Origin of the sequence: Alteromonas sp. CH_MED4-4 (genome assembly GCF_037029575.1) — a bacterium.
GTDB classification, from domain to species: Bacteria; Pseudomonadota; Gammaproteobacteria; order Enterobacterales; family Alteromonadaceae; genus Alteromonas; species Alteromonas macleodii.
Map to the genome: position 1 here is coordinate 1 of NZ_JAYMEU010000027.1, position 57,671 is coordinate 57,671.

Here is a 57,671-nt window from a genome sequence, read left to right on the forward strand (position 1 = left end):
CCAAAGATGAGTAATAGATCAAAATGGGGGATCGGTGTCAAGAAAAATAAATCAGTTAATTAGGTGCGGAATGACGGCTACAATATAGCTGGCAGTAAAAAGTGGTCTGATTCTTTCTCTAAAGCCTCCAACCGCACTTTGCTGTTTTCTACAGGCGCACACGGCCTCAGGCACAGTCATGCCCAAGAAAGAATGGTTGAACTGAAAAGCTTGGGGTATAAATAAGAAACGGCCTTAGAGACCGTTTCACAGGAGATGGGGTATTTTAGGGCTGATATCACACTCACATATTTAAATTGAGGTAAATATGATTATTATGAAATCTTCTCATTATTTTATATGTGTGATGAAGTCACCCTCAAAAGTTTCGCCCATTAAACGTGACTGCATGGAAATTAATCAGAAATATATGTACTGTATTTACTTTTGAAAAGATTGAAATAATATTCTCTTCTTAGCTCTACATCCCTAATGATATCAGAAGGTTCAAATAAATCTTCTCCGTCAAGTGAATAAAAAACCTTATTTCCTATATCATTCTTTAAAGCAGAATCTTTGTATAGATTAATAGGTGGAAAGCTACAATATCGTTCTTTATCACCGGCGTCTCGCTTAACTAAATTAAATAAAATTTTTGCCACAGCAGACTGAGATTTGTAATTTGAACTATAGAGTTTATCTACAGCATTTTGGACTGAATTTTTAGACAACTGTTCTTTTAATTTTTGAGTTAAAACGGATTCGTTAAAGTTAGACTTAAAAAACTCAATAAGTTTTTCGGTAACAGATGGACTGCCAGCATACAATTCTGTGATTGAACCTTTATAAATAACTTTCTCTAACTGAGCTAAATCGCATTCATTTTCTTTTCTCCCAACAAAATAAAAATAAGAGAATACAATGTAAAGTATAATAGAATAAGGGAGCTCATTAAAGTTTCTGAATTTAAGTTCTTCACTTAAATAACTAACTGTCTGTTTGAAGGAGGAAACTATCCTAGGTTTAAGGCTCTTGAATTCTTCAGATCGAATTTGATGAGAGAGTTTTACGGTATCATCTTTAGCATATAGTTGATACTCTAAAGCAACTCGTATCGTCCTAATGACGCAATCTGAGTAAACCTTATCTCTTTTTTCCTCACTAACAAAATTGTTGTCATCAAGAATATCTATCAACTCAGAATTTAGTCTTGAAAATACATCTTCACCTGCTTGGTCGTAATTTAGCGCTTTAATTATATCTATAGATAAAATCTCTACACCGGTTCTATTTAATCTAGTAAATATTTCAATAGCAGAGTCTATACCACCACCAAGAAGTAAAATAGTTGAAAGCTTATACTTCCTAATTGTATTTGCGAACTTTTCAGCTCTAGATAACAACTCCTCTGAACCTGTAGCGTCAAATAATCTTTTCGATTCTTTTAGAAAGTCAGTGGTGTTTATTACTTTCGAAACAGGAAATAATTCTGCCCCAGCTTGTTCACCTTTATTTATGTGAATAAATTTTTCAGATTGAAGATCGATATATACATTCCAGATATCAGAATTATTATCACCAGAGAGGCAATTATACAATGTCGTAAGCCTCTGCTGCCCATCCAAAATATATAATGGCTCTGTAGATGAAGGGGAACAATTAAATATATTAGACCTTTCAATGTCTAACTCCGTCTCCCAAAGAAGAACTGAACCAATCGGGTAGCCATTATATATACTATCGAACAACTCAATTATATTACTTTTTTCCCACACATAGCCTCGTTGAAAAGCTGGAATAGTGTATTTACCTTCTTTAATACTAAAAACCAAATCATCAATATATAATATTTCCGGCTTAACTGACGTCTTATTTGTTTCCATGTTAAATCCTAAAGTATTCTTTCCAAAGCATTTTTAATACTTCTAAATTCTGATAATACTGCTCTGTTATATTCGTATTGTTTAATGAAGTAATCTACATTTCTTTCTTCAAATGCAGTATCCGAAATTTTGGAACCAAATCCATCATTTAAAAGCTTGATATCTTCCTGTTTGAGATTGTGATACAACCCTCCATAGACTGTATCGTTTGCTGCTTTATTTTTGAAGCCATCCTTAAAGTCGTAGAAGTCTTTTTGTACTGAACTTAAACTAGCCCAAAGAGATTGAGTGTCTTTACAATCAATTTGCTTTTCAATTAGATAACTATCTGGTATGTAATTTTCAATTTCTCGTTTCTTTAGGGTAATACACTCAACGCCCTTCGCACTGCACTTATTTACTATATTGACTTGTATAGTGCTCAAATTATCGGCTGCGAAATATTTATCAGAATCATGCACAACCATTACTCTTTTTAGAAATTCTGAGCGAGAACATATCGAATCGACAAGTTTGGGAATCTCACCACAACCACCATTTGACTCAACCTCCCAAAAAGACTCGAATGAGTCTATGAGAGCTTTAGCATTAACAACCTTTAGAACTAATAAAATAAACCTTAAGTCACTTATTTTATTTTCTAAAATAACATAAGCTTTAGAAGTCAAAATACGATACATATCATTTAAGGAGAATGACAAGTCTCTTTCGGGATTTTCACTGAAAGTAATAACTTTTTTAAATGCTATGTTATTTTCAGCTTTCTCATACAACTCTTTAAAAAGCTCTAATATATGCTGATGATCAGCTAAAGTTTTAAAAATGGCAGACTCAATATCAGGTGATGGAACATATATAGAGTGTTGTCCTTCGGACAAATCGATCAAAGTAATCAGTTTGTTTAAGACTTCAAAGTTTTCAGCAATTTCTAAATTAATTTTTATTAGCATTTTCAGTATTAGCCTTATTCATTTCCCTTACCTCTTGATAACTTTCCTCAAAGATACCTTTTGGCCACCAGTCAGTCTTGCCGTTTTCATCAATATATATGTAGTCGATTTTACAAGAATTATTTTCTTTTGATGTGTATATAATCTGAACATTATCAACTTTTTCTGCTGAGCTTCCTATCAACTTTCTACGCAGTCTGAGTGCAACCTCTTTAGAGTGTGTCTCTAAGAAATACACTTTATCATCTGAAATACCATCGAAGTAAAGTTCAATAACTGAGCTACTAACACCTGGGTGTAAGTGAATTTCAGGCTGCTCGACTACTTCAATACTTTTTCTCTTGTCCCATAAAAACCGGCTAACAATTAGAGGATAGAATTGAGAAAATCCAACTCCATCATCTACTATATTATTAGAAAATTCGTCTGTTTTTAGATGCAAGCTGAAACCTAAGTCGCCAATTTTTGGTTCAATATATCGATTGTTGAAATATCTAATCATCCAATCTTTTACATTCTTACAAAGCTCTCCCGTATGCTTCATATCATTATATAAAACAAAAGGTGCGTAAGTACCATCTTCGCCGACACTTGAGTAACTTGTTAAACTGTGAGGATAAACTCGTTTTGCTTTTGCTCTAAAAGGACCCAGATAGTTTGTAACTTTTTTAAATTTTTCTAAATGTGAAGTAAACCTAGTGAAGTAACCTTTATCATCAACCTCTTTTAAACAACTAGGATCTGGAATTGCTGCATTAAATGAAACGTGCATACTAATGCCGTTAACGAGATACAATTTTTGGGAAGGCGCTTCACCATCTAAATTTAATGAAATTTTAACTTCATCGTTGACATGAAATTCAAAGCTTTGAATTAGAGTTAACTTCTCTTTATTATAGTAAGCAAAACTTGTAGAAACTTTAAACCTTGTCCCTTCTTCACAAGTAAACTCAGCTCCAGTGGTAATTATTTTTGTTTCTACACCTTGGTAAGCAATATCAGAGAATTGTTCACCCAAATCTATATTTAGCGGCGAAAAATTTACTTGCTCTTCGTCTGAAGTAATAGACTCCATAATAAAAGGTATAAGGCGTGATAATGTACTTTTACCTGACCCATTTTTACCAATTACCAAATTAAAAGGCCTAATTTTTAAATCTAGCTCCTTGAAACCTTTATAATTAGTAGCAAATATCCTTGTTAATTTCATTTAAGAACCTTCAAATTTTTCTGACCACTTAATCATGGCCTCAGTACGACTTCTCATATACTTCTGTAAACTATAAACTTTTTGAACTCCTTGCAACTGATGATTTAATATTTTCTCAACCACAATGGGATCTGCGCCAATATCATCGTCCCCAAGTCGTGTAGCCATAGTTCTTCTTAAGTCATGGGGTACAAACTTTGGAACACCAAGCTCTTTTTGTTTGCGATTTACTGCTCTTGAAAGCGAATGACGATCAATTGGTTGTTCGCCAGTTCTACTATTGATGCATGTAGTACTAGGAAATACATATTTTGAGCCTAAATAGCTGAATGATGCCCTTAGTTCATCAAGCATAACTATCATATTTTGTGTAATTGGTACTTTGTGCGTTCGCTCACCATCTTTGTTTTGCTTCACTCGCTCAGCAGGGATAGTCCACATCATTTTATCAAAGTCGAACTCTTGCCACTGCGCACCCGTCACTTCTATCGGTCTACAACCGGTTAGAGCTATAAACTTCAAAGCGTAAATAACTTGAGTACTCACTCCGAGTTTAGGTAGGCGCTCGAATACTTGTATCAACTCTTCAAATGCAAGAGCCCGTGTCCTCGACTTTTCAATACCACCTACGTTCTTTTTCTTGGCGGTGCTAATTGGGTTTCCCTGCATTAGGTCACGCTCAACGGCAAAATCAAACATTTGCTTTAGGATAGAAAGGGTTTTGTTGGCTTGAGTACCCGCACCTCTGTCGGTGATTGGGTCTAATACTTTGCTTAAAATATCGCGGCGGGTAATGTCTTTTAATTTAACGCCCCCTATCCCTGGTAGAACGTCTTTATTGAACATACGCTCCACCTATTTTCTTACTTGTTTTAAATCTCGTTCACCATAATAGCCAAGGTGGTAGTTACGTTGTTTGCCCTTAGCGCCACCCAAGCGATAATTCAAATACAGCGCTACACGAACTGTTTTACGACCGTTAGTGGACTTGCCTACACGAGCATGGAAACCGCTCAATTTCGTATCATTAATACGTGTTATTTGATCAGAGATATTACTTAACGTTGAGTCACTCAGAAGCATTTTTACTGTCGCCATATGTAGCACCAATTTTTACTAAACCAACTACATGCAGCATATATGTAGCACAAAATCAGAACACCTACTTATTTCTAATCAAAGCTACTTAAAACTAATTGTCACTTTTATGGGGTGTCAGGGGGCGGAGGTTCAAATCCTCTCACACCGACCAACTTCTCTCCCCATTCAATGGCTTATGCCATATATATCAAAGTAAAATCGAAACTCACTTTTCTTGTACCAATATACAGCAGTAAATTTCGCTCAATAAAAGAGTGCATAGTTGTATATACACTCTTAAACACTATTTGCGCAAAGCCTAGTTGGTTTTAATGCTCAAGATGTCTAAAAGCATCAATAGAGAACCCGCCATAAATAACCATACTCCAGCGGTTGCAAATTTGCTGAAGGCTGGCAAGAAAAGGGTACTTCCCCAAAAAAAGCACAAGCAGGCGGCTACACCCAATTTGTTATTTTGTACTTGTTTCATGATAGTCATTTTCACGTCTTCCTTACTACTAAATAGAAGGTTGAAACTGAAGGCTTACTGAAATACGGTTCCAGCTATTAATTTGCAGAATAATAGACGTGAGTTCTATCAGCCCTTCTTTTCCGAACGTGCTTTCTACACTGTTATACATTTCTTCAGTAATAGTGGAAGAGTGGATAAGCGTTAACGCTTCCGTCCACGCTAATGCTGTTCTCTCTTCAAAACTGAAACAATCTAGCTCTCTCCATGCAGACAATACATCAAGCCTTGACTGATTTTCATCAGACTCTCTCGCTTCTTCGGCGTGCATGTGTTGGCAGAAGCCGCACTGATTAATTTGTGACGCACGAAGCTTAACTAAATGTATGAGTTTATGACTTAAAGTACTTTTGACTGAAGGCTTAACCAAGCCTGTGAGGTGCTCAAGAATATGGGGATATTCAGAATATAGCTCAGATTGTGTAATACGTTTTTTCATAGTGATCTCCTTAAAACTGCGGAGAACTATAAAGTCTAAGCAAAACGCTTAATTGTAAATTTGCGACAACTTTCGCTTTCTATACTGAAGGGGCGTTTCCAGCGCGAAATCACTAAACGAATGCGTAAAGTGCGCTTGGTCGAAGTAACCACATGCCAATGCGACGTGGCTCAGCGCTTCAGAATTTGAGGTTAATAACGATCGAGCATGGCGTATTTGAGCAAATTGATACAGTTTGTTTGGCGAGAAACCAAAGTTAGTGCGAAATTGGCGCTCCAGCGTTCTTCGGCTGACGCCGAACTGATCGGCAAGATGTTGTGGGGGCACCAGTAAATTCATCGACTGATAAAGCATGCGCTCCCATTTCTGAAAGGCTCCATCAGTATTTTCTGCTAGCTCAATCAACCAGTGCTGTATTGCTAAGCACTGCTGTCTAATAGTTTTTCCAATAAGATAGGCTTGTAGTCGTTGATAGGAATCACGCTGCTTAACCATAGCCAACGCGATGTCGATTTGTTGGTTTTTACTGTCATTAAAGGTTAAACCGAACAAGTATTTCAAGGCACCGGGCCTAAATCTTACACTTATTTGTCTGCAAGCCAGTTCCCACGGCATGGCGCAGACCTGAGTATGGTAAAACAATTGTGCTTCACAGTTAGTTTGATCGAGATAAAAAGTCAAACTAGCACCTGCATCGGGATAAAACTTTTCGTTTAGCGTTGTAGCTGAGCCTTCTGGGTTATCAATCACCCATATGCATTGTACAAACCGTTTTATGGAAGCAGCAGGGGTCACGAAACCAATATCAATCTGCTTAAAGCTAGCGGCAGGTATAATTTCGTTGTTGGTTGAAGCGTCCATAAACGTTGGTTGGGAGTCTAAGTTAAATCAGTGAAGCTTTATATTACCCCTGTCGCGTGCCGTATCAAGACAAAGTTTCACGTTTAGTTAGCGTAGCGACCTAAAAAGCTTGTTATAGATTTCACCACGGCTTCAGCACTTTCAATTTGCGGATAGTGCCCAATTTGATCGAGCTCAATTACGTCTGCATTAGGAATGAGTTGTTTGTACCGCGCCACCATATGCGCGCCAGAGATTGGATCAGCCATACCTGCGGTTAGTCGAAGAGGGGCATTGGCATTTTGCAGTGCACTTACCCAGCGCTCTCGGTATAGTTTACGCTGCTTCATATAGTCCAAAAGCAAGTGCATGTGTTTGTGACCATTATTTGTACTGATAAGTATCCAAAAATCATTGATGTCTTGATCTGAAGGAGGTGTGTTTGGGCCAAATATGTTGTGCATGCTTTTTCGAATTGCATTTTTGTTTAAAAAGCGAATGAGTAGACCACCAATTGGAGAGAGCAGCAGCTTTTGAATGGGCAGAGCACGATGTGTCTCAGGAAAAAGGCCACCGTTAAGTAAGTGCAGCGATTCGATGCGAAAGGCAAGGTCGTTTTCCAGTTGCTGCGCCATCATTTCTTGCGCAACCGTATCACCGTAATCATGAGATAGAACATGGGCACTTGTAATACCTAAATGCCTTATTACCTCACTTATCGTGTCTGCTTGCTCTTTAATTAAGTATTTTTTTGGTGACTTATCGCTAAAACCAAACCCCGGCATATCGAGCGTCACGCATTGATACTTGTTTGTAAGTGCTGGCCATATTTTAGCCCAATCAAAACTTGCGGTGGGGTATCCGTGAATGAGTAATAGTACTGGTCCCGTGCCTTCTGTTTTATAAAAAACTTGCTGACCGTCGACGTTTAAAAAGTGGCCGGAACTTCGCCAATGTGAAAGTTGCATTTCTACATGCCTTGTTATGTTTTTGTATTTAGCTTGCCCAGCCTTTGATTTCACGTCTGTCGTGAGGGCGACATTTTAATAATGTCGCGCGCTGCACAGGGAATTTATAACGCAGGGTATAGGTAGTGGAAAATGAGAGGTACGCTAGTCTTCAACCGGAATACAGACGGTTACTTTCGTTCCCTCTCCAAGGGTTGATGTTAAGTCAATCTCACCGTTAAATTTTTGTCGTACTAAGTTGTATAAAATATTTAGGCCCAGCCCTGTACCGCCTTTATCACGAGCCGTGGTGTAAAATGGCTCGAATACCTTCTTGTGAAGCGCCTCTGGTATGCCTTTGCCATTGTCTTGTACGCTAATCACAATGCCTTTGGCATTTTTACTGCAGCTCACACTCACTCTATTCACGTCGTTATTTACCGATGGACCAAAAGCGTGACGCTGAGCATTCGATATTAAATTTGTTAGCAATTGGGCAATTATACCTGGGCAGGTGGTTATCACTAAATTGGGCGTAACGTCTATGCTTAGCTCAACTTGTTCTTTGCGAAGCATGGGTTTTAAAGGGTTACAGACTCTAGGGATATATTCGTCTAATGCAATTTCTTCTATTTCTAACGACGTTTGGTCAGCAGAAGTGCGCTTAAAGTCTTGTACTAAATTCGCTGCCCGCATCAGGCTCGTTTCAGCCAAGTTTAGCCCTTCAGAGCAAATAGCTTCGAAGTCTTTAAAACCCTGCTCGGTTAATTCATCGTTTTCGAAGTCTCGATAGATGCCTTTTAGTTCTTCTTTGCAGTTACTGACGGAGGTAAGTGCAATGCCTAACGGCGTATTAACTTCGTGAGCAATGCCTGCGACTAGATTTCCTAACGCCGCCATTTTTTCTGACTCGACGAGCTTTTCTTGTGCAGCCTCAAGTTCAGCTGTGCGGTCTATTACTTTTTGCTCAAGGGTTTGGTTGGCCTCAATTAGCCTCTGCTCGTAATCTGCGCGCTCATTTGCACTCACTGCACGCCCGTAAAGGTCTGCCAGTGACGCCGCAAATACAACTTCATCGGCATGCCATTCACGGGCTTTGCCTTGATGTTCACAGCAAATTATCCCAATCATTTTGCCGCGGTGGCGAATAGGGACATCAAGCATAGAGCTAATTCCAAGCGGCGTTAAATACACTTCTGCAAATTCAAATGTTGCAACATCTGTTAATGCGTCGTGGGCCGCAATGGTTCTCTCTGAATCTAGCGCCTCGAAATAATGAGGAAAGTCTTTTCGGGTAAGTACTAAGCTTTCGTGGTCCAGGTCATTACCCTTATCAATGAGCAATGTGCACTGTACCAGTGTTTGCATTTCATCATACAACCAAATGCCAGCTCGAGTAATTTGCAAACCCTCACACACCGAGTTGATAATAAGTCTAGAAGCAACGTCTAATTCACCTTTATCAATATCTGCGCTTTGGCTAACGCGTAATAAGATTAGTTCTAGCGATTCTTTCATTCATCTTCGTCCGGTTCTGTGGCTCGGATTTCAAGGATCCTGTCGAAGTGCTCTATCATAATGTGGGTGATTAGCGGATCGAATTGTTTCCCGGAATTCTCATGAAGATAGGCTTTTACTTCCTCAGGACTCCATGCCGGTTTATAGCAGCGCTTAGATAGCAATGCGTCGACAACGTCGACAATTGCCATAATTCGGCCCTCCACGGGAATGTCGTCTCCAGCTAATCCTTCAGGGTAACCTTGACCATCCCACCGCTCATGATGCGTTTTCGCAATGATGGCGCCCATTTTAGCAACGATGCGATCAGATCCCGCAAGTAGCTCGTAGCCTTTTTGTGCATGGGTCTTCATGATCTCCCATTCTTCGGGGTCGAGTTTGCCCGGCTTATGTAAAATAGTTTCAGGGATGCTAATTTTACCCACATCATGAAGTGCGGCTGAATACCGTATGGTCTCAATAAACTCTCGGCTCATGTGAAGCTTTTCAGAGAGAAATTCGGTCATAAGAATGACCCTTCTCACATGACCACCGGTCTCTTTACTCCGCATTTCGATTGCGTCGCTAAGCACCATAATGAGTTCTTTTTGGGTTTTTTGTATGTCTTCTTTTTGCGTGAGATTTTGGAATATTACCGCCACATTAGAGGCAAACATCTCTAAGGTCTTGCGCTGCAGAGCATCCAGTGGATGATCTAATTTAACATACAAGATGTTGTGGCTATCTTCTCCAGTAGGGTAGTAGCCGATGAATAACTCTTTAGACTGATAGTGACTTTTGCTTTCTAAGACTTGTTTGATTTCTTCTTCGATGGTTTCAGGAATTCGGCTAGAAATTCCAGGTTTGCATAATCCAACTAGGTCGCCGCTGGCACCTAGCACCGTCATGGTCGTATCGCCATATAAGTCGGTGTGCTGAGTAGACAAGTAGAGTACAGAGTTGTTTAGGTTAAGCAGTGTAAGTGTCTGTTTCAACACTGCGGTGCCAAATTGGGCTAAAGACTGGCTTGCTAAAACGGAAGACGAGGATTTTAAAACGTCTTCCATACCGCGCTTACCTTGCTCAATAGTCTGAATATCCCGATACGACCTTATTGCTGTGTACACACATGATTTAAGTTTAAGCGATGATAATTCGGTTTTGGCTTTGTAGTCGTTTATGTCGTAACGCCTGATTACCTCTTCTTCCGGCGCCTGACCAGGTTGACCTGTTCGCAGAATAAGGCGGGCGGTATGGTTATTGAGCTCGTTGCGAATGGCATCAACCAAATTCAAACCCGCATCGTCAGTTTCCATCACCACATCAACGAAAGCGAGAGCGATGTCTGGATTTGCTTTGAAAAGTGCTAGGCCTTCAGCGCCACTGTGAGCTGATAGAAATTCAACCCCGCGTTTTTCGAAATTAAATTTCCGCAGAGTGAGTTTAGTGACCTCATGTACGCCTTCTTCATCATCGATTATGGCTATTTTCCATGGAGCTTGGCGAGAGGTGGATTGTTCTGTTTTTGACTTCTTAAATAACGACATACATAGCGCTATAAACGTTTAGATACATTAAACGTAAGCCACAATTTTCAATCTCGCAAACTTACTCGACAAGTTTTGTTCTAAAGTTCAATGAGCATATTTTGATGTCAGAAGTCTCTTTATCATCAGTTAGACGTGTTTTAGGCAAGTATTAAAAATATGCCATGTTTGTTAAATTGTGGAGCCCAGCAGATTCCAGTAGGAGAAAACTGCTGGGCCGCAATACCTTTCAACAATAGCGTTTAGCTATCTTCGATAGGGGTATTTTCAGTAATCGGTACCGTATTTACGTCGGTATCTAAGCTTTCTACCGCATTTCGTACGCCTGCGGCGTAATCTGGGTGTACCTTTTCTAGCACGGCGTACCAACGCTCTTTTACGTTATCTGAGCACGGGCCCATAGCGGCAGCGTAGTTTTTATATAGCCGTTCTTTTTGATCATCAGAAAACATCTCATACAGTTTTCGCGGCTGCACGTAATCCACATCTGCTTCACCTTGATGATATCTATCAGCGTCTCCATCAATGCGAAGCGGAGGCTCTTTCACTGAAAAGTCAGCCACCGGACCTTCGTATTGATTGGGCTCATAGTAGGCGTCAGGGTTACCAAAATCATTGGTAAAGAAGCGCATCGCGCCGTCTTTGTGATAGTGGTTTACCTTGCTATTTTTCGGCGCGTTAGCGGGGAGTGCTTCATAGTGTGTGCCCAAACGATAGCGATGGGCATCAGCATAAGAAAATATGCGAGCCTGAAGCATTTTGTCAGGGCTAAAGCCAATACCAGGGACAACATTTGACGGACTGAATGCTGCGTTTTCTATCATTTGAAAGTAGTTTTCTGGATTTCTGTTCATTTCCAGTTCGCCAACTTCAATAAGCGGATAGTCATCGTGCGGCCACACCTTGGTTAGGTCGAACGGGTTATAGCTTTGCTGTCCTGCTTCCTCTTCTGGCATGGCCTGAATGTACATTTTCCATTTTGGGAAATTGCCTTCTTCAATGGCGTTATATAGCTCTTCTTGATATTTTTCCCGAGTGCTTCCAATGATTTTTTCAGACGTTTCATTGGTGTAGTTTTTAATGCCTTGTTGAGTTTTGAAATGGAACTTCACCCAATGACGCTTGCCTTCTTTATTCCACATGCTGAAAGTGTGGCTGCCATAGCCGTTCATGTGCATAGGTGACACCGGAATACCACGGTCTGACATTAAAATGGTAACTTGGTGCACGCTTTCTGGCTGTGCAGCCCAAAAGTCGAACATGGCTTCTGGTGAGCGCAGGTTAGTTTTCGGATGGCGTTTTTGCGTACGAATAAAGTCAGGGAACTTGTATCCATCGCGAATGAAGAAGATAGGAGTATTATTACCTACCATATCCCAGTTGCCTTGTTGTGTGTAAAACTTCAAGCTAAAGCCTCGCACGTCACGCTCGGTATCAGCTGCGCCTGATTCTCCTGCTACCGTAGACCACCGGCTTAATACTTCAGTTTGTTTACCCACTTCTGAGAATAAGTCAGCGCATGTGTAATCGGTAATGTCGTGCGTGACCGTAAATGTGCCCTGTGCACCCCAGCCTTTCGCGTGAACGACACGTTCTGGAATTCGTTCGCGGTTTTGATGCGCTAACTTTTCGATTAGTTGATAATCTTGTAAGAGGGCGGGGCCGCGCTCTCCTGCTGTTTTAGTGGTTTCGTTACTTACTACGGGGGCGCCTGCCGACGTGGTTAATTGCGGTTTCTTAGCCATTATAAAACTCCTTTCGTATGCTTTTTTTGAAAGCCAAACTTCCATAAACATCATGTGTGCCTGACTCATGACATGCTTTTGCTACGCACTGCTAAATGAAAGGGTTTACAAACTTCTATATATATCTATAAAAACAAACAATCTGAATTAGGTTTGCCACCTATTGAAGAGTAAACTCGTCGTGTTTACTCTAACTTAACAAGTTCAATTACCGCGTTTAAGGAAGTGTATGAATTTTGCCGAGTTTGCAGCATCAAGAAAGAGTGTTAGAGGGTTCACTAAACAGCCTGTTACTAAGGAAACAGTAGACGCGATTATCAACGCAGCGAAGTGGGCGCCATCGTCCTATAACACGCAAACCTGGAAAATTCATGCAGTAACAGGCGACGTGCTTGATAAAATTCGTGAAGGCAACACCAAAAATACACTTGAAGGTAAACCGCACGTTCGAGACTTTCCCTACAAAGAGGATTACGAGGGGATTCACCGTCAGCGTCAAATTGATGTAGCCATACAGCTGTTCGACGTAATGGGAATAACCCGAGAAGACAAGGAAAAGCGTATGGATTGGATGATGCGCGGCTTTAGGCAGTTTGATGCGCCCGTTTCTTTGGTGCTTACCTATGACAAGGCTTTAGAGCCAGCAGGGATCACCCAGTTTGGTTTAGGGTCGCTGGCGTATGGCATTGTGCTAGCTGCATGGGACTTAGGGCTTGGTTGTGTTATCAATGGTCAGGGCATTATGCAGTCCGATGTAGTACACAAGCACGCTAACATCCCTGATGATGAGGCCATTATGATTTGCATAGCCTTAGGCTATCCAGACCCTGAGTTCGCTGCAAACGAGGTTCGCTCAACCCGCGCCGACAACGAAGAGTTTGTGACGTATCACGGGTTTTAGCGTTTTTCGATTTAGGCAGATTGTTATTTTTTCAGCAAGCCAATGCTGCGTTAAGCCATCGGCATGAAAATGTCCGTTTGAAATATCATGAGCTTCTAAAACGGTGCCTTCACAACGGAACATTTCCGAATTTTTAGTGTAAGTGGTTACTTTGTTGGATGATTACTTAAAAATCGTTCTATCTCGGGCGCGGGGAGTGGCTTGCTCCAATAATAGCCTTGCCCCAAGTCACATCCCATTTTTATTAGCTTTTCTAAAGCGGGTTTACTTTCAATACCTTCAGCTACCGCTTTCATGCCAAGGCTGTCGGCAATGCTGATTATTGCTGCAACTAAAGGTGCGTCGTTTTCCCCAATGCCTAAGGTGTTGATAAAAATGCGGTCTATTTTGAGTTTGCGAGCGCTAAATGTCTGTAGATAATTTAAATTAGAGTAACCGGTACCAAAATCATCAATAGCAAAGTGCACGCCTAACGATTTAATGGCTTCGAGTTGTTCGCCAGTGGTGCCATTTTCATCCGCGAGTATGGTTTCAGTTAGCTCCAGCTCTAAAAATTGCGGTGCTAATTGTGAATTTTGCAAAGCCTGCTCAACGACAGCGGGGAGCGTACCATCTTTGAATTGTGCAAAGGATAAGTTTACGGCAACCGTAAGATTAGTATGACCGTTTTCATGCTGTTTAGCGCAAAATTCACAAGCCTGGTTTAACACCCACGCACCAAGAGGGATGATCAGGCCACTGCTTTCCGCTAAAGGTATGAACTTGTCGGGGAATATCATTGAGCCGTCTTTCTGAGGCCATCTCAAAAGCGCCTCTACTGCTTGAACCTTGTTAGAGGCAAGGTCTATCAACGGTTGGTAGTACACTTCGAATTCATTGGCCTGTACGGCCGGGCGTAAACGCTGAATAAGTGTGAATTTTTCATCGTTTTCTTCGTCAAAGCGAACGTCATAGTATTCGTATCTATTTCTACCGTTGCGTTTCGCTTCGTACATTGCAATATCTGCTTTTCGGCACAGCTGTTTAAATTTAATTCCGTCATAAGGCGCTTGTGCTACACCAATTGAACCCGATACTACCACTTTGGTTTGCAGCACTTCGAATTCGTTCGAACACCACGTAATTAAGTTCTTACATAAGTCATCGATTTCAGATTTGTCTGATATTTCTGGCGCCAACACAATAAACTCATCGCCACCGAAGCGTATTAAACTTTGCTTTGTGGATAGGTGGTCGGTGATGGTTTGAGATATTTTTTGAAGAAACCGCTCGCCCGCAGCATGACCAAGAGCGTCATTCACGGGTTTAAAGTTGTCTAAGTCTATGAACAGCAGCGCGAGCTGAAGCCCTTTTTCTTCACTCTCTCGTAGCTTTTCGTTGAAAAGTCGCTCGCCCAAAATCCTATTTGGCAAGTTTGTGAGCGGATCGTGATGTGCTAAGTGCTGGATATGTGCTCTATTTTGCTCAACTTTAGACACCTCTTGCTGCAGTGACTGCATAAGCCGACGAATATCCTGTATCAAAATAAAAACGCTGAAGCCCGTAATAACGTAAATAACCATGATGAAAAGCACATGAGACCAGCTCAAAATAGGCGGGTTTGGTGTTACCACATCGTGCATTATCAACCACGTAAGCGTAATGCACTGTAGAAGCACTAAAGATAAAACGGTGCCAAATAGGGCAATTCCACCTAATAAAGCCGCAAATATGATGACGCCAGGGTAGCCAATCATGGCGATATCAAATACGCCTGCACCTGTTGCGGATAGGGCAAACAGCATTGACGACATAGCGCCTAAAAGTAGGTAACTGCTGGTGGTAACGTAATACTTGTATGCGAGCGAGCCAGTGACGATTAATGAGAACAAGCCCAGTAAAAAGATATCAAAAGTTATGCCTCTCGCGACCAGAGACGAAGCGAAAAGCCCGAAGCCTGTTACCGCGCTTATTTGAATGACACGGCGCCTTCGGAGTGACGTTAGATCAGCAAGCTTTGCTGATGAGGAAAAAAAATCTTTAACCTGCATTCTTCCAAATCTTGAAGGAGGTTTATAGCAACCTTAAACCTAACTTGGAAAAAAGCAAGTGCAGAGACGCAACGTTATACGTTATTGGCAAAAGACGAGGAAAAACACAGCAGTGCTCGAAAACACTGCTGCCCGTAAAGTCAATAACTACCTTTCGTCTGATGGTGCGTAACGCTCCAACCAGTGTGCATATGGTGCAGGCATTACCCAAGATGGTTTTTCAACGCCTAGCTTTTTCGCTGCAAAGTAAGACCAGTGTGGGTTAGTAAGATGCATTCTACCTACCATAACAACGTCAAGTTGTTGGTTTTCAATGGTATCGTTGGCGAGCTCTGGTGTGTCTACTCCCCACGCTGTAGCAACCGGGATCCCGGCTTCATCACGTACCTTTTTAGCAATTGGAGCAAGGAAAGCCGGGCCCCAAGGAATATTCGCATCAGGCGTGTTAAAGCCAACGCTAACGCTAACGAAATCAGTACCAATTTCTTTGAACTGTTTTACAAGTTCGATAGACTCGCTCAACGTCTGTTCGTCATCACCATCGTATTCGATAACGCCAAAGCGTACGGTAAGCGGTAGGTTTTCAGGCCAAACCGCGCGCACTGCGCTCAGTGTTTCAAGTAAGAATCGACCACGGCCTTGCGCATCACCGCCGTATTCGTCGGTACGCTTATTGGCGTGCTTCGAGAAAAAGCTTTGAGCCAAATAACCGTGGGCAAAATGCAGTTCAAGCCACTCGAATCCAGCTTCAAGCGCGCGCTGGGCACCTTTCACAAAGTCACTCTTAACGCGCTCAATATCGGCTTTGGTCATTTCTGTAGGCGTAACAGGTAAGTGTGCCCCAAAGGCTTCTGCCGAAGGTCCAATAGGCTGCCACCCTTTTTCTTCACTTGGCTGAATGTGGTCATCACCTTCCCAAGGGCGGTTAGCACTCGCTTTGCGCCCTGCATGTGCAATTTGAATTCCAGCAACAGCGCCTTGGCTTTTTATACGATCAGCAACATTTTTTAAGCCACTAACGTGTTCATCTTTCCAAATACCTAAGCAATTTGGCGTGATGCGTCCTTCTGGCGAGACGGCGGTTGCCTCAACGATAACCAATCCAGCACCGCCTCGGGCAAATGACTGGTAGTTTGCTTCATGCCACTGATTTGTAAACCCATCTTCTGCAGAGTATTGGCACATAGGAGGCACAGCAATACGATTGCGAAGCGTCACGTCTTTTAACGAAAATTGTTCAAATAATGCAGTCATATTTCTCTCTTTTTAAATAAACACAAAAGCACTCAGCGAAGGCTGAGTGCTTTAAAATCTAGGGGTTATGCCGCAAGAGTTAGAATTTCACGGGCTTTAGCAAGGTCGATGTCACCATGCTCGCCAAGCGCTGTTAAGCCGTTGCGTTCAAGGTTCTCGATTAGTCCATCAATGGCAGACTTTTCAATGTTGTGGTCTGACAGGCGGGTTTTAACCTGCATAGTTTCAAAAAAGTCCTGAACCGCTTTTATGGTTAAGTCGATGGCCTTTTCTTTGTCATTTTCCTGAATGCCAAACACGCGCTCACCTAGCTGCAGAATTTTTTCCTGCTTTTTGTCACGCTGCACGAACATTAACGACGGTAGAACAATTGCTAGGGTCACGGCGTGATCTAAACCGTGTAACGCAGTAAGTTCGTGACCTATCATATGAGTGCCCCAGTCTTGCGGTACACCTTTGCCGATTAATCCGTTAAGCGCCATTGTTGCTGACCACATTACGTTTGCACGCACATCGTAATCTTCAGGCGTCGCTAACGCTTTAGGGCCTTCTTGAACTAAGGTTTGTAAAATTCCTTCTGCAAAGCGGTCTTGAAGCGGTGCGTTTACAGGGTAGGTAAGGTATTGCTCAATCACGTGAACAAAAGCATCAACCACGCCGTTCGATACTTGACGTGGTGGTAGTGAATAGGTGAACTCAGGATCGAGTACGGCAAAAACAGGCTGAACTGTTTCAGAAGAAAACGCGCGTTTTTGCGACGTTTCTTTTCTGTTTACTACCGAGTTACCGTTACTCTCAGACCCTGTCGCAGGTAAAGTAAGTACTGCGCCAATAGGTAATGGATTTTCAAATGCTGCACCTTTAACAAGTATGTCCCACGGATCGCCTGCAAAGTTAACGGCAGCAGCTACAAATTTCGCGCCATCAATAACACTTCCACCGCCAACCGCAAGAATGAAGTTCACGTCATTTTCACGGGCGACATTCACAGCTTTCATCAGTGTTTCAAATTCTGGGTTTGGTTCAACACCCTGAAATTCAATAACTTCAGCACCTGCTAGTGCAGTCGTTACTTTATCGTAAATACCATTTTTCTTAATTGAGCCGCCACCGTAGAGGAAGAGGACTTTTGCTTGTTTCGGCAAACGTGAAGACACTTCACTTAGTTGCCCTTTGCCGAACAAAATTTCGGTTTGATTCTTAAACGTAAAATTAAGCATAGTATTGCCTGTCCTTAATTAGGTTGTGAATTTAACTGTTGTAAAAGCTTTTCAGCTAACAGTTCATCAGAAAACGGGTTTTGGCCTGTAATAAGCTCACGGTCTACTACTACATTGGGCGCCCACATTTCTTTGAATTCCATCTTGCCACCCGCTTGCGCCATGGCGTCTGCTGGGTAGTACAATAACGTTGCGTCGTTTAACGTGCTTTCAAAATAGGCCTCTTCCGGTGTGGAGAAGATTGTCATTTTGTAGCCATCATAAATCCAACTCTCAGATGAGGCTTGCTCACCGGATTTCAATGCCAGTTCAAATGCCTGCGGGTTAGATTGCCCAGAAAGTAAGGCGATTGGGCCATGGCAGATAGCGGCAGTAGGTTTTCCTTCACTGTGAAAGTGAGACAAAATTTCACCCACTTGAGGATTGTTTGCCAGGTCGATAAGCGGTGCATGACCGCCTGGAATGAATACGCCTTCAAACTCTTCTAGCCCTTGTCCAATCACTTCGCTCAATGACAGCGTGTCATCAATGCCTTCTATTGACGCTACAAAGGTTTGAATGTCTCGCATTTGCGATTCGCCGCCATCAAAGTATTGCGGTATTACTGACTTTTTATCTACAGATGGCGCATTGCCTTTTGGCGTGGCCAATACCAGTTTGTAGCCTGCGTCTACCAATGCTTTTGCCGGCACACCAAACTCGTTAAGGTAATAGCCTGTAGGCTCTGTTTTGCCATCTGCAAGCTGCATTACATTTTCACTTGAAAGTAGTACAAGTATTTCGCCTTTACTGGCATTCGCAGCTTTAACGTCTGCCGCATAGGCCGACTGTGATAAACCCGCAATAATGGCGAGCGATAAAATTGATGATGCTGATTTCATGTGCAGCTCCTGTCGCATTAGAAAGTGCGTGTATCTTAGAGAGGTTGGCTTACATCGAGAAGTCAGATAAATTGTGATGAGTCATCAAAAATCTGATGGGTAGGGATTATGTCTTACTTAACACAGTTAAAAACCTTTGTAGAAGTTTATCGAAGCGGCAACATTACACGTGCTGCAGCTCGCCTTCATATGTCTCAGCCAGCGGTCACTTCTCACATACAAGCCATGGAGAATATTGTCGGTAAAGAGTTGTTCATAAGAAAAGCGAGAGGCGTTGAGCCAACGGCTATCGCTGATGACTTGGCGCTGCAGGTCGCCAGTCACATTGATACGTTAGAGCAGAAAGTGGCTTCTATTCGCAGTCGTGCTTCCACCGATCACGGCACGTTACACCTTGCAGGGCCTGCGGAGTACCTCAGTCTGGTGGCAGGTCCGGCACTCGCTAACTTGCTTCAGGCCGATAAAGTGAATTTAGTGATCCATACCGGCAACAAAAGTAATATTTATCATTTGTTGGAAAACGATGTAGCGGAGCTTGCCATTACGGCCTCTGAGCCCACTGACGCGGTGTATGAATATCAGAAGTTGGATAAAGAGCGCTTAATCTTAGTGATGAACCGTGTGCAGGGAAAGTTGCTGGGAGAAAGAGAAATATCGGCAGCGCTACTCAACCAACATAAAGTAGTGACGTATGATGAACAGTTACCGCTTGTTCGGCGATACTTTTCGGAGGTATTTAATGCCGCGTGTGAGTCGCCTGTCGCGGCTGTTTGCCCCGATATAAGAGCAATAAGTAGTATTATCAAAGCGGGAATTGGTTATTCCGTTTTGCCTGACTACTTATGTAAAGAAGGTATTGCAAAAGGCGAATTGGTCGCGCTGGGCAAGCCAGGCCCAGAAAACGATGTTTATTTAGTGTGGAAAAAGGGAGCGCTTCGTCATCCTAGGGTCGACTTCGCCAAAGATGTCATAATGGCTTTTGCAAACATTAACTATTTTTCGACACTTCCTGATTGAAGCTAGACGCCTAAAAAGGGCGACGCATTTGGACAAGGCGTCGCCAATTGTTCCTAGTTTAAATAAACAGGGCTTGTTGGTCTTTGCTGAATATTAAACAACAGCAGGCCCTAAAATGTACCAACAACTTTTACCGTGCCATCAACTTTACCTTCATCCACAAAACCTATGGTATTGGGGTTGGTCGCGACAAGATTTAACATCTCATCCTCAGTTGCTATCATTTCAGGTGGTGTGCCTCTGCCAGTAAACACAAGCTTCGACCAGAATGCAGAGTATTGTGATTCAGATTTTCCAAGCACATTATTATTAAAAGCGTCTCTGATATTATTACCTTGTTCGAAGGTAAGGGGAATTGCGCGACTTCCATCGGGAAATGCTTTTACTTTTCCCAGATATATTTTCTTGACGGTATCGATATCGATCCCAGAATTGTTGTTGGCATTTATTATCACGGCTGTACCGGCATAAATCGGCGCAGACATTAAAAAGCACAGGGCTGCAACTATCTTCATTGATATTACCTTCGTTCTTAACTCGCTAACATCGAGGCAAGCATGCTAGTGGTTTGTACCCAAGGGCGACGCGCCCTCACGAAAGTATAACCGAGATTTACAATTTGTCGCATTTCGACAAAAGGTGAAATTTGAAGGATCCTAAAACATACAAAGAGAAATTATGGCAAAACCTAATGCAAAAGGGCCGGTCAGAACCGTGCAAATTTATTGCTCCAAGTGCAAATTCCAGCTATTTAAATATCGAAAAGGCGGCAAAGGCGCGTTGGTTAAATGCTTTAAAGAGAGAATAGTTGAGGACTTTACTCATGAAGAAGGAATATGTCCTTCTTGTGACGGACAGTTTGCAAGGAATGCCTTAATTCGAGGTGCACCGGCACTGAAAATTGTTGGCACAAAGGTGACCATGAAGTAGCACAGACTGATAATCGGTTGTTAATTGGACAACTTTTTTAAAATATAAACGTTTGGATAATTTGCTCTTACGTAATTTTTGCCTAAATTAATATAAAGGGATTGCTGCCTCAAGCCGTTGTGCTGTTTGGTAAAAAATTTAAGGCCGAGGTTAGAAAGCGCAACGGAATGGCTTTGTATTAAACGTCTACATATCGAGATGATAAATGTCCATTCAAAGAAAGTTTCTATTTTCTATTTCTGCTGTTATCGCTTTGTTCGCTTTAATTGTTGCCGTGGCAACGGTTATCACCACTTCCTCAAATGTTTCAAACCTTGTTCAAGAGCAAAAGAAGAACACCGCCGATCGTTTAGTGAATATTCTTACTGTGACTGACTCTATCATGCTTGAACGCGTCAAAAGCAGTATGGCGTTGCTTAAGCAACGAGGTGAGGCAATCGGTGAACCCAATCAAACCGATATTGTTACCGTTAAAAATACGCAGGCTCGGCAGCTAAGGTTGGGCAATGCGGAGCAAGCTAACACATTCGACTTGGTCGATAACCTGACAAGCGTAATGGGAGGCACCGCCACGCTTTTTAGTAAAACAGGAGACGACTATATTCGCGTGAGTACCAATGTCATTAAAAATGGCGAGAGGGCGATTGGCACTAAGTTGGCCCCTGATGGCAAGGCGATCAAAAAGATTAATCAGCAGGAAGCGTATTACGGTGCGGTTGATATTTTGGGTAGCCCTTATTTAACAGGTTACGAGCCAATGTTTAACAGCAGCGGTGATGTTGTGGGCATCTGGTATGTGGGATACTCAGCCGACCTTAACGTCTTAGAGCAAGCCATTAAGCAAAGTCACGTGCTAAAAGAAGGCTTTGTTGCCCTTCGTGATGCAAAAGGTAACATTCGCATGCATTCCGCACATGTGAATGATCGGCAGGTGGCCGACGCCCTTCAACCTAATGATGATTGGGTTGTAGAAGTGGTACCGTTTTTGCCTTGGGGGTACGATATTATATTAGTGGCGTCGACGTCAGAAAAATCGGCTATGGTTCGAAGCTCTGTGTTGGTTGTTGTACTTAAAATCGTATTGGCGAGCGTGGGAATTTTGATCACCATTTGGTTGCTCGTTAAGTATATTGTTGGCAAGCCACTTGAAGAATTCATTGGGGTAGTAAACAACTTGTCTTCTGGTGAGGGAGATTTAACGTTCCGTTTTCAGGCATCAAGAAGCGACGAGTTTGGCACCATGGCAAGAGCGTTTAATGGGCTTCTTAGCCAGTTACAAGACACGTTGCAGAGTGTGGACGAAGCCACCGACCACATGCTAGCAAAGTCAGAAAGGTTAAATGCAACAGCGTTGCAATCCAAAGATACCGTTTCACAACTTAGCCGAGAAACGGAGTCAATTAATAACGCCATTTCATTAATGCAGCAGAATGCACAAACGGTGTCGTCAACCATTCGCAGTTCAAGTGAAGCGGCACACGCTGCCGATCAAGATACGCGAAACAGCGTAAGCGTTCTGGCGCAAACCATTAAAGACATCCAGTCTCAGGCAAGCGATGTGGACGCGTCAGTACAGGTTATCACTGAGTTGGCTCAGGCAAGTGAAGAAATTAGCGGTGTAATGGAAGTTATCAGGAATATCGCAGAGCAAACGAATCTACTTGCGCTTAATGCAGCTATTGAAGCGGCTCGCGCTGGTGAGCAGGGACGTGGCTTTGCCGTTGTCGCTGACGAAGTCCGTTCGCTAGCAAGCAGAACGCAGTCTTCCACGGAAGAAATTCGCAATATGATTGAACGCCTTCAGCAAGGTAGCCGCGTGGCTTCTGAAAAAATGCAGCAAAATAAAGAAACCGCCTATAAAACCGTGGACACCACAAAACATGCTGGCGATTCGTTAAAGCAGGCGCTTGACGCTGTTGCACGCATCACAACGTTAAATCGAGACGCTGCCACAATGGCTGAAGGACAAACAGAAGTTGCTAACGATGTGAATAAAGGGGTAAGCAGTATTCAACAGGTGGGCAATGCCAATACTACCTATGCAAAAGAAGTGGTAGATAACTGTGAAGCCTTAGTTCAGCAAGTTAAGCAAATGCAAATGCAGTTGCGACGATACCATTTCTAGAGTTACTGGCTTATTCAATTGATTTGGCTGTCAGCAGGCAGTGAAGCAGAAACAAGATAATTCGCCAGAGTCAATCTACGCTGAAATGCACATTTCTTGCGGTTGACATGAATAGTAACAATTTGAACCAATGCCAAAAGGGCTTTAGATTGCTAAGGCCCTTTTTGATATTTATTCTTACCCATGGATGAATATAGGGATCTTCCCATAACATGGATAAACCATAATGAAACAACTATCTACACTAGCCGGTGTGGTTGCGAGTGTTTTTGCATTCACATCGCTATCGACAACGGCAGTAGTGGCGCAAGAAGCGCAAACTGCATCTGCAGTCGTATCACCCGCGAAAAAGACACTTGCTGATGTTGAATACCGCTTACCGTCAACAATCGCTCCCACTTTTCAACGCATTCACTTAAATATCGACCCTGATAACCCTACATATTCTGGAAAAACGAATATTGATGTAACGGTTAAAACCCCAACTAAGAAAGTGGGCTTTTATCAGCAAGATTTGACCGTAACTTCTGCGCGTTTAGTGTCTGGAAGCAGCAGCTTTCCTCTAAATGTTACGATTGGAGAATACGACATCAATTGGGGCGAATCGCAAGATGAGATTGCGCCTGGGAAGTATACGTTAGAGATTACGTTTGAAGGGAAAGTGAACACGTCTTCAGATGGCATGTATCTGTCACGTTTTGAAGAGACCAACTATATATTTACCCAGTTTGAAGATATGCATGCGCGAAAAGCGTTTCCAAGTTTTGATGAGCCAAACTTCAAAATTCCTTATCAAATGACCATCAGTTCTCCTGAACATCAGGAAATTGTGGGTAATACACCTGTTGAAAAGGTGACAGTGGAAAACGGGATTAAAACCGTAGTGTTTGAAAAAACTAAGCCCATGCCGACTTATCTTATTGCCTATACCGTAGGGCCCTTTGATAGTGCTGAAATTTCTGGGCTGTCGGTGCCAGGAAAAATATACGTTCCAAAAGGGTATGCCGATAAAACCAAATTTGTTATCAAACACATCCCAGAAATCCTAGCCTCGCTAGAAGATTTTTTTGGTATCAAGTACCCCTATAAAAAAAAGGATTTTGTTGCCGTACCCAACTTTACCCACGGTGCAATGGAAAACGTAGGTTTAATTACCTATCGCGATAGTTTGTTACTGCTAGAAGATAACCCAAGCGTCACGGAGCGTTCACGACCGCTAAATGTTATTGCGCATGAACTTGCTCACCAATGGTTTGGCAACTTGGTAACAATGGCGTGGTGGGATGACCTATGGCTGAACGAAGCGTTTGCGTCTTGGGCTGCAAGTCATACCATGAAAACCTTGTATCCAGAGTTGAACTACGCCGATCGCATAGTGCAAGAGGGAGCATTTGGTGCAGATGCTAGTCCCACGGTGAAACCTGTTAAAAAGGTAGTGAAAAGTCAGCCAGATGTGATGGATGGGTTGGGCTTGAACTACTCAAAAGGTGAATCAATTTTACAAATGATTGAATCGCTAATTGGTACAGAAAAGTTTCGTGAAGGCGTTCAAAACTACATGAATACCCATGCTTGGGGTAATACCGTAGCAGACGATTTGTGGCGCGCCCTCGATGAAGTGTCCGATTTCAACTTAAGCGCCATGATGAAAGCCTACTTGGAACAGCCGGGCTACCCACTTATTCATATTTCAAAAGATGGCAAATTAACCCAGTCCCGTTTTCACCTTGCAGGCGCGACCGTGGAAGATAAGACATGGGCAGTTCCATTAAAGCTGACTTATCAATCAAACGGAAAAATACTAAACGAAGTGGTTTTTATTGATAAAGAAACCACAGTTTTACCTCAGCTTGCTGAAGCAGACTGGGTATACCCTAATGACAATGCAACAGGTTACTTCCGTTGGTCAATTGAACCAGCTCAGCTAAACGCACTGCTAAATAACATTGACGCGCTAAATAAGCGTGAAAAGAAAAATGTGCTATACAACTACCAGGCGCTGTTAAACGCAGATCAAGTAGGTGTAGACAGCGTGATGAAGGTTCTTAATAGCTTGGCAAAAGATGATGACCCTGCGGTCATTCGTGCGGCTGTTGGGGTGTTAGCTGAGTTTAGTTATTTAGTAAATGAAGACAATAAAGCCGCATATGCAAAGCTTCTAAATCAAAATTATATGCCTTTGTTAAACAAGCTAACCTTGTCTCAAAGTGAGCAGGATAACGCAGATGTTATCCGCCTGCGTAACCAGCTATACAGCTTGCTGGGTACTCATTCGAACAATGATCAACTTGTTGAACAAAGCGTTAAAATAGCGAAACAGTACCTTGCAGATACTAGCAGTGTTCCTTCCGGTATTGCCGGTACAGCAATTGAAATTGCTACGCGAAATAGTGAACAAGGCGAGCAGGGCACATGGTTTAATACAATTGTAGAGGCTTTTAAAAAAGCACAGTTGCCAAATGTGAAAAGCACGCTGGTGTATTCGATGTACTTTGAAGACAAAGCGACCGTCTTTAAAATGTTAGATTTAGCGCTTACCGATGATATTACGCCTGCAAATACCATGTATATGGTGGTGAGAGTGGCACGTAACTTAGACGATCATACGCTATTGTACGAGTGGCTTAGTAAGAATAAAGACGCGCTACTAGCAAAAATGCCTGATTACCATGTAAGCAGAATGCCGGAATTTGTTTCAACAACCTGTTCGGCTGAAAACTTAGAAATGGCCAATGCGTTCTACGCGCCAATTAGCGAGACCTATCAAGGAATGGCACGCGGTGTCGAAATTATGCAGGACGAGTCTCAACAGTGTATGCGGCTGAAATCTGCATTTCAGGCAGACTTTAACGCCTTCTTAAACGAGCAGTTATAGGCAACAACGAAAAGGCGTTTACCCAGCGCTTTTTGTCCTAAAGTTATGATTGAAAGAGCGTCCACTAGGCGCTCTTTTTTTGTGCATAAAACTGTAACATGCACCACGGCGAGTCACTAAAATATTTCAAAGCTGAAACATTTACGCATTGTGACAAATCAACTTTCCCTGTACCAAAGTTCAGCAGAGTTAATCAATAAGTAAGTTTATTTTAAACGTCTAAGTTTCTGATTTTTAACGTTTGTGACGTTTATATTATTATTTTTATTAAGTGCTTGCTGTATATACGTATGTATAAGAATTTATACCTTCCTTATACAAAAAAGCGGAAAGCAAAATGATTCATGAGGGTAACACACAAAAGTATAAGCTGAGGAAATCAGCTAAAGTAGTCAACGCGTTGTTGGCGGGCGCATTGTCGTTAGGCGTTGTTTCTATTAATGCCTCTGCAGATACAGTATGGCAAGAGGACTTCGAAGCAAATGAACTGCAAGGCAAGGGCGCAACTGGCTCAGACCCAGCGGGAGCAATTGTTGATCTTGAAGGTGTTGATCGTTGGTCAGTAGACGTGTCAGCGAGTGAGCTAAGTGCCACTTCAGACTGGTTCCGTGTTGAAAGCGGCGCAATGCAAGCACGTGATACTGACGGTGAAGTAGTCTGGTTGAGCGAGTCTATCGATATATCTGGTGCCGGTGATATCACCATAAGTGCGGTGCTTTCTCAAAGTGGAAATTTTGAGTCGACAGACTACATCGATGTATTTTACTCATTAGATGGTGGCGCATTCGAGCTTATTACGCTTTCAGAAGGGGCAACGAATACGGTACAGGAAGACTTTGGTTCTGCAACACTGACCGAAACGATAGGTAGCGGAAGCACTTTAGAACTGAAAGTAGCCATGGCTAACAACTCGGGTACCGAATATCTCAATTTAGACAGTATTTCAGTAAGTGGAAATGGAACTACCGATGGTGGGGATACTGGCGGTAACCCTGACGACGGCGGTGAACCTTCAAATGAACTTCTTTTCTTAAGTGGTACTTGTTTTAACTGCCCTGATTTGGAAGCAGTTAACCTAGCCAGCGACTTTGTTGCATCTGACTATTACGCAGCTCTCGACACAGCTATTGCAAACGGTGAAAGTGCGCAAACGTTAAAAGACACGGCGCATAACATCATTGAAAATGGTCATCGTACGCTTTCTTACTCAGAAGTGTGGACAGCACTCACTTACACTGATGAAGATCCTGCTAACATCGATAACGTTATCTTGTTCTACAAAGGCATATCACAAGGCAAGTTTACCAACGGTAGCGGTAGTCAAAGCACCAACCCAGACAATTGGAATCGCGAACATGTTTGGGCTAAGAGCCATGGTTTTCCTAGCTCAAGCCTAACGGCATACAGCGATATTCTGCACCTGCGTCCTACCGATATTTCTGTAAATAGCTCACGCGGCAACTTAGATTTTGATTTTAGTGATAGCACGCTTTCTGAAGCTCCGTTAAACCGAGTTGATGGTGACTCTTTTGAGCCTCGTGACGCAGTAAAAGGTGATGTAGCACGCTCAATGCTATACATGGACGTGCGTTACGATGGCAATACAGCTGGTGATACCGAAGACGACTTAGTGTTAGTAAATCGCCTTACCTCTACTAGCGAAGCCGCGTTTGGTAAGCTTTGCGTATTGCTTCAATGGCATGAAAGTGATCCAGTGGATGATTTCGAACGTCGTCGTAACGAGCGCGTTTATGAATTCCAAGGAAACCGAAATCCGTTTATTGACAAACCTGAACTTGCTTCACTTATCTTCAACGAGAGTTGTGATGGTACAGGTGGTGATACTGGCGGTGACACGGGTGGCGATACTGGCGGTGACACGGGTGGTGATACCGGCGGCGACACAGGTGGTGATACCGGCGGTGACACAACACCTTCTACCAGCAGTATTTACATTTCAGAATACATCGAAGGTGGCGGTTTCAATAAAGGTATAGAGCTTTTCAATAGCTCGACACAACCGGTAAGTCTAGCGGGTTATGAGTTAGTTTTACTCTCCAATGGTGAGACCGCAGATGCTGACCGTAAAGTGTTAGCACTTGAAGGCACAATCCCAGCAGGTGGCGTAGCAACATTCGCTCACGGAAGTGCAGATGCACTGTTAACTGCCGGCTCAACGATTAGCAGCTTCGTGATTAATTTCAATGGCGATGACTACATTGAGCTCGTCGCTAACGGTCAGGTTGTTGATGCTCTAGGTACGTACGGCGTTAAAACTAACTGGGGTAAAGACGTTACTTTGGTACGCAAGAGTTCAGTAACAGCAGGCAATCCTAACCGCAACCCAGCGTTTACCCTTGAAGAATGGGATAGCCTACCAAAAGATACGCTTAACAATTTTGGTTCGCACAATGGATCTGTTAGCGAGCCTACGGATCCCACCGACCCGACGGATCCTACTGATCCTACAGACCCCGTTGGTGAAGTAGTACTAATTAGCGCTATCCAAGGCGAAGGCGATGAGTCAGCAATGGTTGGCGCTGACGTCATTGTGGAGGCTGTAGTAACAAAAGTTGTACCAGCCATGAGCGGTTTCTTTGTTCAGGAAGAAGCAAGTGATTCAGACGATAATCAGGCAACTTCTGAAGGTGTGTTCGTTTACGCAGGCTCATTCAACCTGCCGGAAGCAGGGGATGCGGTGCGTTTGCAAGGTACAGTAGGCGAGCGCTTTGGTGTAACTCAATTAACTCTGTCTGCAGAACTCGAGATTACGGGTGTAGGTAGTAATGTGCTTTACACACCTGTTGCTATGCCATTTAGCCTTGAAACTGATTTAGAAGCATTAGAGGGCATGCATGTTAGTTTTGAGCAAACGCTTAAAGTTTCTGATATCTACAACCTTGGACGTTATGGTCAATTCAACGTGTCTTCAGAACGCTTATTCATTCCTACTAATCAGTTTGTAGCGGGTTCACAAGAAGCGTTGGCGCTAGCCGAAATTAATGCACGAAATTCCTTATTGGTTGATGACGGAGAAACCTCACAGAATTTGGATGATATTCCTTTCCCTGTAGGTGGTTTATCACACAACAATCCACTGCGTTTGGGAGACAGTGTAGAGGCTCTTGAAGGTGTATTACATTATGCCTTTGGTGCTTACAACCTCATCCCTGTTGGTGATATTCAAACCGTGCGCACTAATTCGCGGATTGCTGCACCACAGCTAAATGCTATCGGTGATGTAAAAGTGGCTAGCTTTAATGTGCTTAACTACTTCAACGGTCCAGAATTCCCAACCTCTCGCGGCGCAGATTCAGTTGCTGAATTTGAACGTCAGAAAGCGAAAACCATTGCTGCTATTGTAGCGATGAATGCCGATGTACTTGGCCTTGTTGAAATTGAAAACGATGGTTATAGCAGTGACTCTGCAATTGCTACACTAGTTGACAGCGTTAACGCTGAACTGGGTAGCGATGCATACAGCTATGTTGCATTAGAATCACAGCTAGGCGGCGATGAAATAGCGGTAGGTATTATCTATAAACCAGCAGTAGTTTCGCTACAGGGTAACCCTGTGACTTCATCTAGCGCACCATTTGACTATGGTAACCGTCAACCTTTACTACAAAGCTTTAACGTAAACAGTAACGGCGAAGACTTTACCTTAGCGATAAACCACTTTAAATCAAAAGGAAGCTGTGGCAGTGCTACAGGCGATAATGCTGATTTAGGTGACGGTCAAGGCTGTTGGAACGAACTGCGTACCCAAGCAGCACAAGGCCTAATTTCTCTTGTTGAGCAAAATAGTGATGTATTGTCTGACCGCGTTATCGTAATGGGTGATTTGAATGCCTATGCGAAAGAGGAACCTATCCTTGCGCTTGAAGAGGCTGGCTACAGTAACTTGGTTAACTTCTTCGATGGCGACAGCGCTTATTCGTATAGCTTCGGCGGCGAAGTAGGTTATCTCGATCATGCCTTATCAAGCCCTTCATTAACTGAATATGTGGTAGATGCAACGGTATGGCACATTAATGCCGATGAACCTCGTGTGTTCGACTATAACGTTGAATATAAGACTGAAAACCAGCTTTCTAGTTACTACGGCGCTGATGCGTATCGCTCGTCAGATCACGACCCAGTAGTGGTAGTGCTTAACTTCCCAGAAGAGGTAACAGTTGGAGATTTTGATGGTGATAACGATGTGGATTACAACGATATCATGGCCTTCTATCAACTGTTTTTACAAGGGCAAGCATCGGGTGAAAACTACGATTTCAACGGCGACGGCCAAATTAGCTTCTTCGATATTCAGGCATTAATGGCGATGTGTACACGCGCTAACTGTGCAATTTAATTTTAGGAAAATAACAATGAAAAAATTCTTTTTACTATTAATGGCTGCCGCCACTTTTAATGCAAATGCAGCACTCATTAGTTTGACGACAGATAAGGCGATTTATAATGTTGGTGATACAGTGACAGTTACAGTAAGTATTTCCGGCTTTTTTAATAATAGCGTACAGACTCTCATGTCTGCCTATTCTACAGCATTTAGCTTTGATAATAGAGTGTTGCAATTCATTGATAATAGTATTGAAAGCCTCATGCCGTTTGGTACTCAAGCAATTCCGACGTTCCCAGGAGGGCCTACTTTTCCGCCTGAGTTTTTTTCGGGAAGGGTTGAAGGTACAGCTCTTTTTGCTGAATCAGCTGGGGCGCTCGGTTCGACAGCACCACAGCAAGGGCAAAATGAAGTTAGCCTTTATCGCGCGCAGTTTTTGGCTACTTCTTTCGGGATTGATATATCGCCATTTACATTTTTGCAAAATCAATTTGTTGACGCTGCAGTAGGTCCACTCTCACCCAAAACGGCTACGCCAGCAACCGCAAGCTTCACCATCGCTCAAGTACCTGCACCAGGTACCTTTGCGCTATCGCTTCTGGCTTTAGGTGGTATGTTTTTCGCTCGCAAACGTGTGAAGTCATAAACCTTAAAGGCTAAAAGTTTAAGCCCAGCCTCGTGCTGGGCTTTTTTATTTCTATTGCTATTTACATACGGCTTTAAATAAACCACACTGAATAAAAATACAATAAGTGCGCACCATGTTAGAAACCATTTCTTTTTCTCAACGCCAACGACTGGCGTATATCGATTTCTGCCTTTTGTTTAAGGGGGCTATTCATCGCCAAGACTTAATAAATCGCTTTGAAGTGGGACTATCGGCTGGTTCTCGTGACTTTACACTATACAAAGAGCTCGCCCCTGATAACTTAGTCTACGATCCAAGGGAAAAACGTTACTTTCAAACAGAAAGCTTTATTCCGGTTTTTGAACATGATGCAAAGCGAACCCTTGTGAAGCTTGCCAACGACATATCAGATGGATTTGATGCGATCGGTGACATACATTTCCCTGTTGAAAGTGCATCTTCACTTAATATTCCTGATATTTTTGTGGTGGCGAAAGTGGTACAAGCCATCGTGAACAAAAAGGCGATGAGCGTAATCTATACGTCGCTTTCAAGCGGCAGTGGTGCAAGAGAGTTAGTGCCTCATAGTATTGTTGATAATGGTCAACGCTGGCATGTTCGCGCATTCGACAGAAAATCACAAAGTTTCAGAGATTTTGTGCTAACTCGAATTAGTAAGGTAACGGTTAAAGCAGAACCTGAAACCCATGAATGCATAGATTGTGATGAAGAGTGGGGAAGACTTATCTCACTTGAAATTGTGCCGCATCCTAAGAATATTAAGTATGCTACCGCAATAGAGCTTGATTACGCCATGGAAGAAGGCGTGCTTATATTGGAAGTGCGGGCTGCCATGGCGGGGTATCTGCTTAGACGTTGGAATGTTGATTGTACAAAACATGCAAGCTTACGTACCGGAGAGTATCAACTTTGGCTTAGGAATCAGCAGAGCCTTGCGAATACCGACAATTTAGCCATCGCGCCAGGGTACATTGCAGAGCAAGAACCCTATACCGTATAAAATGTGGAAGTGGTCTGTCAAACAGCACCTTGTTGAGTGTTAGTACATGCAGCTAACCGATATATTTCTTGATACAAACCAGCAGCGTGTCTTTGTCTAAAGGCTTGGCTAAAAAGTCAGTCATGCCGGCAGCCAAGCACTCTTCTTTGTCTTCTGCGAAGGCGTTTGCAGTGAGCGCAACAATTGGTGTGTCAACCTCCAGTGCCTTGCGTAATATTGTTGATGCCTCAATTCCTCCCATGACGGGCATATTGCAGTCCATCAAAATAAGGTCGAATTGATGTCGCTTGCCCACGTCTACGGCATCTTTTCCGTTCTTAACATGCAGGAACTTATAGCCTTCTGACTGCAATATAGTCTTCACGATTTCGGCATTGATTTCGTTGTCTTCAGCTAGCAGTATGCGTTTCTTCTTATTGCCTTCTTTAACATCATTATGAGATACGGGTTTTGTCTCAATTAACCTTCCTAAATCATGCTCAAGTTCTCGACGATTAATGGGCTTAGCATGCGTACGCCAGATAAGTTCAGAAACATCATTTTCATCTTCTAGTCGTTCCAGTTCAGCAGAGATAAGAATGATTTTAGGAAATTTATCTGGGTTCATCGCCTTCAACTGTTCTAGCAAATCGACCCCGCTCATCTCTGGCATAGACAAATCAAGAATAATAACGTCGAAAGCCAGTGGGCTGTCTGATAGGTAGGCTTTTGCACTATCATAACTTTGGGGCACAATCGACATGGAGGTAACGACATGCTCAAAATATTCGCGGCTGGTTTGTAAGTCATCAACTATCGCACAGCGCAAATTAGCACTGGGTTCAACGTTAATGTCAGGCAGCTGAGATTCTTCCGCTGCCATAGTAAAACTGAAGGTACTTCCTTGGCCTACAAATGAGGTTACATTGATGTCGCCGAGCATGAGTTTCGCCAACTGCTTCGCAATACTTAACCCTAGCCCTGTGCCCCCGTACTCACGGGTGGTGGATTGGTCGGCTTGCTCAAATTTCTTAAAGATATTATCAAGCTTAGATGACTCGATACCAATGCCGGTATCAATAACATCGAAGCTTAAATAATTGCCGTTTGGGCGTTTGGTATAGGTGACCTTTAACGTGACAGAACCTTGTTCAGTAAACTTAATTGCATTACTTAACAAGTTGTGCAGAATTTGCGAAATACGAGTGATATCGCCTTTAATGACGTGAGGTAAGTCAGGGTCTTTTAAGTAATGAAATTCAAGACCTTTTCTTTGGCAGTAAACCCGCTGTAACGACACCACATCGTCCAAGACTTGTAATAGGTCGACTGGCGCCTGTTCAATTTTGATTTTGCCTGCTTCAATTTTTGATATATCGAGAATATCGTTGATTAACACAAGGAGTTGCCTACCAGCAGTTTTGGCTTTTTTAAGGTAAATGTTGCTTTTGTCAGGGTTGTCTATGGCCAACTCGATCATGCCAAACAGGCCGTTCATTGGTGTGCGAAGTTCGTGACTCATGCTTGAAAGAAACTCTGATTTTGCTTTGCTTGCTCTACGAGCCTCATCAGCCGAACTTTCCGCTTGCTCTTTCAAGCTCGTTAGTTTGGCAAATGACCGTTTAACGGTGCGCTCCATAGGGGAAAAGATGAATGCTGCCTCGATACATAATAGAGCGAGTGTGGCTAGCCATAAGTAAACTTCAATCGAAAGAACCACATCTACTCTAGCAGTGGCGTCTTGCTCGAACCGCGCGACGACATAATCAAGCTGTTGTAATAGCGATGTCAGCGCTTGAATATCTAAAAGCGTAGTGGGCTGACACTGTGCTGCATCTAAAATTTGATCGGCGCTTTTTATGTATCGGTTTACTTTGTTGTCGAGCTGGCCTTCGTTAAAGTAAGTATTAGAGATAGAGGCGGGAAGGTTATCGAGTGACACAAGCTGTTGATGATTTTGTTTGAAACGTGCTAACGATTGCGCCAAATACCTTTGCTCTTCACTGTCTTCGCAAATGTTTGGTGTAGAGGTGAGCAACGCAATACGCTGTGAAAGCATGCGTTGCTGACCCGCGATATTGATAATTTCAGCATCTTTCTTCTGATCACTGATTAATTCGTACAGAACAATAAAAGAAAGAGTGACGAGTGTAGCGGTTAGCAATAACGCAACGATATAACGAACACGTATAGACATAAGGGTAGTAGTGGCACAGTGATAACTAAAAGATAATAGATACCAAGTGGTTACGCAATGTGCCGAGCAAATTACTTACGCTTATGTTGCCCTATTTAATATCTTTCGGGATGTTATTAGGCACCCAGCCTCGCAATACCGCCTCTTTAGTGTAAAAAGCCGCGTTTTTATCATTCAGAAAATGAGAGTTTATTGCTGGTGAGGAGACTGCTTTAGGTGCACCTTCTCCATGAGATTGGTACTCGGAAAATCTTGCTTCTGTGTGGGGATTAAATGGTCTCTTTGTACCTGATGGCGTAGATCCACCCATAGTAGTCCAGCGCTTTTGGATGATATGACCTGCCATATAGGTGTTGATAAACGTGGTTTTACCTACAGCGTAAGGGTTTGCATATCGGCCATCTGAAAAGGTGGTTGTAGGATGCCAAGGCCTTCCCAGTGCCACGCTTTCATCTGGAACGCCGTGTTCTCTTTCAAGCCTACAGTTATTGAACGTTAACCCATAAGGACGCTGTAAATGAGTGCTTGGGGCGGTGATGTAGCCTGTTAGTCCTTCGCTATCACCGCCAGAATAACGTGTACGGGAAACAATAGAAACGCTTTCAAAAAACGCGGTGCCCTCACCAAAAATAAAGTCAATATGTCCTGCTATTGTTCCGCCTTCAATCAGAGCGCGGTCACCTTTTAAATAGAGGGTATCTTGGTAACCCCAGAGTGCGACATTTTTAAGGTAAGTGCGATCGGAGTTCACATCGGTTTTAAGCGCTACTGCCTGCGTACCTGATAATCGAGTAGGGTCGTCTTTTGCTTTGACCTCGTTACCGGGATAATCAAAATCGTTGGTGATAGTGATATTTTCCAGAGTGATATTATCACCTAAAATCTCCACAGTGGCAGTGCGACGAGTTCCCCATTTTTTTTGAGAATTCTCTGCGACTTGTTGACCTGCATATCGATTGAAAACGATAGTCGTTGTTTCTTGCGACTGGCCCACAAAGTTAACATTATCAACGTTTATGACGACACGCTCTCGATAAATGCCTTCGCTAATAAAGACGGTCCATACTTTATCTTTTTGTGGCTTGTGAGACGCGATATAAGCAACAGCTTGGGACACAGAGCTAAAACGAGGTAAAGCGTCCTTAGTTACGTCACTGTCATGTGATTTAGCTACCACTACATCCGTTGTTGCTGGCATTGCCGCGCTTAATCCACTGAAAAATATACCCGCCAGCAACACAAAGGCTAAACTAAGACTGACACGTGCTTTATTAAATTCCATAGTATTTATTCTTCTACAGCCCATGCTTGTTAAATGGTTGGCTATTAATAAACACATTGTTTATTGAAAGATGCGCTACGTTTTCGATAACGGCATCTTTAAGTGCACGTTTTATCGTTATGTTGTTCAACGTCAACCCAGAAATAGGCGTATGGTCATACCCGCGAAGCACAAAGGCCCGGTTAGCTGACGCTACGTTTAAGTTCTCTATAGTGATATCTTCCAGAAGAGGAGGGAAGTTACCGGCATCACCTTCTTCGTAGAAGAAATTCACGACAACAGCGTCTTTCACCGTCCCAATATCGATATTGCGATAGTTTAGATTTTTTAGGTGACCACCCCGAATACTGTTGGTTTTAATTCTAATGCCGCGGTCTAAATCAGGGCTACTCATGGTGCAATGCTGAGCATAGAGATTCTCTACACCGCCGGATATTTCACTGCCGATTACAACACCGCCATGGCCAGCCTTCATCTCGCAATGTTCTATGACGATATTACTGCAGGAAACATTGACCCTTCTGCCGTCTGCATTGCGTCCAGATTTAATGGCAATGCAATCGTCCCCTGTATCAAATGTACAGTTAGAGATAAGAACGTTCGTGCAGCTTTCAGGGTCGCACCCGTCCGAATTTGGGCCGAAACTTTTACAGTACACGTCGTTAACGGTGACGTTCTTGCAAAGCACAGGGTTAACTAACCAAAATGGAGAGCGCAGGATGGTAACACCCTCGATAAGTACATTTTCACAGCGGTAAGGTTGTATAAACGGAGGGCGCAGGTAATTATTTTCAAAAACGCGGTCACTAACGGGTGTCCCGTTTTCTACCATTTCTTGCAGCGTGTCTCTGGTATATTTTTGGTTCTCAACAGGAGCGTCACCCCATGTTGAAGCCTTCCACTTACCTTTCCATGGCCACCAGTTGTCTTTCGCCGCGCTACCGTCAAGCGTACCTTTGCCGGTGATTGCGATATTACTTTGCTCAAAAGCATAAATAAGAGGGGAGTAACCCATTAACTCCATACCTTCCCAGCGAGTAAAAACATATGGTTTGTAATCATCAGGATTGGTAGAAAATCGAATTGTTGCGCCTGCCTCAATATGAAAGTTTATATTCGACTGTAAGTGAATTGGGCCGCTGCATAGCCAGTCGCCTTTTGGCACAACCACTTTGCCACCACCTTGGCGTGCGACTTGGTCGATAGCTGCATGTAACGCTTGCTTAAAGTCACTGCCATTTTCATTTAAAAAGTCGGTAACATTAGCTTCGCGCTTTGCAAAGGTGGGGCGCTTTATCATCCCTTTAATAAGGTTTGCTTCGGCGTCCCACTGGCGTTGAGTCCTTCCCGTTTCGGTCACATTTGCACATCCGGATAGGAATGTAGGAACACCTACAGCCATCCCAGAAGCTGCAACAGTGGTGGCGAGACCAGACTTTAAGAAGTGACGTCTGGCATTCGGTGAGTTAGGTCGGACCATCAAATACCCCTTTTATTTACAATTTAGCGCTTTTTACTTATTCAAATAATGTGCAGCCAGAATGAATGGGCCTACACCTTTCGCATCGTTTGCTCTGATTGGCTCACTCATGTAGTAGTCGAATGAACCATCTCTATATGGATTTCCACCAAGACCAGCAACGGCGCAAACTTGCTCAAGGCTGATAACGTTAGTATCTGGATTAACCGAAATCATTTGATCAAGAAGTCCAGCAAACCCTTTTTCTGCATGAGCTTTGTATTCCTCAGGAAGAAACTTAAGGCTTGCACCTTTAGCCATAGCATAGGTCAACATTGCTGTACCTGATGCTTCAAGGTAGTTTCCTTCACGGTTTCCCAAGTCAGTAACCTGATACCAGGTGCCTGAATTATGTTGATAGGTAAGCGTAGCGTCGATAAACGCTTTAAAGCGCGCTTTTAGCCACGGTGTTTTTGGGTGTTCGGCAGGAACAACTTCTAGCACATCCACCATTGCCATAGCATACCAACCTAGCGAACGTGACCAGTGATGTTGAGAAAGACCTGTTTCTTTATCAGCCCACTTTTGCTTTTTAGATGCGTCCCAGCCATGTAAGGGGAGGCCTGTTTTTTCGTCGTAAAGGTGCTCTTCAATGAGTTCAAATTGCAAAAATACATCGTCTAGCTCTTTCATATCGCCGTACTTAACAATGTATTCAGCGTAGAAGGGGGCCCCCATGTATAGGCCATCAAGCCACATTTGGTCTGGATAGCGTTTCTTGTGCCAAAAGCCACCTTGCTCGGTACGTGGGTGAGTAGTAAGCTGCGTTCTAAGTAGGTCAGCGGCTTTTTTGTATTTAGGGTTGCCGGTTTCTTCATAGAGGAAAAACAGCACTTTACCAGGGTTAACCATATCAATATTAAACTTATTGATATCATAGGTTTTGATACTTCCGTCTTGTTGAACCAACATGTCGTAGTAACCTTTTACATAAGACAGGAGACGGGGATCTTTAGTATCTTGATAGACTTCTGTTATGGCAAGGAGGTTGAGACCGTGAACGTAATCCCATTGTGGCTTCTCATCCCAATCGATTTGCCAAGCTTCTGGGAAACGCACCATCTCAGACTCTATCATTCTCATAGACCATGATTGTGTGTTATCGAGAGGCATTTGTACCCAATCATTTGCATTAGCAGCGGAAGAAACAAACGCCGTGCAAGCTACAACGGAAGCTGCGCGTAGAATACCTTTTAGCATAACAAACCCTTATTTTTATAACATTGTAAATACACTTGGTGCTACCGGTAGCATAATGGTTTTTATTTGCTCATATGTCAACGGAATTATTTACATTTTTTAACTTTTATTTTACGCGTCGAAAAAGTGGTAGATATAACGTAAATGCCTGTATTTAAATGTTTTAATTGAAATATTTATCCTGCTTGGGTTAGTTTCATTAATCTCTTCTTCTTTCATCATTGCATATCAATTTTCTAATTATTGTAAATTTTTTCAACAAAATTGTTGCCACCGGTAGCATAACTGTTTAGGATGTAAATCAAATGTAAAGCTTGAGTGTTGTTTTCGAGGTTTACATTATTGCCGAAGAGAAGTTTTGCGTTAATTAGAAAACATAGCTGTACCCTGCAACTCTTCTCATTCAAGGTTTTGGTGGTTTACGAGACCACTATAGAGAATGAATTAGAATTGACGCGTTTTCGCTTCCTTAACAGCCAAGACGTGCTATCGGATAAATGTAAAGCATTGACGGTATTAATCACCAAAATGTTATCCGGTGGCATAAAGGGAAGTGAAATGGTTAAATACGATAAATGTTGAATTTGTGTAAATTTGAATAGTTCACACACGTTTCAAAAGCATCTTCACCTTTTGTCAGTATGCGCGTCTCTTATAAATATAAAAACCGGAGAAACAACAATGTTACCAAAGAAAAAGCAACTCGCTGTTCTTGTTACGCTAGCGTTGTCAGGCGCACATATTCATGCGCAAGAAGCCACAGACGAACAAGCCAGTGAAACCGAAGCGCAAAATATGGAAGTCATTGAAGTATCAGGCTTTCGTGGATCACTTAATAAATCACTGATGGAAAAGCGAACATCAGTTAACAGTAAAGAATCAATTGTTGCGCAAGACATTGGTAAATTCCCGGACTTAAATATTGCTGAGTCAATTCAACGTGTACCCGGCGTAGCCATTTCTCGTGAAGGTGGAGAAGGGCGCCAAATTACTTTGCGTGGTTTGAGCCCTTCATTTACCCGTACAACACTTAATGGCATGGAAGTGCCAGCAAGTACAGATGGCACAGACTCAGGTGGCGGTGTAAACGGTGGACGTGGCTTTGACTTTAACATTTTCGCTTCTGAATTGTTCAACCGCGTAGATATTCAAAAATCTCCTACCGCCTCTATGGAAGAAGGCGGCATTGCAGGTACGGTTGATCTGTACTCGGCAAAGCCGTTTGATTACGACGGTTTTAAATTCGTTTCATCTCTTCAAGGCGGCTATAACAGCATTACAGAAGAGACCGATCCTCGCGCCGCTTTCATGATCAGCAACCGTTTCGCTGACGACAAAGTCGGTGTGCTTTTCTCGGCCGCGTTCTCAGAGCGCACAGTAAGACAGGAAGGTTTTGGTACAGTTCGTTGGACTACTCCAGTTCGTGATGGTGGTGGCATCTTTGGCGATACATCAAACACGGTTGTTAACGGTACACCTGACGTAGATGATTGCCAGTATGAAGGTGAGTCGGTAGACCCGATTAATTGTTTATGGACTCCTCGTTTACCTAGACCTGACTACTTTGGTAATGATCAAGAGCGTGTAGGCTTCACCGGTTCAATTCAGTGGGCTGCAACAGATAATTTCACACTAACGCTAGACGGTTTAGTGTCCAAACTTGATAACACCCGTACCATGTATAACTTCTTCCACATGTTCAGAAGTACATTCGAAGAAATTACACCTACCTCCATTACTGTTCATCCTAATGATCAACAGGTGCTGGCTGGTACGTACGACGGTATCAAATCGCGTATTGAAAGCCGTTTACAAGAATCAACCACTGATTTTAGCCAATTTGTAATTTCTGGCGAGTGGTTTATTGGTGAAAACCTTAAACTTGATATGATGGCAGGTACTGCAGAGTCTGACGCTCGTTCAGAGCAATATCGTTACAATATGACGCTGCTGGAAGAAACCAGCTACGGCTTTGACTTTAGCAATAACAGCAACGCGCCAGAAGTGACTTACGGTTACGATGTTAACGATGCAAGCAACTATAATCTAAGCGATGGCCGATTACGTGCTACTGATGTATTGCGTGAAAACGACACGGTCAAATTTGATGCGACATACTTAGGTGATGAAGTCACTATTAAGGCTGGCTTTGCCTACAATGACCGTGTTGTAACCTACAGTGAAGAGCAAATAAATGGCTTCCCAGATCAAGACTCGGCAGTAGGTTTTGCTGAAATTATGCCGGTAGACGATTTCGGAAGTGGTTTTGATGGCCCTCTTGACCCGTTCCTTGTTGCCGACTTTGACGCTATTAATAGCCAATTGTTAGATGTGGTTTGGACACCGCGCTCTGCACAAAGCTGGCAAGTAGGCGAAGAAACATCAGCTATGTACCTTGAGCTTGATACGAGCTATGAGATTGCCGACATGTTACTTCGCGCTAATTACGGTGTGCGTTATGTGAAAACAACCACAACCTCTGAAGGCTTTATTCAAGGCGAAACGGTACAAATCGAAAACGAGTACAATAACTTTTTACCAGCAGTTAACTTAGCACTTGAAGCAACTGATGACGTAGTTGTTCGCCTTGGCTTAACACAGTCTATGACTCGTCCAAGCCTGAACTCATTAAACCCTGGTAACCCAAGCTTTGATTATATTAACGGCTCGGTGAGCGTGGGGAACCCATTCCTTGATCCGTTTACGTCGAACAACGTTGACTTTGGTGTTGAATGGTACTTCGATGACGAAGCGCTACTAGCAGCAACAGTGTTCTACAAAGACATTGATAACTGGATTGTTCGCGCATCAGAAGAGCGTTTAGTCGACAGTGCTTACTACGACTTTATCGACAACGATGCACAGTTTGACCCTGTAATTGCGCTAGACCCTCGCACTATTCCATACGAGCATAGCAGTCCAATTAACGCTGAAGACAGAAGTGTAAGCGGTTATGAGTTAATTTATCAGCAGCCGCTAAGTTTCTTACCAGGACTGTTCGAAAACATGGGTATCGTGTCGAACTATACGCACGTTAACGCTGACGACATCGAAGGTATGAGTGAAACATCGTACAACTTTACGGTGTATTACGAAACAGACCAATACGGTGCGCGTGTGTCAGTTAACAAACGCGACGATTACCTGACAGACTTTACTGGCAGCAATGGTAACGTTGCGCACGGTACGACAGGACCTACGCAGGTGGATTTCTCGTCATTTTATAACGTAAACGACGAGCTAACGTTGACCTTTGAAGTCATTAACCTTACCGATGAGTACGAGCGCTTGTTTACCACGGGTGATGGCTCTTTGAACTTGGTACGTGAGTACAACCACACGGGCCGTCAGTTCTTCCTTGGCGCTCGTTATACTATGTAAAAAAACAGGCCGGCCAATTATGTTGGCCGGCCTGAGATAATAATTAAATGTTGTGTTCCGTGAAGACGGGTGTGTTTGGCCATCGTAATGATGGCCTTTTTTATGTGCAAAAAGTGTAGGCCGGGAGGAGTTCAGCACGCCTCTACCTCACTTTTTGAGCAATTTGCATCGCAACAATAGAAATATTGAGAAGGAGAAAAGGTGTGAAAAATTCAAGTAAACCCACCACAGGGATAATATTCACCGCGCTTCGCTTCAGTCTTGCAAGCGTTTTGGCTGTATCGAGTACTTCTGCAGTGGCAGACCAGCAAGGCACGAGTACACTTCACATTAGTTACGCGGCGCAATTTAGCGCTTATGCACTTACCAGTTCGGGTTCCCAAAGTGCTTCAATCCAAAGCGCTACTTATAAAGGCAGTGAAGAGGCTGTAAAAGCTCCACCCTACAAAAAGCCAGTTACCCTACATCTGGTCGGCGATTCAACCATGTCAGACAAGCCTATGTTGTCGTATCCAGAACGTGGGTGGGGGCAATTGCTTCCTGAATTCATGCTGCCCAATCTTAATATTAAAAACCACGCGGCTAACGGCAGAAGCACAAAGCGATTTGTAGATGAGGGACGCTGGCAGCTTCTGTTATCCGATCTGTCTGAAGGTGATTTTGTGGCTATTCAGTTTGGTCATAACGATCAAAAACAGTCGGATCCTGCTCGCTATGCCGACCCGGAAAATGCTTATCCAGCTTACTTGAATCAGTTTGTTCAGGATGTTGAAGCAAAAGGTGCATCAGTGATTATCGCAAGTAGTATTTGCAGGCGTCATTTCACTGAGGAAGGTGTATTAAAACGGACGTTGCTGGCGTATGCCGATGCAGCGAAGAAAGTGGCAGCACAAAATAACGTGCCATTTATTCCTATGAACGCTTTAACTTGCGATTTTCTTGCTAAGGTAGGCGAGCCTAACAGCAACCATTACTTCATTAAGGTGCCTGCCGACCTATATGCGCGCTACCCTGAAGGAAAAACGGACGACACTCACTTGAACGTAGTAGGCGCGGCTAAAATGGCGCAAATATTCGTGCGAGAGCTAAAAGCGACAGCGCACCCACTGGCAAAATACGTATATCGAGACACGTTGTAAGCTCACATAAAAATGAAGTGGCGCGTGATTGCGGGCGTGCCGCGTTTTTTAGTGGGGGATCGCCTTTATCTTAATTAGCGTGCTTGCTTATCGTTACAATGGCAGGAAATAGAAGAGAAAAGAAAGAGGAATGTCACATACCGACTATAGCGACGGTATGTGATTAGTGAAGGCATCGCCTGATATAATGGCACCGGGGTAGGTAATCACAGTCGCTGCCACTTTTGCCCCATAGCTCGCGCTCTCAACAGGTTTTCTACCTGCAAGTCGAGCGGCCATATATCCGCCATTAAATGCATCGCCAGCAGCCGTTGTATCAACCACCTGTTCAACACGCTCAACAGGCACAATACATTGTTCTTGTTGACGGAGTATATGAACGCCAACCGCTCCGTTTTTCATCACGATTTCTTCAATCTGTTTGTCGGCTAAATAGCTAAATATTTCATCAGCATTAGTGTGGCCAAACAGCATTAAATGGTCGTCTGCACCTGGGAACGCCAAGTCTGCTTCAGCATATGCCTTACCCGTCCAGTATTTGGCATCTTCTTGAGATGACCAAAGGCGAGCTCGATAATTAGGGTCAAAGGCAATCTTACTGCCTTTGGCCTTGAGGGACGAAATTAGTTCGAAAAGTGTAGCGCGCTGTTCGTCATCTAAAATGGCAATAGAGATACCGCTCAAATAAAACCAATCACAAGCAAATTCAGCGCCCTTCATAATGTTGAGCGTCTGTGTTGCCGCAGATTGGTTACGCCAATATGCAAAGGTTCTTTCACCTTCGTTGTCGTTGCGGATCATATACAGGCCAAGGTTACGCGACGACGAGCGAAACACTAAATCAGTGTTAATTTCGTGCTCACCCATTTTAAACAGCAGCTCATCGCTTAAAAAGTCTGCGCCGATCGCCGTTAAGTAACTAATGGAAGATGAAGGCAAGCAGCGTTTTAAATAAACCGCAGTGTTGTACGTGTCGCCAGCAAAGCTTTTCGCCATCAGATTATTATCTGTGTTTTCATCGCGCGTACTAACTGATGACTCACGCTGAGTGCTTCGAAGCTCTACCATGCACTCGCCAAAAATAACCATTCTTTGGTTGGTATCAACTATGCTCATGCCGCAGCCTCATCAAACAATGTTAGGCTTTGTTGACATGCCAAAGTTATAGCTTGCCAATTTTTTGCTTCAATGGCTGCCTTCGGCATCATCCATGTACCGCCTACTGCTCTTACATTGCCAAGCGAGAGATACTCATTCGCGTTGTCGCCATTAATGCCGCCGGTAGGGCAAAAGCAAACATCGCTAAATACGCTTGAAATCGCTTTAAGAAAAGGTGTTCCGCCGCTAAGACTCGCAGGAAAGAACTTCATTTCGCGAATGCCTTTTTGGTGCGCCAAAAGAATATCGGCAGGCGTAGCGACGCCCGGCAAAAAGGGTGCATTAGACGCAATCAGTGTATCGAGCAATGTCTCTGAGCTTGTGGGCGTTATCAAAAATTGCGCGCCTGCATCCAACGCTTCAAATACGTGGTTGCGATTTAACAATGTGCCCATACCCACAACGAGTTCAGGAAACTGTTTTCTAATCGCTGACAGGGCTTCAAATGCTGCGTCGCTGCGTTTCACTACTTCTATGTTGCACAGGCCGCTATTTGCAATTGCTTCTGCTAGGTGAAGCCCCTCGTCAACAGATTTAGGCTGAATAATAGGGAGTAATGGGGCGCCTTTAAGCATGGAAAAGGTACTTTTCATCACGCGGTTCCTTTTAGTGAATCTAGCGAACTTTCTGTTAACGTAGTGGGAGCAGAACCTTGCTGACCTTCGTTGCTGTTTTCGTGCGATAAAATGTTAAGCAGCTGATTAACTTTTTCGAGCACTTTTTCTTTGAACGTAGTGTTTACCGACAGTTCAGCGAACATGGTTTCAAGAGATAGCAATTTTTTAGCAAGTTCTATTGCCTGAAAGTCTACCGATTTTGCTGTGGCCCTTAACATACTATCTAGCGGGTCGGTGATAGTTTCGTTTAAACGTGCCTTGTTATTTACAAATAGGCACCAGGCCGCAACGGCACTGCAGAGCAAATCAATATTTCGTTTTGCTTTTAGGTTATCGCGTACTGTGTCGAGAATTCGAAATGGGATTTTCTGTGACCCATCCCAAGCAATTTGCGACAACAGGTGGCGAATATGCTTATTCTCATAGCGCTTAACAATGTCTTGTGCGTAAGCGTTCAGATCGAAGTCTTGTGTTCCGCTATCGGCATTCTCGTTATCACTGGATAGAGACGGAACAATTTCTTCTTTCAACATGGTTTGAATCAGTTGCTTTATGGCTGGGGTACGCATTGCGTCGAATACGGTTTCCTTGCCAAGCAATAACCCTATGTAGGCCAGTGTTGAATGTGTGCCGTTTAGAATGCGAAGCTTAGCTTTCTCAAAGAAGCTCACATCATGAGTAAAAGTAACGCCAACTTTATCCCAAGCAGGTCGTGGGCCAGAAAAATTATCTTCAACCACCCATTGAGTAAATGCCTCTCGCTGAATAGGCCAGTTATCAGTTAAACCCAGCTCAGCGGCAACGTTGGCTTTAAAGCTGTCTTCAGTTGCTGGCGTAATACTGTCAACCATGGTGCAGGGGAAGGCGATGTTCTCGCTGATCCATTGGCCGAGTGATTCGTCCGTTTTATTGGCGAACTCGGTCACCGCTTTTTGCAGCTTTTTACCGTTGTCTGACACGTTGTCACAGCTGATAATGGTAATATCTGCATAGCCTGCCTGCTTACGTTGTGCTAGCGCTTGCACAATTAGGCCAACTGCACTTACCGGTGTTTCTGGCGTGACTAAATCAGCTTTAATATCCGGATGATCAGTATCTAGATGACCTTGCGCATTAAGGCAATAGCCCTTTTCTGTCACGGTAAGCGTCACAATTTTAGTTTGCTTGTTTACCAGTGCAGCAACAATGTCTTCACGATCATGTGCTAATGTAGAAAGGGTTTTAATTGCGCCGATAATGTGGGTTTCAGGCTCGTTATCAACAATACACAACGCATAGAGATTGTCTTGTGTACTCAACGCTTCTTTAAGAGATGCGCTGCGCATTGACACACCGTGAATGCGCCAGTCACCGCCATAAGCCAGCGCCTTTTCGGTATAATACGCTTGGTGCGCACGGTGAAAGGCACCTGGACCAATATGCACAATGCCACAACCGGTTGCTTCCAGATCGTAATTTGGTTTACTTACGCTGTCACTTAAAAGAGGTAGCGTTGAAATTGATAACGGCTTTGTCATGATTACCCCAGTTTGTACGCTTGTTTAGCAAAATCATAAGTTAGTTTTCTTGCAATGCTGGCCGCTTCTGTTTCACTGATGCGGTGCTCCACAACTAACTGTGCAAGGAAGCGACAATCAATGCGTCTGGCAACATCATGACGTGCAGGAATAGACAAGAACGCGCGCGTATCGTCATTAAAACCAACAGTATTGAAGAAACCTGCGGTTTCTGTCACTTGATGTCTAAAGCGCAACATGCCTTCAGGGCTATCGTGGAACCACCAAGAAGGACCAAGTTTCAGGCAAGGGTAGTGGCCTGCAAGTGGTGCTAATTCACGGCTGTACGTGGTTTCATCTAATGTAAATAGAATAATGTCGAGGTTAGGCTCGTTACCGTATTTACCGAGTAACGGGCGAAGCGCTTTAACAAAATCTGTTTGCATTGGAATGTCGTGGCCTTTATCGCGACCAAACTGTGTAAAGAGCTGACTGTTGTGGTTTCTAAACGAACCAGGGTGAATTTGCATCACCATGCCGTCTTCTACACTCATTCCCGCTAATTCGGTAAGCATTTGCGCTCTAAATAGCTCTTGCTCTTCAGCGTTACTGTTTCCACTTCTTACTTTATCGAATAAAGCAATACACTCAGCTTCACTTAAATCAGCTGTGTTCGCCGTTGGGTGTCCGTGATCTGTTGCTGTTGCACCGTGCTCTCTAAAGACGGCACGTCGTGCACGAATTGCGTTCAGGTAGCCCTGCCAGGTTGCAGTGTCTTCACCGGTGAGTTCACCAAGTTTCTCAATGTTTGAAACAATATCTTCGCGTGAAGCATCGACTACATCATCAGGTCTAAAGGTGGTGATAACCCGCTTTGCCCACGGTGTATCTTTAATCGCTGCGTGATGGGGAAGGGCATCAAGCGCGCCTTCGGTGGTAGCAATCACTTCAATATTGAAGCGGTCCATCAGCGCACGGGGTTTAAAGTCATCCCCTTGAAGCTGCGCAGTGATGTGGTCGTAATAATGCGTTGCGTTGTCGCTACACAACATCTCTCGCAAACCAAATACATCGTGAAATACAGTGTCTAACCACAAACGCGATGGTGTGGCAGCAAATAGATGATAGTTATCTGCCAGAAGTTTCCAGATTTTACGTGGATCCTTTTCCGTTTCGCCGCCGTCCCAACGTGGCACACCAATATCGGTTAATTTAATACCTTGGCTATACAGCATTCTGAACACATAGTGATCAGGGGTGATAAACAACTCGGTTGCATTGGTGAAATTATTGTTTTGTGCAAACCAACGTGGGTCAGTATGGCCATGTGGACTTATGATAGGGAGATCTCGAATTTCCTTATACAGCGCCTTTGCAACACTTCGGGTTGCTTCATCGGCAGGAAAAAGTCTATCTTCATGTAATAATATCGATTCCATAACGCTCTCTTTTAGAGGGTGACGCCACGTTTCCAAATAGCAATCTCATGGCTGCCATTCTTCTCGTTGCAGGTTTGTTGACCAGATGCCACTGCCAAACAATGTTGGAGTAGCGCTTCGGCACACTTATCGATAGAGACGCCTTCTAGAACTTGTCCAGCGTTAAAATCTATCCAATGTGGCTTCTTATTAGCGATATCTGAATTTGACGATATCTTGACTGTGGGTACAGGAAAACCAAGGGGCGTGCCTCGGCCTGTGGTGAATAAAACGATATGTGCCCCCGATGCTGCCAACGCCGTTGAACTAACGGCATCGTTACCAGGTGCTTGTAATAAACTTAAGCCTTTGTCTTGCTTTGGCTCGCCATACTGCAAGATAGACTGAATAATAGAGGTTCCACCTTTTTGAACCGCGCCGAGTGACTTTTCTTCTAGCGTGGTTAATCCGCCAGCTTTATTGCCTGGAGACGGGTTTTCGTAAATAGGTTGGTTGTGGGCGATAAAGTAGTTCTTAAACTCATCAATCAGCGAGTTAAACGCCTCAAATACGTCTTTGTTTTTAGCGCGATTCATTAAGAGCTGTTCGGCACCAAACATTTCTGGCGTTTCGGTTAAAATGACCGAGCCACCTAGATTACACATTAAATCGGTAACACGCCCTACTGTTGGATTGGCAGTAATACCGCTAAAAGCGTCGCTACCACCACACTTCATGCCTAAGGTTAATTCGCTAGCGTCGATCGGCTCACGTTTGTCATTAGCCATTACTTTTAACAAGTCATAAACCGCATTGACGCCTTCTTCTAACTCATCTACCACTTCTTGTGCGTTGTAGAAGCGAACCCGATTTGCCGGTTTATCAACGTGAGGCAGTAGACTCTTAAGCTGATTGTTTTCGCAACCCAAGCCTACAATTAACACCGCACCAGCGTTCGGGTGAGATGCGAGAGAGGCTAAGATAGTGCGCGTGTCATCTAAATCATCGCCCAGCTGAGAACAGCCAAAAGGGTGGGTAAATGCGCGGAATCCGTCACACTCGCTAGCGAAACGACGATTACATTCGTTGGCAATACGGTCTGCTGTTCGATTTACGCAGCCTACGGTATTGATGATCCATACTTCATTGCGAATACCCACTTTTCCATTTTCTCTTCTGTAGCCCATGAACTGTAACCCAGAAGTAAGATGGTTTTGTTTTGAAGCGGTATTTGACGGCGCGTAAACGTATTGTTCAGTGCCTTTTAACTTAGTCTTTGCGTTATGGCTGTGAACATGTTCACCAGCATTAATTTGGCTTGTTGCAGCACCAATGCTGAAACCATATTTTACGATGTCGCCACCGTCTGACAGGGTAACTAAGGCAACTTTATGGCCAGCAGGAATGTCTTGGCTAACTGTAATGTCATATTCAGCGATGTAAGTGCCAGCCACGATAGGGCAGGTTGCAACCGCAACGTTATCGTTATTATGCACTTTAACTAGTTGTGTTTTAACGTCCATTACAAGTCCTGCTTTATCTTTACGGCTTATTTAACTGCCAAGCGTTGTTAAATAAGCACTGTGTACTTAAAAAGAGCGATAGATTAGAAAACGTTGCTTTTTACGCTCTGTTTACAAATTGTTTATTTTTAACATTCTTTTTTATTGTCGTGCCACCGGTGGCATAATAGGTCGAAAAAGAAGTGTTAGCAACACTTCATTGTAAAAAATCACACTTTTTTGATTGAATCGCGAATAATTAGGTGAGGTTTGACCAGATACGTTTCGGTTTCACTAACTTCACTGCCTTCGATATGCGCGATGATTTTACGCGCTGCGATAGCTGCCATATCGCCAACGGGACGTTGAACAGTGGTAAGGGCAGGGATTACGCGGGCAGCAAGTAAGTTGTCATCGAACCCCGCGACGGATAGTTCGTCAGGTACGGTTATTCCCATTTCATGAGCCACTTTCAATACGCCTGCTGCCATTTCATCGTTGTTTGCAAAAATAGCTTTAACTCGTGGTGACTGAATAAGCAATTGACGCGCGCATTCTATACCGCTTTCGAAGCTGTTTTTACCCTCAATTACCCTGTTTTTAGGTACATCGACACCCAGGCCGTTAAGCGTTTCAACAAAGCCTTCCAAACGCTCTTTTGAGGAATAATACTGTTGCGGACCGCTGATGATACCAATGTCTTTATGGCCTAGTGAAACCATATAGCGCGCTAAGTCACTTAAAGCAGCTCTGTCGTCACTCACTACGATATTTTGATGGTCATCTAAATCTACTGACGCCATTCGCACATAGTTAATACTCTTTTGTTGCAGCGCGTCGGCTAATAACTTCGATTCGGATACCGGTGGCAATATGATGACACCATCTATGTTTGAACGACGCACAAAGTTAATACAGTCTTCTACAAAACCTTCGGCATTATAACTACAAGGGTGTACAACTAACTCATAACCCTTTTGAGAACATATGCTTAACACGCCTCTTTGTACTTGGTCTATATACAAGGCATCGGGGTTGTCATAAATCAAGCCTATCAAGTAAGAGCGGCTAGTACTTAAACCACGCGCTTGTTTGTCAGGGGCAAACCCCGTTTCTTGAATGACCGCTTCAATGCGCTCACGTGTTGCTTTTCCCACATTGGTCGCACCGTTAATGACGCGTGACACGGTACGCTTTGATACACCTGCTAGGGCTGCAACATCATTGATAGTCGGGCGCTTGTTCATAATTCTCTGTTTTTCCGCGCTATTATGTCGTTACTTCCGATATTACCATACAAATACGGGTAATACGTTTTTGTTACTTAAAAGTGAAAGTTCGTGTGATCAAACTACGCCTGACCACACTTTTCAGTTTTGATGATTCTACCTTACTAAAATCCTAGTGCACGTGGTAGCGCTTCGCTGAACCATGCGACATACGTAACTAGCATAAGAACGACAAACATAGCCACATATAAAGGTATTAGCGGTCGAATGATGTTCTCAAGTTTGGTTTTGGCAATGGCACAGGTAATGAAAAGTACGGCGCCGACGGGCGGTGAGCACAATCCAATAGACAGGTTGAGTACGAGCATGATGCCGAATTGCAGTTCGCTCATTCCAAGTTCTAAGGCCACCGGCAAAAATATGGGCGTAAAAATAAGTACGGCAGGTGTCATATCCAAGAATGCACCAACTACGATAAGCAATAGGTTGATTAAGAGAAGAATAAGTAATGGGTTATCGCTTATCGACAACAGTGCGTTACTTAAGGTTTGCGGAATGTTCTCAAACGACAATAGCCAAGACATCGCTGTTGAGGCCGCGATAAGCAGCATTACAATTGCCGTCGTTTCTGCCGCCTTCAAGAAAATATCAGGTAGGGCTTTCGCATCCACTTCTTTATAAAACACCACAGCTAACAGCAATGAGTAAACCACCGCAATGGCACCAGCTTCGGTAGCGGTAAAAACGCCGCCCACAATGCCGCCAATCACTAAGAATATGAGGAATAGGGAAGGGAGTGCTGCGATAGTTTTTTCGACAACTACTTTAATAGGAAGCCGCGGCGATAGGGGGTATCCCTTCATTTTTGCGTAGATAAAGCACACCAGCATGAGCGCTAGACCCACCATAATGCCTGGAATATAGCCAGCCATAAAGAGGGCGGCGATGGATACGCCACCGCTAGCGATTGCGTATACAATTAAGATATTACTTGGCGGAATTAACATTCCCGTAGTTGATGCAGCGGCAGTGACCGCTGCGCTAAAATTCGGCTCGTAGCCAGCTTTCTTCATTTCGGGCAACATGAAGCTGCCAATAGCAGACGTAGTCGCTACTGCAGACCCTGAAATTGCACCAAACAGCATGCAGGAAACAACATTTACTAAGGCTAAACCACCGGGAAGGGCACCAATAAGCGCCATTGCACATTCAATTAATCGCTTGGCTATCCCGCCGCGTCCCATGATAAGGCCAGATAAAACAAAAAATGGGATTGCCAAGAGCGCAAAGCTATTGAGACCACCTGCCATACGCTGGGCAATAGTAATGGTTGCCGGAGCAATGTCCATGCTCATTACCATAGCAAGCAGCGTGGCTACACCAATGCTGATCGAAATAGGAACATTTAAAAGAAGGAGTACAAAAAAGGCGACGACTAAGATAATACCGGTCAGTTCCATTACGCTGACTCCTTATTGTTGTTTCGCCAAAGTGCAGTAATGTTAACCAGTGCATAGGCAATGATAAGGCCTCCAGATAAGGGAAGCACGCTATAGATAAAGCCAATTTTCACACCTAGCGCCGCTGAGATTTGCTCTAGCTCTAATGTAAGAGACACTAGTTCAGCGCCGCCGTAAACCATCACCAAAACACAGAAGATAATGACAATGACTTCAACGCAGGTAAGTAGAAGGCGTTTCACTTTACGAGACTGACGCTCAACAATTAAGTTGAACCCCAAATGCGCGTTTTGGCGATAGGCGTAGGCCGCACCTAAGATGCCAATCCAAATAAGTATGAACCTAGACAACTCTTCGGTGACCGAAGCAGGGTCTTTAAGTACGTAACGTGAGACCACTTGCCAAATTACGGTAAGTAAAATACTTACCATGGCAATAATAAGGGTGCCGGCTAAGGCTTTATCGATGAGGCGTATTATTGTCATTGTTACATCGCTTTTATTTGCGTAATTAAGTCGCCAATTGGCGTGTCTTCAAAGCTCTTATGAAAAGGCTTTACCGCTTCAACGAAAGGCGCTTTATCAGGCGTAATAACTGTGACGCCTTCGGCTTTTACCTTTTCTAAAGAGGCTTGCGTAGATGTTTTCCAAAGTTCGCGTTGGTATTCAACAGAGTCTTCCATTGCTTTGGTTAGCCACGTTTGCTGCTGTTCATTCAAACTTTCCCATACCGGCAGCGATGCCAGCATGACGTCTGGAACACTGGTATGCTCGTCAAGACTGTAGTAACGGGCAATTTCATAATGACGTGAAAGGTAGTAGCTGGGCGGGTTATTCTCTGCGCCGTCTACAACGCCTTGCTGAAGCGCAGTGTACAGTTCTCCCCAGGCAACGGGGGTTGCAGCTCCTCCGAGTGCGCGAACTGTTGCTACTGCAGTAGGGCTGTTCAATACGCGAATTTTGAGCCCGTTCAGATCGCTTGGTGTTTCTATTGGTTTATCGTTGGTGTAAAAACTACGGCTTCCCGCATCGTAATAGCCGAGGCCTTTAAGTCGGAAGTCTTCAACACCAGATAGTAACTCATCGCCTAAATCGCAGTTTAATACACGCCAGAAGTGTTCGTTATCGCGGAAAATATAGGGAATGCTAAAAATCTTCATTTCGGGAGCAAACCCTTCCAAAGGACTTGCCGACACCTTAGTCATGGCGAGTGAGCCAATCTGCAGCAGTTCTACCATCTCCCTCTCGGTTCCCAGCTGGCTGCTCGGGTAAATAACCACACTCATTGTACCGTCAGAATAGTAATCTAGGCGCTCTCCAAGATATTCCATTGCTTTATGTACTGAGTGTTGAGTGTCCAACGTATGCCCCAAGCGCAATACGGTGACTTCGCCTTGCAGTTCATTTTGCGAACACGCCGAGGTTAGCAACAGGGCCGTGGCTGACAGTGTGAGTTTTATATACCGCAACATAATCATTACACCTAATTAGAGCAGGGCTGCTTAACGCAACTGTGAAGGCGGAAACTTATCCATATCATCGTAATCCAGGTTTTCACCTGCCATTCCCCAGATAAATGCATAGCTTCCAGTACCTACACCACAATGAATGGACCAAGGTGGCGATACCACGGCTTCTTCATTCGCTACAAAAATATGGCGAGTTTCGTGAGGTTCGCCCATGAAGTGACATACGCGGCTGTCGCTATCCATATCAAAGTAAAAGTACACTTCATTGCGTCGGTCATGTTGATGAGCTGGCATGGTGTTCCAGACAGAGCCTGTATGCAGACGCGTTAGTCCCATTTGAAGCTGACAAGTATCGACAACAGTATTGATAAGTAACTGTTTGATATCACGCTTGTTGGAGGTTTCCTGACTGCCTAAGTGAAGGATGTTTGCATCTGTGCTGCCTATTTTTTTGCAGGGATAGGCGTGGTGAGCCGGCGCCGAGTTTAAGTAATATTTGGCAGGGTTGGACGCGTTGTCCGACTCAAAAATGACTTCTTCATTGCCTTGTCCGATGTACAAGGCCTCTTCATTATCAAGGTGATAAGTGGTGCCTGAAACAGTAATGGTTCCAGGCCCGCCGATATTAATTACACCGACTTCGCGACGGGCGGTAAAGAACGGCATCTTTAACTGATCTTCAATGGTTTCTAGCGTTAGCGCTGACGTTGTCGGTACGGCACTTCCAAGCATAAAGCGTTCGTAGTGGGTGTATATCCATACGACTTCACCTTGTATCATTAGGGTATCGACTAAAAATGCGTCACGCAATTCTTGCGTGTTGTAAGCATTGGCCTCTTTACGACCGATAGCATATCGGGTATCTATTTTCTTGCTCATGTCTTTTCTATCGCTCATGGCTGTATCCCCCATTCGTTAATTAACGTGCTAGAAAGCCGCCGTCGACAGCAAGGATATGGCCGTTTACGTAATTGCTTGCTGCGCTCGCAAGAAATACCGCCGCACCTGCTAAATCATCACTTTCCCCCCAGCGATTTGCTGGAATGCGGGCACAAATTTCAGCACTGCGCGTTTCATCATCTTGCAGTGCTTGGGTGTTATCGGTTTTGATGTAACCTGGCGCAATAGCGTTCACCTGCACATTATATTGGCCCCATTCGTTTGCTAGCGCTTTCGTAAGACCCGCGATGGCGTGTTTACTCGCTGTGTAGGCAGGAACGGTGATGCCACCTGTATAACTTAACATTGATGCAATATTGATGATTTTGCCTTGTCCCCGTTCTACCATCGTCTTGCCAATAGTTTGGCTAAGTAGGAAAGCTGAATCGATGTTGACAGCAAGCACGTTTTTCCACTCGTCAAAAGGAAAGTCGGTTGCTGGTGCTCTGAAAATAGTGCCGCCGTTATTCAGCAGGATGTCGATGTGTCCTTTAATGCTTAACGCATCTTCAGCAAGTTTAACTACCGCGTCGGCATCAGCGAGGTCGGCATCTAATGCCATGGCTTGACCACCTTCACTTTGAATTTTACGTAGTGTCTCGTCACATCCACCTGGTCGAGAACTGGCGCAGATGACGAAGGCGCCAGAAGTGGCGAGTGCTAAAGCAAGCGCTTGGCCTATACCTCGACTTGCTCCGGTCACTAATGCGGTTTTACCTTCTAGGCTAAAGTTGACCATGTAATTTACCTTTCACTAAATGGTTCATGGGTATGACGAATTTTATCGACATACTAAATTGAAAAATCTCGTTAACAAAATTTAAAATAATTGCCACCGGTGGCATTTGTCAATATATTGTTTATAAATATCGTTAATTAGTTAAATGCGTTAACAACCGATGGAGAGCATAAAAGTGATGAAATTTAGTAAGATAGGTCTAATTTTGGTGCCATTATTGGCAAGTTGCTCACAAGGGGATATAAATTCGGCTTTGTCTGTTAAGGTGAAAAATTCGGCAGACGGTGGTAGCGGCGATCAAATTTTTGAAGTATCTCTGCCCCCGCAATATTCGGGGTGGAAGTTAAAGCAATATCCGTCAGAATGGATTGAGAATAGCGAAGGGCAAGCGGTGTTACTAGGTGCAGCATCCATTGCGCCAGGAAGTAGTGCGTCATTGGAACTTATGCCACCTGAGCAAGCTACGAATGTTAACCTTAAAGACCGGGCGCACGCTGAACTTTCCGTAAGAACAGGAGGAGAGTGGCAAGACGCAGTATATAGCGCTGAGGGTTTTTCTTTTGAAGAAGTTACCTCATTCACATCGCCTCCGCAATTGACCGATCATTCTTACTTTTTGCGTTACGAAGGACCAGGCTGGGAGTCTGATCAAATGGGCTATCGCCTTTATCTTGATTGGCGTAACGCTATTGATGTCTTTGTTAAAGCGAACGACAGTGTAGTATTACCTGAGGTGGGGCAAGACGGCTACGATAGCTATCATAATTTATCTTCGTGGGGTGGAGACGCGCTTAAAGTTGGTAAATCGTTGGGCGTGGGTGCGCTAGGTCGATTAACAGAACAAGAAACCCAAGACTCCTCAACGCAGACAGTTATGCACTTTCAGCATGTAGAGAATACGCAATACCAATTAGTCTCGAACTCTCAGTTGCGGGCTGAGTTCGAGGTTGGCTACGAAGGGTGGTCATCGTCTGATGCGAAAGCGGACAGCATCGACGTTACCACGCACTATCGAATTGATGCGTTTGACCCCACCACCCACATCAGCGTTTCTGTATCAGAGCCATCGGATAATATTGTCGCAGGTCTAGTGGCGCATGATGGAATGCAGGTGATTAAAGCCGAGCGTGGTGAGTGGGGCGTTGTAGCGACTTGGGGAACGCAAAGTATCTTGGCAGATAATGACAACTTAGGATTGGCCGTTGTTTATCGATTAGATCAGGTCGAAAAGGTATTCGAGGGTGAACATGACCACCTTGTATTGTTCAAACCTTTAACCGCTTTAGATTATAAAATTCTCGCGGTTTGGCCTAAGCGCAGTAGTGATGTACAAAGTGCAAAGCAGTTCGAAGATTATCTGGTTAATAAATTAAAGATGTATAATCATCCTCTTACCGTCTTAAACTAAGTATTACTTAGCGACCAGGCTAACGGGCCTTAGCGAAATGCGTAGCCCGTTAGCTTATACCATGCCTTTCTCTAATTGCCTTTTCCAACTACCCTCTTTTTCCATTTTTAGCCCATCCAACTTTCAAGCAGTTATGTGCTGTTGTGTTCACGGGCACAAAGCTCTGACCAGTATTGTGAAACAAATAATTCATAAACTGACTGAGTGGTTTAGGTTTTCTTGATTGATCATTCAATAATCCCAATGATTACAGCGCCTTCGTAAATTTTCGCATCTGTTTTAGTCGTTTTTTCAGACCCTTGTGTCAATAAAGCTTCATTTTGGTGTCAATTCACTGTCACCGGAATGTCACAAATGTCCTCCAGACTTTCGCCCGCTAAGACCGTTTACTGAGGTGAGTCTTCTGCTTACCTCCACTCAACATCGAAAACAAGTATAAGCAAGGAACTATAATGAAAAGCGAAACTCTTCGTGGAATTAAGTATTCAGCGATAGCACTGGCTGTAACACTAGGGATGACTGCCTGTTCACTGGAAGGTGACGATGGCGAAGACGGTGTACAAGGCCCTGTAGGTGAGCAAGGCCCAGTAGGAGATCAGGGCCCGGTGGGCGATCAAGGTCCTCAAGGTGATAGTGCAGGTACGCTAACACGTATTGCTACGGTTCCACTTGGTGCAGAAGTGACCGGTATATTCTTAACAGACGAAGGCGATTTATTTTTTAACGTTCAGCACCCGTCTGGCACTAATGCGGCGACAACCAGTGTAAATGCAATGCCTATCAACACCGGTACAGTGGGCGTGCTTGCAGGTGCTAACTTCAACAATCTGCCAGTAACATTACCAAATTCACCTGTACCAAGCTCAGATGAAGAAAAAGAGCTGGTGGTTTCTGCCATTGGTCAATATCAAGTACTTGGACAAACGGGCGACACTTTCGGTACTGACCTACCAGAAGGCTTAGGTCACATCTACACGTTGGATGGCGAAGAGTTGGTTCTTGAAAATGACATGCCTGATTTTAACGGCTTCATCTCAACCGCCGAAGGCGAAGGTTACCTTTTCTCGAACTGGGAAGAGCTTCCTGGCGGTATGAGCCGCATGAAAGTTGAAAAAGACGAGTTTGGTATGTGGGAAGTAACTGAAGCCATGATGCTGGATTTCTCGCCAGTGTGGGGAACGGCGGCAAACTGCTTTGGTTCAATGTCACCTTGGGGTACACCGCTTACTTCAGAAGAGTGGGTGGTTGATTCGGCGGTGGATACGACAACATCACCAAGCTGGAATAACCCAGAGGCCGTTTCTACAGATGCGCGCTTAGGTCGTATGTGGCAAATGACGGCGCCAGATGCGCCAAACCCGTACAACTATGGCTACATTGCGGAAGTAACAGAGCCGTTGGCTGATGAGCCGGTTGTTGTTAAGCATTTCGCCATGGGCCGTTACGAGCATGAGAACTCAACGGTCATGCCTGACGGAAAAACGGTTTACCTTTCTCAAGATGATACGGGTGGCGTACTGTTTAAGTTTGTCGCAGACACAGCTGAAGACTTATCGGCAGGTACACTTTACGGCGCTAAGCTCACTCAGGACGCAGGTCAGAATGATCCTGCGACAACTGGTTTTGCGGTTGAATGGGTGGAATTAGCTAGCGGTGATAACCTGACT

44 protein-coding genes (1 of these 44 running past the window's edge) are annotated in these 57,671 nt (G+C 43.8%); 12 read left to right on the forward strand and 32 right to left on the reverse strand.

Annotated features, from left to right (window positions below; translation table 11 throughout):
* Nucleotides 1-395: 395 nt before the first annotated feature.
* The 12 genes from WA381_RS16210 to WA381_RS16265 form a co-directional block, all read right to left on the reverse strand.
* Nucleotides 396-1,862: a DUF262 domain-containing protein gene (locus WA381_RS16210; protein WP_156086558.1), complete on the reverse strand. Its 1,467-nt coding sequence runs from the start codon at nucleotides 1,860-1,862 to the stop codon at nucleotides 396-398.
* Between the two features lie 8 nt (nucleotides 1,863-1,870).
* Nucleotides 1,871-2,812, reverse strand: coding sequence for a hypothetical protein (locus WA381_RS16215; RefSeq protein WP_156086557.1), 942 nt, complete (start codon nucleotides 2,810-2,812; stop codon nucleotides 1,871-1,873).
* The gene (locus tag WA381_RS16220; protein ID WP_156086556.1) at nucleotides 2,796-4,022 is read right to left on the reverse strand and encodes an AAA family ATPase; all 1,227 of its coding nucleotides are present in this window, start codon (nucleotides 4,020-4,022) and stop codon (nucleotides 2,796-2,798) included. Before WA381_RS16220 ends, WA381_RS16215 begins: the two co-directional genes overlap by 17 nt.
* A complete protein-coding gene (locus WA381_RS16225; protein WP_231506504.1) occupies nucleotides 4,023-4,868 on the reverse strand; it encodes a tyrosine-type recombinase/integrase in 846 nt (281 codons plus the stop codon). It abuts the gene before it with no gap.
* 9 nt (nucleotides 4,869-4,877) lie between these two features.
* A complete protein-coding gene (locus WA381_RS16230; protein ID WP_231506503.1) occupies nucleotides 4,878-5,120 on the reverse strand; it encodes a hypothetical protein in 243 nt (80 codons plus the stop codon).
* Between the two features lie 301 nt (nucleotides 5,121-5,421).
* The gene (locus tag WA381_RS16235) at nucleotides 5,422-5,601 is read right to left on the reverse strand and encodes a YrhK family protein (protein WP_014976860.1); all 180 of its coding nucleotides are present in this window, start codon (nucleotides 5,599-5,601) and stop codon (nucleotides 5,422-5,424) included.
* A 19-nt stretch (nucleotides 5,602-5,620) separates the two neighbouring features.
* Nucleotides 5,621-6,070: a carboxymuconolactone decarboxylase family protein gene (locus WA381_RS16240; protein WP_049586902.1), complete on the reverse strand. Its 450-nt coding sequence runs from the start codon at nucleotides 6,068-6,070 to the stop codon at nucleotides 5,621-5,623.
* A 48-nt stretch (nucleotides 6,071-6,118) separates the two neighbouring features.
* Nucleotides 6,119-6,931 (reverse strand): helix-turn-helix domain-containing protein, encoded by an 813-nt coding sequence (locus tag WA381_RS16245; protein WP_156086555.1) that lies wholly within the window; start codon nucleotides 6,929-6,931, stop codon nucleotides 6,119-6,121.
* An 83-nt stretch (nucleotides 6,932-7,014) separates the two neighbouring features.
* Entirely contained in the window at nucleotides 7,015-7,878 is an 864-nt protein-coding gene (locus WA381_RS16250; protein WP_156086554.1) for an alpha/beta fold hydrolase, read from the reverse strand.
* Between the two features lie 144 nt (nucleotides 7,879-8,022).
* Nucleotides 8,023-9,375 carry a sensor histidine kinase gene (locus tag WA381_RS16255; RefSeq protein WP_156086553.1) on the reverse strand — a complete coding sequence of 451 codons (1,353 nt, stop codon included), beginning with the start codon at nucleotides 9,373-9,375 and terminating at the stop codon, nucleotides 8,023-8,025.
* Entirely contained in the window at nucleotides 9,372-10,901 is a 1,530-nt protein-coding gene (locus WA381_RS16260; RefSeq protein ID WP_156086552.1) for a DUF3369 domain-containing protein, read from the reverse strand. Before WA381_RS16260 ends, WA381_RS16255 begins: the two co-directional genes overlap by 4 nt.
* Nucleotides 10,902-11,143: 242 nt before the next feature.
* On the reverse strand, nucleotides 11,144-12,646 hold the full coding sequence (locus WA381_RS16265; RefSeq protein ID WP_156086551.1) for a catalase: 1,503 nt from the start codon (nucleotides 12,644-12,646) through the stop codon (nucleotides 11,144-11,146).
* A gap of 229 nt (nucleotides 12,647-12,875) precedes the next feature.
* Between WA381_RS16265 and WA381_RS16270 the strand changes: the two genes are divergently transcribed.
* A complete protein-coding gene (locus WA381_RS16270) occupies nucleotides 12,876-13,547 on the forward strand; it encodes a nitroreductase (protein WP_039225304.1) in 672 nt (223 codons plus the stop codon).
* A gap of 146 nt (nucleotides 13,548-13,693) precedes the next feature.
* Here the strand turns inward: WA381_RS16270 and WA381_RS16275 are convergent, their stop codons facing one another.
* From WA381_RS16275 to WA381_RS16290, 4 genes are all read right to left on the reverse strand, one after another.
* The gene (locus WA381_RS16275; RefSeq protein ID WP_156086550.1) at nucleotides 13,694-15,577 is read right to left on the reverse strand and encodes a putative bifunctional diguanylate cyclase/phosphodiesterase; all 1,884 of its coding nucleotides are present in this window, start codon (nucleotides 15,575-15,577) and stop codon (nucleotides 13,694-13,696) included.
* 147 nt (nucleotides 15,578-15,724) lie between these two features.
* Nucleotides 15,725-16,831, reverse strand: coding sequence for an NADH:flavin oxidoreductase/NADH oxidase (locus tag WA381_RS16280; protein ID WP_014949897.1), 1,107 nt, complete (start codon nucleotides 16,829-16,831; stop codon nucleotides 15,725-15,727).
* Nucleotides 16,832-16,896: 65 nt separating this feature from the next.
* Entirely contained in the window at nucleotides 16,897-18,051 is a 1,155-nt protein-coding gene (locus tag WA381_RS16285; protein WP_014976852.1) for an iron-containing alcohol dehydrogenase, read from the reverse strand.
* A gap of 14 nt (nucleotides 18,052-18,065) precedes the next feature.
* Nucleotides 18,066-18,932, reverse strand: coding sequence for a type 1 glutamine amidotransferase domain-containing protein (locus WA381_RS16290; RefSeq protein WP_156086549.1), 867 nt, complete (start codon nucleotides 18,930-18,932; stop codon nucleotides 18,066-18,068).
* Between the two features lie 108 nt (nucleotides 18,933-19,040).
* Here WA381_RS16290 and WA381_RS16295 point away from each other — a divergent pair, with 108 nt between their 5' ends.
* A complete protein-coding gene (locus WA381_RS16295) occupies nucleotides 19,041-19,949 on the forward strand; it encodes a LysR family transcriptional regulator (RefSeq protein WP_156086548.1) in 909 nt (302 codons plus the stop codon).
* A 110-nt stretch (nucleotides 19,950-20,059) separates the two neighbouring features.
* Here the strand turns inward: WA381_RS16295 and WA381_RS16300 are convergent, their stop codons facing one another.
* Nucleotides 20,060-20,464, reverse strand: coding sequence for a phosphate ABC transporter substrate-binding protein (locus WA381_RS16300; RefSeq protein WP_014949893.1), 405 nt, complete (start codon nucleotides 20,462-20,464; stop codon nucleotides 20,060-20,062).
* Between the two features lie 163 nt (nucleotides 20,465-20,627).
* Here WA381_RS16300 and WA381_RS16305 point away from each other — a divergent pair, with 163 nt between their 5' ends.
* The 6 genes from WA381_RS16305 to WA381_RS16330 all read left to right on the forward strand — a co-directional run bounded on the left by WA381_RS16305 (nucleotide 20,628) and on the right by WA381_RS16330 (nucleotide 31,873).
* Nucleotides 20,628-20,879 carry a hypothetical protein gene (locus tag WA381_RS16305; protein ID WP_156086547.1) on the forward strand — a complete coding sequence of 84 codons (252 nt, stop codon included), beginning with the start codon at nucleotides 20,628-20,630 and terminating at the stop codon, nucleotides 20,877-20,879.
* 205 nt (nucleotides 20,880-21,084) lie between these two features.
* Nucleotides 21,085-23,004, forward strand: coding sequence for a methyl-accepting chemotaxis protein (locus tag WA381_RS16310; RefSeq protein WP_156086546.1), 1,920 nt, complete (start codon nucleotides 21,085-21,087; stop codon nucleotides 23,002-23,004).
* A 226-nt stretch (nucleotides 23,005-23,230) separates the two neighbouring features.
* Nucleotides 23,231-25,879: a M1 family metallopeptidase gene (locus WA381_RS16315; protein ID WP_156086545.1), complete on the forward strand. Its 2,649-nt coding sequence runs from the start codon at nucleotides 23,231-23,233 to the stop codon at nucleotides 25,877-25,879.
* A 337-nt stretch (nucleotides 25,880-26,216) separates the two neighbouring features.
* Entirely contained in the window at nucleotides 26,217-30,236 is a 4,020-nt protein-coding gene (locus WA381_RS16320; protein WP_156086544.1) for an ExeM/NucH family extracellular endonuclease, read from the forward strand.
* A gap of 16 nt (nucleotides 30,237-30,252) precedes the next feature.
* Complete coding sequence (locus tag WA381_RS16325; RefSeq protein WP_156086543.1) at nucleotides 30,253-30,870, forward strand: PEP-CTERM sorting domain-containing protein; 618 nt, start codon at nucleotides 30,253-30,255, stop codon at nucleotides 30,868-30,870.
* A 115-nt stretch (nucleotides 30,871-30,985) separates the two neighbouring features.
* Nucleotides 30,986-31,873, forward strand: a complete 888-nt coding sequence (locus WA381_RS16330) for a WYL domain-containing protein (RefSeq protein ID WP_156086542.1) — start codon at nucleotides 30,986-30,988, stop codon at nucleotides 31,871-31,873.
* Nucleotides 31,874-31,925: 52 nt separating this feature from the next.
* Here the strand turns inward: WA381_RS16330 and WA381_RS16335 are convergent, their stop codons facing one another.
* The 4 genes from WA381_RS16335 to WA381_RS16350 all read right to left on the reverse strand — a co-directional run bounded on the left by WA381_RS16335 (nucleotide 31,926) and on the right by WA381_RS16350 (nucleotide 38,050).
* On the reverse strand, nucleotides 31,926-34,049 hold the full coding sequence (locus WA381_RS16335) for a response regulator (RefSeq protein ID WP_014976843.1): 2,124 nt from the start codon (nucleotides 34,047-34,049) through the stop codon (nucleotides 31,926-31,928).
* Between the two features lie 91 nt (nucleotides 34,050-34,140).
* Complete coding sequence (locus tag WA381_RS16340; protein WP_156086541.1) at nucleotides 34,141-35,331, reverse strand: pectinesterase family protein; 1,191 nt, start codon at nucleotides 35,329-35,331, stop codon at nucleotides 34,141-34,143.
* Between the two features lie 13 nt (nucleotides 35,332-35,344).
* Nucleotides 35,345-36,811 carry a glycoside hydrolase family 28 protein gene (locus WA381_RS16345; protein ID WP_061486050.1) on the reverse strand — a complete coding sequence of 489 codons (1,467 nt, stop codon included), beginning with the start codon at nucleotides 36,809-36,811 and terminating at the stop codon, nucleotides 35,345-35,347.
* A gap of 33 nt (nucleotides 36,812-36,844) precedes the next feature.
* Nucleotides 36,845-38,050, reverse strand: a complete 1,206-nt coding sequence (locus WA381_RS16350) for a glycoside hydrolase family 88/105 protein (protein ID WP_014949883.1) — start codon at nucleotides 38,048-38,050, stop codon at nucleotides 36,845-36,847.
* A gap of 681 nt (nucleotides 38,051-38,731) precedes the next feature.
* Here WA381_RS16350 and WA381_RS16355 point away from each other — a divergent pair.
* Both WA381_RS16355 and WA381_RS16360 read left to right on the forward strand, forming a co-directional pair.
* Nucleotides 38,732-41,431 carry a TonB-dependent receptor gene (locus WA381_RS16355; RefSeq protein WP_156086540.1) on the forward strand — a complete coding sequence of 900 codons (2,700 nt, stop codon included), beginning with the start codon at nucleotides 38,732-38,734 and terminating at the stop codon, nucleotides 41,429-41,431.
* Between the two features lie 203 nt (nucleotides 41,432-41,634).
* A complete protein-coding gene (locus WA381_RS16360) occupies nucleotides 41,635-42,570 on the forward strand; it encodes a rhamnogalacturonan acetylesterase (protein WP_156086539.1) in 936 nt (311 codons plus the stop codon).
* Between the two features lie 144 nt (nucleotides 42,571-42,714).
* Here WA381_RS16360 and WA381_RS16365 read toward each other — a convergent pair whose 3' ends face one another.
* The 11 genes from WA381_RS16365 to kduD all read right to left on the reverse strand — a co-directional run bounded on the left by WA381_RS16365 (nucleotide 42,715) and on the right by kduD (nucleotide 54,596).
* Nucleotides 42,715-43,686 carry a sugar kinase gene (locus tag WA381_RS16365; RefSeq protein ID WP_014976838.1) on the reverse strand — a complete coding sequence of 324 codons (972 nt, stop codon included), beginning with the start codon at nucleotides 43,684-43,686 and terminating at the stop codon, nucleotides 42,715-42,717.
* The gene (gene eda / locus WA381_RS16370) at nucleotides 43,683-44,321 is read right to left on the reverse strand and encodes a bifunctional 4-hydroxy-2-oxoglutarate aldolase/2-dehydro-3-deoxy-phosphogluconate aldolase (protein ID WP_014976837.1); all 639 of its coding nucleotides are present in this window, start codon (nucleotides 44,319-44,321) and stop codon (nucleotides 43,683-43,685) included. The genes WA381_RS16365 and eda overlap by 4 nt, the downstream gene beginning before the upstream one ends.
* Complete coding sequence (locus tag WA381_RS16375) at nucleotides 44,321-45,862, reverse strand: mannitol dehydrogenase family protein (protein ID WP_156086538.1); 1,542 nt, start codon at nucleotides 45,860-45,862, stop codon at nucleotides 44,321-44,323. Before WA381_RS16375 ends, eda begins: the two co-directional genes overlap by 1 nt.
* A gap of 2 nt (nucleotides 45,863-45,864) precedes the next feature.
* The gene (gene uxaC, locus WA381_RS16380; protein WP_039225321.1) at nucleotides 45,865-47,280 is read right to left on the reverse strand and encodes a glucuronate isomerase; all 1,416 of its coding nucleotides are present in this window, start codon (nucleotides 47,278-47,280) and stop codon (nucleotides 45,865-45,867) included.
* A gap of 11 nt (nucleotides 47,281-47,291) precedes the next feature.
* Nucleotides 47,292-48,782, reverse strand: a complete 1,491-nt coding sequence (locus WA381_RS16385) for a UxaA family hydrolase (RefSeq protein WP_061486045.1) — start codon at nucleotides 48,780-48,782, stop codon at nucleotides 47,292-47,294.
* Nucleotides 48,783-48,991: 209 nt separating this feature from the next.
* Nucleotides 48,992-50,008: a LacI family DNA-binding transcriptional regulator gene (locus WA381_RS16390; protein ID WP_014949874.1), complete on the reverse strand. Its 1,017-nt coding sequence runs from the start codon at nucleotides 50,006-50,008 to the stop codon at nucleotides 48,992-48,994.
* A gap of 146 nt (nucleotides 50,009-50,154) precedes the next feature.
* Nucleotides 50,155-51,450 (reverse strand): TRAP transporter large permease, encoded by a 1,296-nt coding sequence (locus WA381_RS16395; protein WP_014949873.1) that lies wholly within the window; start codon nucleotides 51,448-51,450, stop codon nucleotides 50,155-50,157.
* On the reverse strand, nucleotides 51,450-51,935 hold the full coding sequence (locus WA381_RS16400) for a TRAP transporter small permease (protein WP_061486044.1): 486 nt from the start codon (nucleotides 51,933-51,935) through the stop codon (nucleotides 51,450-51,452). The genes WA381_RS16395 and WA381_RS16400 overlap by 1 nt, the downstream gene beginning before the upstream one ends.
* 2 nt (nucleotides 51,936-51,937) lie before the next feature.
* Entirely contained in the window at nucleotides 51,938-52,921 is a 984-nt protein-coding gene (locus WA381_RS16405; RefSeq protein WP_061486981.1) for a TRAP transporter substrate-binding protein, read from the reverse strand.
* A gap of 30 nt (nucleotides 52,922-52,951) precedes the next feature.
* Nucleotides 52,952-53,797, reverse strand: coding sequence for a 5-dehydro-4-deoxy-D-glucuronate isomerase (kduI, locus tag WA381_RS16410; RefSeq protein WP_061486980.1), 846 nt, complete (start codon nucleotides 53,795-53,797; stop codon nucleotides 52,952-52,954).
* A 40-nt stretch (nucleotides 53,798-53,837) separates the two neighbouring features.
* Nucleotides 53,838-54,596 (reverse strand): 2-dehydro-3-deoxy-D-gluconate 5-dehydrogenase KduD, encoded by a 759-nt coding sequence (gene kduD, locus WA381_RS16415; RefSeq protein ID WP_014976831.1) that lies wholly within the window; start codon nucleotides 54,594-54,596, stop codon nucleotides 53,838-53,840.
* Nucleotides 54,597-54,774: 178 nt separating this feature from the next.
* Here kduD and WA381_RS16420 point away from each other — a divergent pair, with 178 nt between their 5' ends.
* Both WA381_RS16420 and WA381_RS16425 read left to right on the forward strand, forming a co-directional pair.
* Nucleotides 54,775-56,004, forward strand: a complete 1,230-nt coding sequence (locus WA381_RS16420) for a DUF4861 family protein (RefSeq protein WP_156087346.1) — start codon at nucleotides 54,775-54,777, stop codon at nucleotides 56,002-56,004.
* A 452-nt stretch (nucleotides 56,005-56,456) separates the two neighbouring features.
* On the forward strand, nucleotides 56,457-57,671 hold the 5' portion of the coding sequence (locus tag WA381_RS16425; RefSeq protein ID WP_156086537.1) for an alkaline phosphatase PhoX. 642 nt of this gene lie beyond the right edge of the window; the window shows 1,215 of its 1,857 coding nt (coding positions 1-1,215); the start codon lies at nucleotides 56,457-56,459; its stop codon lies beyond the right edge, outside the window.

Coding starts and splice junctions, on each gene's coding strand:
- WA381_RS16330 (WP_156086542.1), top strand. CDS start 30,986: ATGTTAGAAACCATTTCTTTTTCTCAACGCCAACGACTGGCGTATATC.
- WA381_RS16305 (WP_156086547.1), top strand. CDS start 20,628: ATGGCAAAACCTAATGCAAAAGGGCCGGTCAGAACCGTGCAAATTTAT.
- WA381_RS16325 (WP_156086543.1), top strand. CDS start 30,253: ATGAAAAAATTCTTTTTACTATTAATGGCTGCCGCCACTTTTAATGCA.
- WA381_RS16350 (WP_014949883.1), bottom strand. CDS start 38,050: ATGCTAAAAGGTATTCTACGCGCAGCTTCCGTTGTAGCTTGCACGGCG.
- WA381_RS16405 (WP_061486981.1), bottom strand. CDS start 52,921: ATGTTGCGGTATATAAAACTCACACTGTCAGCCACGGCCCTGTTGCTA.
- WA381_RS16290 (WP_156086549.1), bottom strand. CDS start 18,932: ATGAAATCAGCATCATCAATTTTATCGCTCGCCATTATTGCGGGTTTA.
- WA381_RS16335 (WP_014976843.1), bottom strand. CDS start 34,049: ATGTCTATACGTGTTCGTTATATCGTTGCGTTATTGCTAACCGCTACA.
- WA381_RS16285 (WP_014976852.1), bottom strand. CDS start 18,051: ATGCTTAATTTTACGTTTAAGAATCAAACCGAAATTTTGTTCGGCAAA.
- WA381_RS16385 (WP_061486045.1), bottom strand. CDS start 48,782: ATGGACGTTAAAACACAACTAGTTAAAGTGCATAATAACGATAACGTT.
- WA381_RS16275 (WP_156086550.1), bottom strand. CDS start 15,577: ATGCAGGTTAAAGATTTTTTTTCCTCATCAGCAAAGCTTGCTGATCTA.
- WA381_RS16265 (WP_156086551.1), bottom strand. CDS start 12,646: ATGGCTAAGAAACCGCAATTAACCACGTCGGCAGGCGCCCCCGTAGTA.
- WA381_RS16240 (WP_049586902.1), bottom strand. CDS start 6,070: ATGAAAAAACGTATTACACAATCTGAGCTATATTCTGAATATCCCCAT.
- kduI (WP_061486980.1), bottom strand. CDS start 53,797: ATGAGCAAGAAAATAGATACCCGATATGCTATCGGTCGTAAAGAGGCC.
- eda (WP_014976837.1), bottom strand. CDS start 44,321: ATGAAAAGTACCTTTTCCATGCTTAAAGGCGCCCCATTACTCCCTATT.
- WA381_RS16225 (WP_231506504.1), bottom strand. CDS start 4,868: ATGTTCAATAAAGACGTTCTACCAGGGATAGGGGGCGTTAAATTAAAA.
- WA381_RS16310 (WP_156086546.1), top strand. CDS start 21,085: ATGTCCATTCAAAGAAAGTTTCTATTTTCTATTTCTGCTGTTATCGCT.
- WA381_RS16400 (WP_061486044.1), bottom strand. CDS start 51,935: ATGACAATAATACGCCTCATCGATAAAGCCTTAGCCGGCACCCTTATT.
- WA381_RS16215 (WP_156086557.1), bottom strand. CDS start 2,812: ATGCTAATAAAAATTAATTTAGAAATTGCTGAAAACTTTGAAGTCTTA.
- WA381_RS16295 (WP_156086548.1), top strand. CDS start 19,041: ATGTCTTACTTAACACAGTTAAAAACCTTTGTAGAAGTTTATCGAAGC.
- WA381_RS16235 (WP_014976860.1), bottom strand. CDS start 5,601: ATGACTATCATGAAACAAGTACAAAATAACAAATTGGGTGTAGCCGCC.
- WA381_RS16375 (WP_156086538.1), bottom strand. CDS start 45,862: ATGACAAAGCCGTTATCAATTTCAACGCTACCTCTTTTAAGTGACAGC.
- WA381_RS16270 (WP_039225304.1), top strand. CDS start 12,876: ATGAATTTTGCCGAGTTTGCAGCATCAAGAAAGAGTGTTAGAGGGTTC.
- WA381_RS16255 (WP_156086553.1), bottom strand. CDS start 9,375: ATGAAAGAATCGCTAGAACTAATCTTATTACGCGTTAGCCAAAGCGCA.
- uxaC (WP_039225321.1), bottom strand. CDS start 47,280: ATGGAATCGATATTATTACATGAAGATAGACTTTTTCCTGCCGATGAA.
- WA381_RS16245 (WP_156086555.1), bottom strand. CDS start 6,931: ATGGACGCTTCAACCAACAACGAAATTATACCTGCCGCTAGCTTTAAG.
- WA381_RS16250 (WP_156086554.1), bottom strand. CDS start 7,878: ATGCAACTTTCACATTGGCGAAGTTCCGGCCACTTTTTAAACGTCGAC.
- WA381_RS16340 (WP_156086541.1), bottom strand. CDS start 35,331: ATGGAATTTAATAAAGCACGTGTCAGTCTTAGTTTAGCCTTTGTGTTG.
- WA381_RS16355 (WP_156086540.1), top strand. CDS start 38,732: ATGTTACCAAAGAAAAAGCAACTCGCTGTTCTTGTTACGCTAGCGTTG.
- WA381_RS16230 (WP_231506503.1), bottom strand. CDS start 5,120: ATGGCGACAGTAAAAATGCTTCTGAGTGACTCAACGTTAAGTAATATC.
- kduD (WP_014976831.1), bottom strand. CDS start 54,596: ATGGTCAACTTTAGCCTAGAAGGTAAAACCGCATTAGTGACCGGAGCA.
- WA381_RS16210 (WP_156086558.1), bottom strand. CDS start 1,862: ATGGAAACAAATAAGACGTCAGTTAAGCCGGAAATATTATATATTGAT.
- WA381_RS16345 (WP_061486050.1), bottom strand. CDS start 36,811: ATGGTCCGACCTAACTCACCGAATGCCAGACGTCACTTCTTAAAGTCT.
- WA381_RS16260 (WP_156086552.1), bottom strand. CDS start 10,901: ATGTCGTTATTTAAGAAGTCAAAAACAGAACAATCCACCTCTCGCCAA.
- WA381_RS16395 (WP_014949873.1), bottom strand. CDS start 51,450: ATGGAACTGACCGGTATTATCTTAGTCGTCGCCTTTTTTGTACTCCTT.
- WA381_RS16280 (WP_014949897.1), bottom strand. CDS start 16,831: ATGACTGCATTATTTGAACAATTTTCGTTAAAAGACGTGACGCTTCGC.
- WA381_RS16220 (WP_156086556.1), bottom strand. CDS start 4,022: ATGAAATTAACAAGGATATTTGCTACTAATTATAAAGGTTTCAAGGAG.
- WA381_RS16390 (WP_014949874.1), bottom strand. CDS start 50,008: ATGAACAAGCGCCCGACTATCAATGATGTTGCAGCCCTAGCAGGTGTA.
- WA381_RS16365 (WP_014976838.1), bottom strand. CDS start 43,686: ATGAGCATAGTTGATACCAACCAAAGAATGGTTATTTTTGGCGAGTGC.
- WA381_RS16300 (WP_014949893.1), bottom strand. CDS start 20,464: ATGAAGATAGTTGCAGCCCTGTGCTTTTTAATGTCTGCGCCGATTTAT.
- WA381_RS16315 (WP_156086545.1), top strand. CDS start 23,231: ATGAAACAACTATCTACACTAGCCGGTGTGGTTGCGAGTGTTTTTGCA.
- WA381_RS16320 (WP_156086544.1), top strand. CDS start 26,217: ATGATTCATGAGGGTAACACACAAAAGTATAAGCTGAGGAAATCAGCT.
- WA381_RS16420 (WP_156087346.1), top strand. CDS start 54,775: ATGAAATTTAGTAAGATAGGTCTAATTTTGGTGCCATTATTGGCAAGT.